Source organism: Paenibacillus qinlingensis, from assembly GCF_013204845.1.
GTDB classification, from domain to species: domain Bacteria; phylum Bacillota; class Bacilli; order Paenibacillales; family NBRC-103111; genus Paenibacillus_E; species Paenibacillus_E qinlingensis.
Map to the genome: position 1 here is coordinate 461373 of NZ_JABMKY010000004.1, position 57671 is coordinate 519043.

Below are 57671 nucleotides of genomic sequence, written 5' to 3' on the forward strand. Positions count from 1 at the left end.
TGAAGTACAGTGCAGCGAAAGAAATGGACTTTGTATTCGGTGGCGATGCAGCGACCAAAGGAACGGGCATTATGACCAAAGAGAGATGGGAAGAAGTGCAGAAGCAATTGGTTGAAGTTGGTGTTCTGAAGACGGCTGAGAATATTGATAAAGTGTTCACGACACAATTCTTGCCTAAGAAATAAACAATACGCAACATAAAACTTCAGGAGGTGGCGGCATTGGTTTCTAACAGCAACATCGATCTATGTAATGTCCGATTGCCATTATTAGATGAAAGGGAATTATTTTGTCTCTCGATTCGTGATGGAAGTTGGACGCATATTCGGAAACAAGAAGCGGATGCCGCTGCTTCCATTTCAACCATGCTCGAGTTATGGAAGCCTGATCAAAAGCTAGAAACGTCCAAAGTCATAACGCTTGATCTTCAGGGTAAAATGCTACTGCCAGGCTTTGTAGATTCGCATATGCATCTCGACAAAGCATTCTCGTTAACAACAGTTGAGAATATCAGCGGTACGTTGGAAGAGGCTGTTAGAAACTATTCAGCGGCATCGCCTACGTTCTCGAAAGACGAGATCAAAGCAAGAATGATGCGATCTGCGCTGCAGGCTCTGTCTTTTGGGACCACGCATATTCGCACTCATCTGGATTTCAATCTTCGCTTTTCACGTGACATCGCATTACGCACAATTGAAGCCGCACTGGAAGCCAAAGCAGCCTTAGCACCTTACATGACTTTGCAGCTTTTCCCAATGTGTCCCTACAATTTCATGTCTCTGGATAATGAAGCTATTGAGGAAGCCTTACGAATGGGTGTGGATGGCATCGGTGGTGCTCCCCATTTATCGTTAACACCGAAGGAAGATATTGATTTTATTTTCAAAATGGCAGAGAAATACGATGTACCGATTGATCTACACTGTGACGAAACTGATAATCCCCAGATGCGAACTGTTGAATATGTGGCAGCGCGCACGAAAGAAACAGGCTACGAGGGCAGAGTGACCGTTGATCACTTATGTGCACTAGCCTCGATGACTGATGAGGATGCAGGCGGCATCATTGACAAAATGGCAGAAGCCAAGCTTAAGGCAGTTTCCTTGCCTGCGGTTAACTTGTATTTGCAAGGCAGACATGATTCATTCCCTGTGAGAAGAGGCGTAACTCGCTTGAAGCAAATTCATGAGAGTGGTATTCCAATTGCGGTTGCGTCGGACAACATACATGATCCTTTTCACCCCTTCGGGCGAGGGGATTTACTTCAAATAGCACTGATCTCTTCCTATGCTGCGCATATGGGCAGACCCGCGGATCTTCGCACATTGCTGCGGATGATCACGGAAGCGCCTGCTAATGTTCTTGGACTTACGGCCTATGGGATCGCTGAAGGTCGTCCAGCCAACTTCGTTGTCGTCGATGGTCATTCAATTGAAGAGATATTTACCATGCTTCCTGAACGCAGATGGGTGTACAGCCAAGGACGCTTCGTCAGATCACCTGGCACGAAAGCTGGTTGGAACAACATTGCGTTAGCCAAGTTCTGGCAAGAGGCAAGTGAAGCTGTATCGTTCCAAAAGCCCGAATTCGCGAAAGGGTGAACCGTTAAGATGGCTAATCTGTTGGTCATTTATTACAGCGCTTTTGGTCACGTATATCAGATGGCGCAAGCCGTTGCAGATGGTGCCAGCCAATCTGGTGCGCATCCTGTAAGAATTGTACGTATACCGGAAATGGCTGCAGATGTAAACCGTGTGATCCAATCTGATAAAGACAGACGTCCTGCCATGGAAGAGAAAACATCTAACTCAACTACATTATCTAAGCAATTTCGTTTAACGGATCGTTATTCGAAGTATGAAGCTACACTAGCGTTGCAAAAAGAAATTCCAATCGCAACAAATGATGATCTGCGCTGGGCTGATGGCATCCTCTGGGGGTTCCCGACGTATTACGGCTCAATGCCGGCGCAAGTTAAATTGTTCCTTGAGATGGCTGGAGATCTTTGCATCGAGGGTGCCCTTGAGGGCAAACCGACCGGCATATTTAATAGTACAGCATCCATCCATACGGGGCATGAAGCAGCGATATTAACCGCAATGGTACCTTTATTTCATTTCGGTATGATCTTTGTAGGGTTGCCGTATTCGGAAAATCCAGAGTATTTAACCGCCGATGCGATTGGCTGCTCGCCTTATGGGGCATCCACTTTAGCGGGACCGGACAGTTCCCTTTCGCCAGATCCTAGGGAGTTGCTGATGGCAGCACGATTAGGTGAGCGAGTAGCGGACATTGCGGCGGCTATCAAGCAGTTTCAAATCAAGAAGAGCTAGGGTGCGTAACCCTTTAAATTCGAAAGTAGAAAGAACCCCTCTAGGAAGAGTTTGGTTCTTTTTTCGCAAATAGATGATCCATCTTACAGGAGGTGCTCAGCATGACATTCAATCGCTATCAAGGGAAAGCCTGGGATCAATGCTTCTTCCCAAGCCTTAGTAAACTTCAAGTAGCTGAGATTCCCAAGGAAAATGCTTTAATCGTGCTGCCAGTCGGGGCTGTTGAGCAACACGGTCCACATATGCCGGTGTTTACCGACACATTAATCTCTGAAGTGCTGTTGACAGAAGCTTTCGAGCAGCTTCCTGACCATTCGAACATATGGCTGCTTCCAGCGATACCCTACGGGAAGAGCACAGAGCATCTAGGTCATGCAGGTACGATCACCTTATCGGCAACAACGTTAATGGCTGTCGTGATGGATATTGCTAAAAGCCTTCGGCGTAGCGGCTTTCAAAAGCTCGTTCTCGTTAACTCGCATGGCGGGAATACCGATCTGTTGAACATGATGGGGAGGGAGATTCGCATCGAAACAGGTTTAGCTGTGTTTCGTTTAGATCCCGGTGGGCTCGGCGGCGCAGATGAATGGATAACACCGATAGAGAAACAGGCTGGCATTCATGCAGGTGATATGGAGACATCCATCGTCATGGCGGCGATGCCGCATTGGGTGGACATGGATGTGGCGCCAACGGAGTATCCGAATTACCCCGAATCTCGGTATCTGGCACTACGGAATCGTGCCTTCGCTTGGGTGATGGATGATCTTTCTCATACCGGCGTTTCTGGAGATGCAACAGCGGCAACAATGGCCAAAGGCAAGGCGATGACGGATAAGTATGGGACTTATATCGCAGAGGCACTGCTTGAATTTCAAGCTTTCGATATGCAATCCCTCAAAATCAGCAAGTAGATCTGGTAAGCCACTAACACGTATAGGAGATGACAAGCATGTCGAAACATTCTTCTCTAATAGATACAGCTAGCCCCCAAGCCGCAGGTTCTACTTTCGTGAGCATGACGAATCTTTCTAAGACTTATCCGAACGGAACGATTGCCTTGCAGGATGTCAATCTGACTATTCAAGAAGGTGAATTTTTATGCTTTGTAGGTCCATCGGGATGCGGGAAATCGACGATTTTTAAAATCATCACAGGCTTATCCAAACCGAGCAAAGGCTCGTTGGATGTCTTTGGAACAACACCGAAGGAAGCGCGCAAGCAAAGTGACATCGCTTTTGTGTTTCAAGATCATACGCTCTTACCCTGGTCGACGGTTGAAGCGAATGTGAAGCTGCCGCTGGAATTACGCGGAGTGGATAAGAAGACCCAACAACAAGAAGCGGAGCGAGTGCTCGAGCTTGTTGGATTGAAGGATTACATGAAAGTGCTGCCTAGGCAGCTTTCAGGTGGTATGAAAATGCGTGTATCCATCGCGCGAGCGCTCATTTCGAGGCCGAAGCTGCTGCTGATGGATGAGCCGTTCGGTGCATTGGACGAAATCACGCGTCAAACGCTGCAAATGGAGCTGCTTAATATTTGGCAGCAGGATAAATCAATGACCGTGTTGTTCGTAACACATAATGTGTTCGAATCGGTGTTCTTATCGACAAGTGTGGTTGTTATGACACCAAGGCCAGGTAAAATCTCAGCACGTATTGATATACCCGTTCCATTTCCAAGAGATGAATCGTACCGAACAACAACACAATTCAGCGATTTAGTGCGCATTGTGAATGACGCCTTGGACCATTAAGACGAGAGGGTGATGACAGCATGTCCACGGAAGCGGAAGTTACCTGGGTTCATGAGATCGAAGAGCAGCTAGGGAAAGAAATCGTATCCATCGATCAAGAAACAAGAGATAAGCTTTCTAAAGACTATTACTGGTATTCACCAGTCCTTAATCGTCAGCTGCAGGGGATCGCATCCGCTGATGTTGTGGTGTCACCCCGTAATGAAGATGAGGTATCGGATGTGTTGGCTTTTGGATATCGCCATGGCATTCCCGTAACGGTACGCGGTGCTGGGACTGGCAACTACGGTCAGGCCGTTCCCTTACAGAAAGGGATCGTTCTGGATCTTAGCCGCATGGATGAAATCCTAGAGATTGGACTGGGCTTTGCCCGCCTGCAATGCGGAGTTCGTCTAGGTGTGATTGATAAGAAAGCACGTGAAGTTGGGCAAGAAATTCGCATCTACCCTAGTACGTATGTGAAAGCGACGGTTGGAGGCTTCGTGAGCGGTGGTTCTGGTGGTATTGGTTCAATCATGCATGGCAATCTGTGGGATGGCAACGTCGACGAGGCTGTGATTTATACGATGGAGGAAATACCACAGCGCCTCGTTGTTACAGGTTCTGAATTGTTTAACTATATTCACAATTACGGGACTACGGGCATTTTAACTGAGGTTACCATTCCACTTTCACCGCGGACCGAATGGGCACAAGCAATTGCCCAATTCCCTACATTTGAGCAGGCGATGCAGTTTGGTGAGGCACTCGCTCGTGAAGAAGCGATTCCCAAACGTCTCATCGCACCGATGGAGTGGCCGATTCCTTCGTATTTTATACCATTTAGCAAAGTGATTATACCAGAAATGGCTGCTGTTATGTTGGAATTTGCGGAAGATGCATTGCGGTTAGTGGATGCACTTGCGAAGCAATTTGGCGGGAATATCGGTCATGTGATCGAGGCGAAAAACTACCGTAAAACCATAGGAGTATCCGACTTTACATGGAATCACACGACTTTGTGGGCAATGAAAACAGACGCGTCGATGACGTATCTGCAAGCGGGCTTTAAGACAGATAGCTACTTGGAGCAGATCAAGCAAATCAAATCCCAGTTTGGCGATGAAGTGTATCTGCATGTCGAGTGGGTGCGTAGTGGCGGGGCTGTGACGCCATCGGCACTTCCTGTTGTCAGGTTTACAACGGAAGAACGTCTATATGAAATCATCGACTTTTTCGAATCTGTTGGTGTCAAAATATTCGATCCCCATACCTGGGTGCTCGACCAAGGTGGTCGTGGCGAAGTAGGCAGTATGGAACGCAAGAAACGGGAGAATGATCCGAAGGGACTTCTCAATCCTGGCAAAATCATTTGTAAGTCATAAAGAAGGGGGATATGTGCTATGGCTGTCGATTCGAAGTATCTACAAATACTACCTGATGAAATATTTCCCGCTCGTGAGCGTGCAGCTTGGATGAGCCGCATGGAGGAGGGCGTGTCATTTAGTCGCCGCTTGCTGATGCTGCTCAAACAGCTTGTGCCGCCATTAGTTGCTTTCGTCGTCTTTATTGGCGGATGGGAGCTGATCGCAGCCTTGACGCATGCGCCCGTATATCTCGTACCTAAACCATCGGATATCGTGAAAGCCGCCATTGAGAACAAGAGCGGGCTTTGGGTATCCGTGCGAACGACAACCTTTGAAGCTGTGCTTGGTTTTATTCTCAGTATTATCCTAGGAATAGCGGGAGCTATTCTGCTTGCCAGCTCGAAATGGATTGAGAAAAGCGTGTATCCATACGCAATTATCTTACAAACCATTCCCATTGTTGCGATTGCACCATTGATCGTGATCTGGTTTGATGCAGGTATGAATGCGATCGTAATCATTACGTTCTTAATCGGATTCTTCCCCATGCTATCCAATACTTTAATTGGACTCAATTCGACGGATCAAAATATGAGCAATTTATTCTATCTCTATAATGCCAATGGCTTTCAAACGATGTGGAAGCTTCGTATTCCGGCCGCACTTCCTTATATTGTAGCGGGGTTAAAAATTTCTTGTACCTTGTCTGTTGTCGGTGCCATTGTCGGGGAATATATTGCCGGGATTGGCGGCGGGCAAGGTGGATTAGGCTATGCTATCACGTATGCAGCTGCACGATTAAAAACGCCTTACTTGTTCGCATGTGGGTTATCTGCTTCCGCGCTGGGGATTGTTTTCTTCCTGTTGGTGAATGCCTTTGCGAAATGGCTTTTGAGCTCCTGGCATGAGTCAGAAATGAAACGTGATAATTAATCGCGTAGCGATAGTTAAGAGGTGATTGATTTGCTTGATATGGTCTATCGTCAAGTGCGTTTACTCGGTGATCACACCTTCCAAGGGCCAATAGACATCGGAGTGGCGAATGGTAAAATCGTCGCGATGGGTGAAGTTGCCGATCACGGTGAGCGAGAGGTTGACGGGACGGGGCACTTGCTGTTGCCGCCTTTCGTGGAGTCACACATTCATTTAGATACCGTGTTAACAGCAGGGCAGCCTACTTGGAATGAGAGTGGTACGCTGTTCGAAGGGATTGGCCTTTGGCAGAAACGGAAACTGACACTAACGTATGATGACGTCATGACGCGTGCAGAGAAGGTGCTTCGGATGCAAATCTCATCGGGCGTCCTTCATGTACGGTCGATGGTGGATATTTCAGATCCAAGCTTGACTGCATTAAGAGCGATACTAGCACTTCGAGAGCGTGTGAAGCCTTACATGCATGTGCAGGTTATCGCCTTTCCGCAGGATGGGATTCGTGCCTGTCCCGATAACGAACGACGGCTCGAACTTGCCTTGGAGCTAGGTGCAGACGGCATAAGTGCAGTCCCGCATCTGGAGCCTACGCGATCGGAAGGCGAAGCCTCCTTGGAAATCTGCTTCCGAATAGCGGAGAAGTACGGATGCTTCGTTCATGTATTCTGTGATGAAATGGATGATCCTCACTCCACATTCTTAGAAAATGTTGCTCATTTGGCCCTTCGTTCGGGCTTGAGAGAACGAGTCACTGCCGCACATGTGAATGCGACAGCTTACTATAGCGAAGCGTATTTTCAGAAAGTACTGGGCATCGTGGCCAGGTCGGGGATTCATATCGTATGCTGTCCGCTAATCAATAGTGCCATGCAAGGGCGATTCGATAGTAGTCCCAAAGGTCGCGGTATTGCTCGCATCAAGGAGATGTGGCTGGCCGGCATCAATGTCAGCATCGCTCATGATGATATTCGGACGCCTTTCTACCCTCTGGGTACGGGGAATATGCTACAAGCAGCACATATGGCTGCACATTTAGCCCATATGACGGGGCGCGAGGAACTAGCTGAGCTCGTTCGGATGATTACTATACGAGCTGCCCAAACATTACAACTTAAGGATTACGGTATTGCATTAGGTCTACCTGCTAGTTTCATTATGCTTTCTGGTGAGACGGCAACTGATCTTATTCGCGGGCAATCTACGTGCCGCAATGTCGTTAGTCAAGGTCAACTTATTACCGAAACCTTGCCAGCCAAAACGTTTTGGTTCACTGACAATTAAGGAGCGCTCGCCTGTTGGAATGGGGCGAGCGTTTCATTTTGTTTGTAGAATGTTTACTTTGTTAAGAAGGAAAGCACATAACCCCGTCGAATTCATTTAATGTAAATTACTGACAGTCATCGGGGGAAGGTGATTACATGCAACAATGGCTTCAAAAACATCATTTGCGATGGAAAATAGGGTTGGTTATCATGTTTGGCTTATTATTTATGGCGAATCATGGTTTTGCGGAGCAGCTCGATGATGTGAAAACGATCCCAAAATGGGAGATGAAGTGGGGGGGGCCCGATGATACAATTCAAAATATCATAACTTCTTCAGATAAAGATCAATGGATGACGTTCGAGAGCGGAGCAGAAATGCCGGATAAACCCAAAGATGTATCTATTGCTTGGGTACGTATCCAACTGCCGGAAAAGCTTCCCAAGGACTTTGGCTTGTATATCGATGGTATCTATGCTCAACAGGTATCGGTTTACATAGGCGATAGATTACTTAATGAAGTGAAATTTGACTTTCCTTACGACGAACAACGGAGTTTGCTGCCTATAAGCGCGGAGGACGGTGGGGGGAGTGTATACTTAAAGCTTCAGACAAGCATGGAGCGGTTGGGCATACATTCCGATATCCGATTGGATCATTATACCTCCTTGACACATACATTTATATTTCGCGATTTGCAGAATATCATTCTTGGGTTTGCTTTTCTATTCATTGCTGTTATTATGCTGATTTGTTCCCTCTTTCTCAAACAGAAACAACGGGCAAGCTGGATTTCACTTAGTTTAATTATTCTTACATTAGGTACGATTTTTCTTACCTACTCCCCTTTTCTTTATGCTAATTTCACACCTTTTGGTGCTTTGATTCTGAATACTTTTGATGTTTCTTTAGCCATATTTTTGCCATCACTTATTTACTTTTTCGAGAAAATATTCGATAATGGCAAGTTTAAATGGATTCGTATTTTCCGAAAATTTCAGATTGGCTATTCAGCTTTCTGTATTATTTTGATGTTATTTAATCAGCTCAATCAATTTCAGTTTATCGAAACGTATTTATTTTTCACACTGACCATGCTAAGTGTGATTATGATTTTTGAGTTTATTTTAATTATTAGTCTGTCCATTGTTTTTGTTATTCGAGGAAACAGAGAGGCTGTTATTTTCTCTTCAGGTTTCGCTATATTTGCATTGATGGGGATCTTTGATCTTATTCTTTACTATAGTAATAATCAAAAGTATCAGTTCTTCCTATGGAAATTTGGTGTGGTTGGATTTATTATTGCACTCATCGTGATATTGGGTAGGCGTTTTGCAATCAATCAGGAGCAGATGTCGAACTATTCAAAGGAATTGGAATTTTATAATCATCAGCTGCAGCTATCAGAGAAGATGGAGATGATTAGTTCCTTAGCGGCATCGGTGGCACATGAAGTCAGGAATCCCTTACAAGTTACAAGAGGGTTTTTGCAGCTTGTTGCGGCTCGAACGGATGATAAGAACAAGGAATATATGACGATAGCGATCGAAGAACTAGATCGGGCTTCGGTGATTATCACAGACTTTCTTACATTTGCGAAGCCACAGCTGGATGAAATCGTCGAATTGAATGTCAGCAAGGAAATTGGCCAAATAGAAGGAATCATTGTTCCATTAGCAACATTGAATGGCGGTCGAATTATCGTCAATGTTCCTTCTGATTTACATATTTTTGGGAATTCTTCGAAGCTAAAGCAAATTTTGATTAACATTATCAAGAATAGTATCGAAGCGTTTCAAGCGGATGGGCAAATACATATTTGGGCTTATGAGAAGAATGAAGAGGTATTCATACATATCAAGGATAATGGTGAGGGAATTGAGCCCATGCAGCTGAGGAAATTAGGCGAGCCTTACTATTCCACGAAGACGAAGGGGACGGGACTAGGGTTAATGGTGACGTTTCGGTTGATCGAGATTATGAAGGGGCATATTGAGTTTAAAAGTCAAAGATTCTTAGGTACCGAAGTAATTATACGTTTTCCAAATGTGACAATAAATTAAGAAAAGGTGTTCCGCCAATGGCGGGACACCTTTATTATATTTTACCAAACTGCTGCTTCGGCATTAGATGTAACAAGAATCTTAGCTGGATTTGTAGGGATTACTAGAACGAAATCTGTCGATGTTTCCTCAACAGCTTTAACCTTAATGTCGTCAGGAAGTGTAATGTTAAATGCTTGTTTCAGCGCTGCTTTCGGGTTGGCTAGAAGTTGTTGTTTAAAGGCTTCATCTTCCCAAGCCTTTTGAATAATTTTGGCTTTTACGCTATCATTTGTGGACATTTGTAATCACTCCTAGTCATTTGGGTAATTTTTCCTACAAAAAAATTATAACACGATCTTCTCTATTAATCTATCAAAATCTATCAGAATTAGACAAAAAATAGTAGAACCCACCAGAGACTAAAGTCGCCCTTCGTTCTTTGATTTCTTGGGCTGCTCGATGGATATTCTGTACGAGAAAATCATGGAAGGCAAGCAGTTGCTCCATACCTACAGCCAAGGATAGCAGATGCTCGTGATGAGAGTCAGCAGTCTTTCCGTAGTCGGCGAAGAAGTCATGGACATAGAGTTGCTGCTTAATCATTTCAGGGGTTAGCGTATCTATTGTCGAAAGCTGCAATTGCTTGCGGATAGATGCGATTAAGCAATTATATGATCCATCTACGAGATCCTCTTCCCAGTCGGACCAGTCATCTAACATTTGAAGTGTAACCAAGGTTTGTTCAACGGCATTGGTAACTACAGGGATGAGATGCGATTGGTTAGCAAGCAGTAGTGCTCCTGTGCTGGCATTTTTAACAGGACTAGCTTTCTTGGCAATTTGAAATTTGTCCTCGTGGAAGTAATCGGATTGTCGTTCATTCGTGACACTTTTCGACCATTCTAGGATGTAGGTCTCGTAATAGTCCCAGAAAGGGGAATTTGAAGGAAATAGGTCTCGATAAATGGTCAGAAATTGGACATGAAACAAATTTGCGAGCGGCAGCTTGCTTGCGTGTTCGCCTTTGACAGCGTCCATAATATCGTCTTGGATGAAGTAATACAGCATGACGAATACATTCGCAAGAGAAAGCTTGTTAAACGACTCCACAGGTAGCTTGCAGATGTCTTTCATCCAATAGGGAAGAAGATAACAAATATAATTCTTGCTGCTTCCTTCATGGCTTGGGTCAAACTTAGCTATATAGGCAAGGCCTAGCTGATCTAATGGCGAAGGGAACTGGTGTACAGCATCCTTAGCTTCAGTAAAAATTTGATTTAATTGATTCTTATGATCGCTTAACCAATTCATCACTCTTCAATCCCTTTCTGTTGAAGCGTATTTTCGTATTTGAGCTGTTTGCGGAAATCGTTCGGTGTGATGCCATTATACTTTTTAAATAAGCGATAGAAGTAAGAGTCGCTCGTGAAGCCTGTCTTCTCTGCGATTTCAGCAACGGATAGCGATGAGTTTAAAAGCAGATCTTTGGATTTGTTCATCCGGACATCTTGAATGACATCGGTAATGGCGACCATCGTGTGCTGTTTGTACAAACGGCTAATATAAATGGAAGACATGGCGAGCTCATCTGCAATTGAGTTAAGGGACAAGTTCTGATTCGCATAATCCCGATCAATGATGTCGTTCATCTTCTTGATTAGCTCCACATGCTTAGAGCTTCGCTTCTCATCTAACTTTTTTTGAAGCTGCTTGAATACGTCGATGAACTGGGCGTTTATTTCTTCAATGGTCTCGACGTGGGTTAGAGAAGCAACGGCAGCATCCAGGTAGAGGGGGAAGGCTAGCGCATTATTCTTGTTGATCGTCGTCAGTACATTATTAACGGTTAAGGTTAGATGTGAAATGGCTAAATGGACGACCGTGTAAGGATATAGCGATGTTTCATTCACGATGTCGGTATAGAGCAGCTCGGCTTCTTCGGAATCGCCTGTCATGAGGCAATCGACGAGTTGCTTTTCCTTCTGAGATGGAAACTTGTACTCCTTGGTGCGATACGCAATGATTTCGTCCGACCAAATGATACAGCCATGTCCTCTAAATAAACGATGATAAGAGGCCTCCAACAGCTGTTTATAGAGTTGAAAACATGATATCGCTTCGTCCTGCAGCGGGCTTACAGTAATTGAGACTGATAATTTAATGAAGGAAGAAATAGATGCTTGCATGTTTTGAAGCAACGCAGTGAAGTTAACAGGTTCGCATTTGAAATCCGATTCCTTCGCAGAGAGAAGCAAGAGAATATGATCATCTCCCATATCGATACCTTCCGCGTGAAAGGTGGAGGAGCTGATTTCGGTACCGATATTCATGATTGCATAGCGTAATAAGGTAAGTTGATCTTTGTACGTTCGAATGTTTTCTTCATATTTATCAATTTTCACCATCAGAAGCAAAGAAGGATGATCAATGGTGATTTTGGAACCGAAATAGGTTAATTTCGATTTCAGGGCTTGAGGGTGATAGGCGTCTCTGCCCAGCATAATATTTCTCAGGAAATTTTGTCGTAAAATTTGAAGGTTATCGCGTTTTTCGATTTCTAACGTTTTTAAGCTTCGAATGACCTTATCAATAGGACCGAATAATCGTTTGGACATGAAGAACGAAATAAGCAGCCCGACTAGAAGAATACTAAGCGAGATATAAATCGTTTTGAGACGCATGTCTCGGATCTCTTTTGTAATAATGGTGTAAGGGGTTGTTCGGACGTAACGCCATCCTAGGGAATCAGGGGCTGTATACGAAATTAAAGATGGATTGTCATTGACGTTATCGACCAAATAACCTGGTGAAGAAGCATTGGCGATAATTTTCTGGATGTAGCTCTTATCTGCATAATTGGAGAGTACAGGATTTGATCCATCGGTGGAGATCAGAACGCCTTCTTTATTAATAATAAATTCGTTGCTTGCCCGGTTGTTGGCGATTTTTTTCAATGATTTATTGAAGAACGATTCTGAGATATTGACGACAACAGCTGAATTCAAGGAATTATTCAAATTGATGGCATCATAGCACAAATAGGAATAAATCCCGACAGTCGTGGTTTGGAGTGAACTTACATTCGTTGACTTGAAGGTTCGTGGAATCGGTAGAAAAGGAATATAGTCCTGAAAATGATTGAGGATATCGACCATGCCAGGGTCGCCAAGATTGGCTTTTGTTTGGATGCCGCTCTGAAAGTTGTTCGAGCTGACGTAGAAAAGTTCTGAGGTTCCGTTATACACATAGATGGAATCGATAAATGGCATGGCTAGCCGATATAAATTCAATTGAGCCATGCTGCCTTGGACATCGTAAATATCTGGTTTGTCATAAAACAACAATTTACTAATCACAAAATCACGATAAATTTGAAAAGACAGGGAGGTTGCGGTCTCTGTAATGGTTCGAATTTCTTGGCTCGTTTGAAGCAAGGAGTTGGAGTCGGATTCATACACTTGTTTCAGCGCAATATTATCGAAGTTGACATAAAGAATTGTAGAGGAGACAAGCAAGGTAATGACAATGGATAAAACAATACTGAGAAGTATGTTGCGATACATAAATTTGCTCTCTTGATTTCGAAGTATCAAGCTATCCGTCCCCCCCTTTGGTAAAAAAAGTATATCCCAACTTTATTCGGCTTGCAATGGAATCGGAGGGCCTTGGGGCTGAAAAAGCACTAGAAACGCCGAATTTTCCATGAAAGTTTACATTGTGCATATGCCGTTTAGGCTGTTTTGGGTGGGTTCGTTCATAAATGTTAGCAGATATTCAGTATCCTAGTCGGAACGGTTCTGTCTATAATTCGAGTATGGCAACCGACAAGATAAACAGGACATATTAACGCAGGGAGGTTTACCAGCATGATCCGAAAGAAAGGATTTCTCTATGAGTTAAACAAAAATAAATTGTTGTTTCTCATGATAGCGCCAACATTAATTTTCTTCTTTATTAATTCGTACGTACCGATGGTTGGCATCTACTTTGCATTTACCCGGTTTGATTTTAATGGGGGACTTTTTGGAAGTCCATTTGTCGGACTAGAGAATTTTGAATTCTTATGGAAATCAGGTGTGTTATGGACGCTTACGCGGAATACAGTAGCTTACAATCTGGCATTTATCGTGTTCTTGAATGCGACAGCCATCTTTTGCGCGATCCTTTTAAGTGAAATGACTGGGAAGTTTTTCAAGAAACTTACGCAATCCGTGATGTTCTTACCTTATTTTATTTCATTTGTTCTCTTGAATGCAATCGCTTACAACATGTTCAACTATGATACTGGATTTGTAAATACGACGCTTAAATCATGGGACTCTAACCCCGTGGACATTTATAACACACCTTCTTCATGGGTTTTTCTGCTGATTATGTTCTATGTATGGAAGAATGTGGGATACACCATGGTAATCTATCTTGCCACGATAACTGGTATTAGTGATGAGTATTACGAAGCGGCTACGATTGATGGGGCGAACATCTTCCAGCGGATTTGGTACATAACAATCCCAATGCTGAAGCCAACCTTCATTATATTGCTGCTATTCGCACTGGGCAGTATTATGAAAGGTCAATTTGATCTGTTCTACCAATTAATTGGAAATAACGGCATCCTGTACAATGCGACGGACATTTTGGATACTTACGTTTTCCGCTCTTTGAAAGTTACATTTGACATCGGGATGGCGACTTCAGCTGGGTTGTTCCAGTCGATCTTCGGTTTTGTACTCATTATGACGGTGAATTATCTGATTAAAAAATCAAATGATGAATATGCACTTTTCTAGGAGGTGACCGCACTTGCGTACCAGAGGAATTGATTCCGTTACATTTAACATTATTGCCTATGTTGTCATTATCGCTTTTTCTGTGATTTGTTTGTTTCCCTTCCTTCTCATCATTTCTGGTTCCTTAACAGATAATGAATCCATTATACGAGATGGGTATCACCTCATACCGAGTGTCTTTTCATTGACAGCCTACAAGGCGGTTCTAACGTTCCCTGAAAAAGTATTAACAGCTTACGGGGTTACGATTTTTGTGACGGTGGTTGGGACCGCGCTAGGATTGTTCATGATGACGATGGCTGGCTACGTGCTGCAAAGGAAAGATTTTAAGTACCGCAATAAGCTTTCCTTCTATATTTATTTTACTACGCTTTTCGGTGGTGGCCTTGTCCCTTGGTACATCATGATGACGAAATATCTGCAGTTAACAGATACGTACGCAGCACTAATTTTCCCTGGACTCATGTCTCCTTTCCTTATTATATTAATGCGCAGTTTCATTAAGTCATCTATTCCAGAAGAGTTAACAGAGTCTTCAAAGATTGATGGAGCGAATGACTTCACGATTTATTATCGAGTCGTTCTTCCACTGGCTATGCCTGGGATTGCCACTGTTGGATTATTCCTTGCCCTACATTATTGGAACAGCTGGTTTTCGACATCGCTCTTCATTAATGATCAGAACAAATACGAGCTGCAGTATTTCTTGTATAACATCATTAACACGGCTGCTGCGGTTTCACAGTTGGGTGTCTCTACGGGAGTGACGATGAGTCAGGACATTCCATCCGAGTCTACCAAACTAGCCATGGCTATTATTGTTACCGGGCCAATTCTATTTCTGTATCCATTCGTTCAACGGTTTTTCGTTAAAGGCCTAACCATAGGCGCTGTAAAAGGTTAGAACTGTAACGGAGTTATTCCGTCAGCTAACATAGATGTTTAAACTTTTAAATTATGCACAAATAAAGGGAGGATTTACATGAAAAGTAATGCGAAAAAAATGTACAGTGTGTCAATGGCATTAGCGCTTGCCGGCTCCGTTGTTGCAGGGTGTAGCAGTTCCACATCCACAAGTTCGCCAAGTCCTTCTGCAGCCCCAGCAACAAAAGCGCCAGAAGCTTCAGTAGCAGCGGCTACAGCTAAGCCAGCAGGCATAGACACATCGAAGAAAGTTGAGTTGCAATTCTATATGTTAGGACCTGCACCGAAAGATCTTCCGGTCATTGAAGAAGAAATTAACAAACTGGCCTTAAAGGATCTGAACGCAACGGTTAAATTCAATTTCACAACGTGGACGGATTGGGATCAGAAATATAAGTTACTACTATCTTCCGGTCAAGCGGTGGATTTGATCTTCACAGCAGAGTGGACACAATATCAATCCTACGCCAAAAAAGGAGCTTTCTTAGCACTCGATGAGTTACTTCCGAAAGCAGCACCTAAATTGAATAGCTTCGTACCGAAGGACATGTGGGAAGCTGTCAAAATTGATGGCAAAATCTACACCGTTCCTGCCACATATAAAGAGTATGTAACGACAGGCTTCATCTGGCGTGAGGATCTCAGAGAGAAATTCAATTTACCGAAACCAGATTCTCTTGCAAATTTTGAAGCGTATTTAGCTGGAATTAAGAAAAATGTGCCTGATATGGTTCCTTTAGCGGCAAATAGCGATGTGAAAGGCAGTCTTTCTGATCAATACAAAAACTTAACCATCGATCCCATCGGAGCCGTTCCTTATGGCTTGAACATTGGTTATAAAACGCCTTCGGAAGTTAGCTTGTACTGGGGCTCCACAGAGCACCTGAATGAGTTGAAAGCGATGAAAAAATGGCAAGATGCTGGTTACATTACGAAAAACGTTCTGAATACGAAAGATGCTATGACGGATTTGATTACAAGTGGTAAAGCAGCAGCGAACCTAGGTGATAATCCTAGCCGCTTCAATGATCAAAAGCTGAAAATTGCTTCTACGCACCCAGATTGGAAGCTTGAGTACTACCCAGCGCCAATGATTAAAGGCCATGCAGAACCAGTTCACCCGATTCACAATGGCTTCGCGATTCCAAAAAGCAGTAAAAATGCGGAGCGTGCACTTGCTTTCTACGAAAAAATGGTAACAGACAAAACTTACAATCAATTGACCGAGTATGGTATTTTAGGCAAAAACTACACCGTTGATAATGGTTACTATACCATGATCGGTGACACGAACAGCAATGGTTTCCCTAGAGAAGCTATGCAGGGTTGGGCTTGGAGAAATCCTGAGTTTATGCTATTTGATAAAGGCTACGATGGCGTCAAAAAGATCTTCGCTGATCTGGATAAAATTGCAACTCCTGATAAATACACAGGCTTTGCAGAAGATTACACAAGTTATCAAGCTGAAAGAGCTGCATTAGAGCAAGTGGAGAAACAATATCTGTATCCTCTTGAAGCGGGTCTCGTTGCGGATGTTGAAGGCGGACTGAAAACATTTATGGAAAAAGCCAAAGTAGCAGGGCTTGATAAAATCCAAGCTGAATACAAGAAACAATGGTTGGAGTATGTGAAAAGCCAAAATATTAAATAAGTAAATTTGAAAAACGCGGATGAGCGCCCGATCGATGGGAGCCCATCCGTGTTTTGTATTGACAGTTGGGCTCTTTTTGTTTAAATTGGAAGCAAAACGATTGTTCACAATATGACGGAAGGAAAGGAAACGACGATGAGCAGCAGTGAATTTTTGAAGCTAGAGAATCAGCTTTGTTTCAGCCTATATGCGAGCTCCAGAGCGATCACTCGGATGTATCGTCCTTTTCTCGAAGAGCTTGGTATCACCTATCCGCAATACTTGGTTCTGCTTGTTCTCTGGGAGCAAAAGGAGAGCACGGTGAAGGAACTTAGTGAGAAGCTTGACTTGGATTCCGGAACATTGACTCCGATGCTCAAAAGAATGGAAGCGCAGAAATTGCTCGTTCGGAACCGTTCACAGGAAGATGAGCGGGTAGTCCTCATTCGCATCACAGATGCCGGGCTAGCCTTATATGATCAGGCGCTATGCATTCCGCAGACACTATTCGCTTCGAGTGGTTTATCACCGGAAGAAATTACGAATTTCAATGCGCAATTGAAACGGATTATCACAAGCGTTAATGCCTCCATGTGAGGAGCATCATGGGGATTCTCGACGAATTGAGGCTATGTAATGAACTATTTCGTGTATATTCTAATCAATAATATTGTTCCGATTTGTATTATGATCGCGATTGGCGTGAGCATGTATCGCGCCTTTCAAATTGATATTCGTACACTCTCGAAGCTGAATTTCTATGTATTCTCGCCAGCGCTTGTTTTTGTAAAGCTGTATGAATCCGAAATGAGTCTTTCGATCCTCATGCAGGTGCTCTTATTTTTTGTCATATTCTTTAGCCTTTTATTTGCGATTATTGAAGTGATTATCCGCATTCAGAAGATGCAGCGCGGCATGCGGATTGCCATGCGCAATAGCGTTATTTTCTACAATAGCGCTAACTATGCGTTGCCACTCAATCAAACCGTATTCGGCGGCAACGCCTATACACTAGCTATCCAGATCGTTATTATGATTATGCAGACGCTCATCCCTAATACATACGGGATTTACACGTTAAATGCACATAAGGCTACTTGGAAAGCAACTATGAAAACGATTCTCTCGTTACCTGTCATTTATGCTATTCCAATAGCACTCTTACTGCGTTATTATCATGTGCCAGTGCCAGCCTCGATCAACCTTCCATTGAACTACATCGCAAATGCCTTTATGGCCACAGCGCTGTTGACATTAGGCGTACAGCTTGGCGCAATGAAATGGACGTTTCAATTCTCGAATGTATTGTTATCGAATATGCTGCGTTTGGCGATAGGTCCGTTGTTAGGCTTTCTTGTCGTGTGGATGTTAGGGATCGAAGGCTTGACCGCAAAGGCGTTAATTCTGTCCTGCGCAGTTCCTACTTCATTAAGTAGTGTACTCCTTGCCATTGAGTATGAGAATGAAGCCGAGTTTTCTTCGCAGGCGGTCTTTACATCGACACTTTTCAGCATGTTTACGATACCAATTGTCATCTATTTGTTGGATTTTATTTGAACATTGTGGGGAATCATGAAACTAGCAGGAATATCGACAATTTTCGGCGAATGGGTATATATACCTAAATACATCCAATTCGAGGAGGATTTTTAACGATGAGATACCAATTTTGCCAGTACGTCACGATTGTCGATATGAATGATGAGATTATGTCCGAGGTCATATTTGAACATGGGGAATTTGAATCCAATGCGGTCTCGATAGGTTCTTCCGTTCTGATTCATCAGCTAGGTTTGAAACAGTTTGACGTTGTCTATGACAAGCGTGAAGGAAAGACGATTCGTTATAAAATTGAAGATATTGAAGTGAATTTAATCGAGCAGCCTACCGTTACGCGTGTTTTCTTAGAGCCTGTTCGTTTAATTGTAGGTCAACATGATATTGGTGAAGTCGAGTAGTTCATCACAGCAAGGAAAGGAAATGTAGTCTTATGATGAAATTGTTTTTGATTCTTGGAAGCTTGAATGCTTTCCTGTCTGTCGCTTTAGGTGCGTTCGGTGCCCATATTCTAAAAGCGAAAATTCCCGATAAGATCGATGTGTTTCAAACAGGCGTTCATTATCACATGATCCACGCGATTGCTCTACTCGTGATCGCACTGCTCTCGGATAAGCTAGGAAACACTTCGTTGGTGAATGCCTCAGGATGGGCAATCTTCATCGGTATTATCTTGTTCTCTGGCAGTTTGTATGGATTAAGCTTGACTGGCATTAAAGCATTTGGACCTATAACTCCGCTAGGTGGATTAAGCTTCCTTGTTGGTTGGACCCTGTTAGCCATTGCAGCGTTTAAATTAAATTAGTCCAAAGAGCCGGAGAAATCTGGCTCTTTTTCGCATTTCATGTCATGTTAGCAGGAAATGGCACAACCTTTGTAGAAAGTAAACAAGGAATGGAAATATGCGCGTGATTACTTTATATCAATTGGGAGCTAGGATCGGACATCTACGAAAAGCTACCCAATCGAACATAGCACGATAGAAGGAGGCGAGTTCGTGAACAATCGGCTCTTTATTGGCGTATATGTCGTCGGAGCCATATGCGTTAGCATTTTCGTGAAGCCGTACGCCCCATGGATTTGTCTCTTGGGTGCACTCGCATTGCTTTACGTATTGCATGCTAAGAAATCGCTGCGACAACCGCAGATCCCCAAAGAACTCCCGAGAGATCATGCGTATCTAAGTGTACTGGATTCGCTATTTGAACATAATCCCAATGCAATCGGGATTTTTAATGATGAAGGCAAATTCATTCGAATGAATCAAGCCGTAGAATCGATTCTAGGATACTCGGTCACAGACCTGATACATCAACCTTTTACGGACATAGTAACGGAAGAACAGTTGGAGCAAACCGAGTGGCAACTGCAGCAAAGTCGCAACGGAATTCCATATACCTTTGATACGTCGGTGCTTCATCAGCGCGGTTATCGCGTGGATTTGCACGTAACAGCGGTTCCGGTCGATATCCATCACCATTCCAAAGGTAATATTCTGATTTGTCAGGATGTTACGGAACGTAAACGTGGGGATGAGCAAGTCCGATATATGGCCTATTACGATGATATGACAGGTCTTCCGAATCGCCGGTTATTTAAAGATCATCTGAACGAACGACTTCGTCTATGCAAAGAAGATGGACATAAGGTCGCTGTGTTTTATTTGGATATTGATCGCTTCAAACTGGTGAATGATGGATTTGGACATGACTATGGCAACATGCTGCTGCTTCAGCTCGCAGAGCGATTCACACGCTGTTTGACCCCTGAAGATTTCCTTGCGCGTACGGAAGGCGATGAATTTGCCTTTTTCTATTCCAATGTAGAAAATGTAAACGATGTGATGACCGTCATTGCCGAAATCATTCGTGTCTTGGAGAAGCCCTTCCTCCTTGAACAATATGAGCTGCATGTCACGGCAAGCATTGGTGTTGCCATTTCCTCGGAAGATACAGATGAGGCTGACCTATTGATGAAATATGCGGATATTGCATTAGCCAGGGCCAAAGAGAAGGGGCGCAACGATTTTCAGATTTTTAATTCGGATATGAAATCTGTTTCGATAAATCGTTTGAGGCTGGAGAATGAACTTCGCAGAGCGTTAGTTAATGAAGAATTCGTACTGTACTACCAACCTCAAGTGGATATTGGATCGGGGCGAATTGTTGGTGTAGAAGCTTTAATTCGGTGGAATCACCCCGACAAGGGAATGGTTATGCCCAGTTATTTTATTCCATTAGCTGAAGAAAGTGGATTAATCGTACCGATTGGCGAGTGGGTGCTCCGCGCAGCTTGTAAGCAGAATAAAACATGGCAGTCTGACGGGTTTGCCCCTATTCCGATCTCCGTGAATTTATCGATGAGACAGTTTTTTCAGCATAATCTGAAAGGCAAAATAAGACATGTTCTTGAGCAGACTGAGCTGGATCCGCAATATTTGGAGTTGGAAATTACGGAAAGTATGACGATGGATGTGGATCATGCCATTCAATCGCTACTTGAATTGAAAGAGCTTGGTGTGAATGTGAGTATCGACGATTTCGGTACTGGTTATAGCTCTCTTTATTATTTGAAGAAATTTCCGATTGATAAGCTGAAGATTGACCGCTCTTTCGTACGCGATATCATGGTTGATCCGAATGATGCAGCCATTGTTGCGACCATTATAGCCATGACGCACCATTTGAATCTGAAGGTTATTGCGGAGGGTGTAGAGACAGAAGATCAATTGAAATTCTTATATCAGAATCGATGCAATGAAGTCCAAGGCTATTGGTTTAGTCCTCCTGTTGATCGTTTAGAGCTGGAGCATATGCTCAGACATGGAATTTCTGTTGCAGCAGCGACAAGTGAATAGAAAAAAGGTACCCTCGCGATCGTTCGCAAAGGTACCTTTATTCAATTTGTTGCCACGTAGTCATCAATTTCATTTAACTTGAACAGGTAAACCTTCTTCTCATCAACATGATAGACCGTCACATTCTGGCTGCTTGGGTCAAAATTAAGGATTCGACAAGGGAGGTTCAGTTTAATTCCTTGCGCTTTAATCACCGTCAAACGAATCAAGGTATTGTTCGTCTTGAAACTCTCTAACTGCTCAACGATGTGCTTCGCAGCTTCAGTTGAGTTCGTTCTGCTAGCCGTTGTTGGCGCAGGTATGACAGGTTTTTTATTTGTATGTAAGGAAGCGGGACTTCCTTGTTTCGTGTTCAATTCAATAAGTTGACCGAGCTGGATACCTTTAAGGATTTGATAATCTTTAATGGTGTCTACATTTAACAAATGAAGGAGCTTTTCCATTGCTAGGCCATTGGTTTGATCTTCAATTAAAATCTCTACGGTGAATAAATGTCCATTCTTCGGACTTGTGTTTGAATCCCGTTGGTTCATCATAGCCTCCTAACTGCACTGAAATCGCACTCATCTTAACTATATCATGATATCATTAGCAAATGTAGCCTCGTTTTCAAGCAGAAAAAATAAATCATTGTTTGGGAGTACCACATTGGATGATAATACAGCGAGAGAAGATTTAAGATTAAAATTGATGGAGGCAGAAGCCATTCTCAAAGAAGCAGAAGAGGAATATGCTTTATTTGTAAGGCAATTACAGGTGTATGAAGATGTTATTAAACAACAGAAAGAAAAAATTCGCCTGATTAAAGCAACATCCCAGTTCCATCTTCAGTAAACCGGTAAGAATACCGCATGAAGGAAGGTTGCGCTATGAAATGGATCGTGCTTGTTATCATCCTATTGAGTGTGCTTCTTTTTGTTTATAGACTTACGTTTAAATTTAGAGACAAGGTAGAGACGACGAAGATTATACAAATGTCCTTATATGGGAAGCGAGTATCCAAAGTGAACAAGCAAATGTGTTCGTTTTGTCGTAAAAAAGATAGGAAACTGAGCTTTTATTCAGACGAGCAAGGAAGAGTTGTTGGCGTTTGTCCCCTATGTAGACCTCAAGCCGAGAGGCGAGCTTTAATGAGGTTATGAATAGAAAAACACACAGAATCTTTACAGTGACCTCACACCGTACTAGCCGCAGGCGCATATACTACCGTAAGACTGCGAAGAGGAGCTGTGCAGAGCATGATGCGCGTAGAACCCATTCTTCTTGAAGGACATACAGCAATCGCGATAGAGGTTAAATTGCCGAAAACGACCTTGCTAGTGGTGACAACGGATAAAGGTTATATTATGTGTGGCGCCCTCGATGTGGCGCTGCTCAACGAGCGACTAAGTGACAGGAATATTGTAGCGGCGCGAGCTACCGGGGTTCGAACGATCGAGGAGCTTTTGGAAGCACCGCTTGAATCAGTAACCTATACGGCGGAAGACCTGGGCATTGTAGCCGGGATGACAGGACGAGAAGCGATACTTAAAATGATGTAAGACAGTTTACGGCAAGCTCGAGCGCTTGGGTCTCTAAGACCTAAGCGCTTTTTGCATCATGCAAAATGACAAAAGAAAGCAGGTCAACTGTGCACAGGAATGAAAATGCATAAAAACGCAGACTTCCTGCAATTTCCTTGCCCTTTTTGTGCATAAAGGTGTTGTTATTTTATTGACCAAGTGTTAATATATGATTCGTCCATTACATAGAACGGGGGAAAAATAATGAAAAAATTAATGATTTCTGTGGTAGCAGCAGCTTTAGTATTAACAATGGCAGGTTGTGGCTCGAAAGATAGCGGTGGCACCAAAGTTAAATTTGCAACAGATGCAGCGTATGCACCGATGGAATATATGGATAAAGACAAGGTAGCTGGTTTTGATATTGACTTCCTTGCTGAAGTTATGAAAGAAGCAGGTCTATCTTATAGCGTTACTAACACGGGTTGGGACACAATGTTGACGAGCGTTCAACAAGGTAAAGAGTATCAAGCGGGTATTTCCAGCGTATCTATTACAGATGAACGTAAACAAACGTATGATTATACAGCTCCTTACTTCGAGTCGACGAACATGATTCTTGTTAAAGAAGGCAGCCCGATCAAAAGTGCAGTTGATTTGAAAGATAAAAAAGTAGCGGTTCAAATTTCGACTACGGCGGATACGCTTATGACGAAAATCATGGGTGGCGATAACAAGTCTCTGAAACGTATGGATAATAACACGCTTGCTCTAATGGAACTTGAGAGTAACGGTGTTGACGCGGTTGTTGCGGATATTGCTATTATTCGTGAGTATGTTAAAAATAATCCAAACAAAAAATTCGTTTCGATCGCTGACGCGAAAAACTTCGAATCCGAGTACTATGGTATCTTGCTTCCAAAAGGCAGCGACCTGAAAGCGAAGCTGGATCCAGCGATTAAAAAAGTAATCGAGAACGGCAAGTATGCGACTGTGTACAAAAAATGGTTCGGTCAAGAACCGGATACGAAGAAATTGCTCGATCAAAAATAAAAAGTTCAAAAGCATGCGTGACTTAACCTAACGCATGCTTTTCTTCTGTAAGTAGCAGAATAATTAAAGGAAAGGAAGTGTGGAATGGATTTTCGTTTTGATATCATTCTTGATTATGTCCCCTTGCTGCTAAAAGGTACGCTGTGGACAATTGGTATTTCCATTCTCTCCATCTGTTTCGGGTCTGTACTGGGGCTGGCAGTTGGTTTAGGAAAAATGTCACACCGCGGCTATTTGAGATGGCCGACAAGTATATATGTTAACTTCTTCCGCGGCACACCGTTGCTGGTTCAAATATTGCTTGTTCACTTTGGCGTAGTGCCCTTATTCTTAGGGTCCACCAACCCAATCATCGCATCGATTGTTGCCCTATCATTGAATTCAGCGGGGTATATGGCGGAGATTTTCCGAGCAGGTATTCAATCCATTGATAAAGGCCAGACCGAAGCCGCACATTCTCTGGGCATGACGCATTTCCAAACGATGAAATCGGTCATTTTACCGCAAGCAATCAAACGGATGATTCCGCCTTTCGGGAATGAATTTATCGTCCTCATCAAGGATTCCTCGTTGTTCGCCATTATCGCGGCGCCTGAGTTAATGTATTGGTCGAATGCGATGCGCAGCCAATATTTCAAAGTGTGGGAGCCGTATTTGACAGCTGCACTCATTTATTTCATTCTTACTTACTCTCTTAGCAAGCTTCTTGGCTATATCGAAAGGAGAGTATAATATGACGGCTTTAATTGAAGTAAAGAACTTGAAAAAAGCGTTCGGAGATAACGTTGTTCTTCGCGACATCAGTACACAAATTAAGCACCAGGAGGTGCTGGTTGTGATTGGCCCTTCCGGTTCAGGAAAATCTACGTTCTTGAGATGCTTGAACTTACTGGAACAGCCTAATGGTGGAACGATCACGATTGATGGTCGTAATCTCATGGACCCTGCAAACAAAATTAATGAAATCCGCATGGAATTAGGTATGGTTTTTCAACGGTTTCACTTATTCCCGCATATGAAGGTTATTGATAATATTATGCTTGCGCCAATTCAGGTACGGAAATGGCCGGAGGATCAAGCACGGAAGAAAGCCTTGGAGCTCTTGGCTAAGGTTGGACTCGCAGACAAAGCTAACGCGCTTCCGGATTCTTTATCCGGCGGTCAAGCGCAGCGTGTTGCGATTGCACGTGCACTTGCGATGGAGCCGAAGATTATGTTGTTCGATGAACCGACTTCTGCATTGGATCCCGAAATGGTTGGTGAAGTACTCAACGTTATGAAACAGTTGGCCAAAGAAGGCATGACGATGGTTGTCGTGACGCATGAAATGGGCTTCGCGCGTGAAGTTGGCGATCGTGTCATGTTCATGGAGCAGGGTGTTATTGTCGAGGAAGGCAGCCCGAAACAAATTTTCGAGGCGCCGACACAGGAGCGTACGAAATCGTTTTTGTCCAAAGTACTATAGGGTTATATACAAGGAGGCTCGCGCTTAGCGCGGGCTTTTTTTGCTAATTGGCGATATATAAACAACCATTAGTATGTGGTAGCGGGGGAATGGAACTCTGTGTGGGGATCGCTCTCACACGCATCCCTCTCGCACGCTTCCCTGCCATACTCATCGCCCTCAATAGTGTGCGTGATGCTGGGCGGGGGATTCTGTGTTTCCAGCAAATAAATGGATTTTCTGTAGTTAATTTTATGAATTTTTCGATAAAACAGAGAATAGATGGAAAATCTGTAGTTAATTTTGACCATTTTACTCGATCTGAGCAAAAGAGGCGGTATTACCTACATTTTTACAGTTAAATCGAATTTGCAGGGGATTTTCTCGATAATAACTGTATAATTTCCAGTTAATGTAACTGTGGGGCACATAGAGCCCCCGAAGCCCCAAGCCCCAAGCCCCGAACCCCGAACCCCGAACCCCGAACCCCGAACCCCGAACCCCCAGCCTCTCCCAAACAGTATCGTTCATCAACAACATCAGCGCCAAGTAACCAGACATCATTTTGAAAAGCGCTATCATTTGTGGGACACAGTCTAATATCAATTTGAGCAAAAAATGAAACTGCAAAAATTTCCAATATGCTATGATAGAAATTAAGTTCATTCAGATATCTATCCACTTGAAAATGAAAGGTGACATATGCCATCGTTGTTCTCTCACCTCACGAATAGAGTCCAATTTCGTGTGTTTCTCTATGTATTTCTGGCGATTTCCTTGCCATTAGGGCTTGTGCTGTATGTGGGCTATCAGCAGTTCTCCTCTTATTTGGATAGAACGGTCATGCATGCCGTTGATGTACAACATGATCAAATGATCACGGGATTACAACAGGAATTACGTTATTCAGCGGAAATGACACATCGACATGCAACGGATTATGCGCTTATTGCTTTTGCTAAACTCAAAGATTCAACTTCACAGGATGCCAAAGAACTGAATTCCTATGTGAATAACTTGCTATCCGAGCAGACTGTGCACTCTCGTTACATCGAGCAGGTTTGTCTGACGGTTCAGTCAACCAACAGAACACTATGCGCTCATACGGGGGAAACAAATGGCGCACTCGTTACACAAGTGAAACGTACAAACAAACGATTTGAGCCGTTAGGAGAAGAATCTAGTCGATATAACGCCTATCTAATGACCTATTCAGAGTCCATAATGGACAGTTCAAGTACGCAAGAGCTTGGTAAGCTTACCATTTGGCTGAATATGAATAAGGTTTGGAAGGAGTTTACTGTTAAGAGCCCAACACATACCTATATATTGATGGATCCAGAACAACGGGTGCTGTATCGAGAAGGTGTTTACACAGGTGATTTACATGGAGCAGGTCAGCAAGTTGGCAACGTGAATAGGGATGGGGCCATGATTCATTCGGTGAAACAAATGGAGGTTATCGGAAATATTTCGTGGCAATCGTATTATGAAGCGCCTTTGCCCGTAGATCGTCTAGATGTATTTGCTAATTACCGTACTTGGCTCGTTGTCCTGATTGTTTTCGTTATCGCACTTAGTGTAGGGGGAGTACTCCTCTTTATCAACGCTGTGACGAAGCCGCTTTATGTTCTGAAAGCATTAATGAACCGTGCAGAGCGAGGCGATCTGAGGGCCTATTGGACGTTCAAAAGCTCTGATGACTGGACGCAAGTAGGCGAAAGCTATAATCAGATGTTGAATCGATTGGAAGATTTAATTAAGCAGGTGAAGCGGGAGGAATCCCTGAAAAAAGAAGCCGAAATGGAAGCACTTCATTATCAATTGAACCCCCACTTCCTCTACAATACATTGAATACGATCAAATGGGTGGCCAAAATTCATAAGACACCTCAGATCTCAGAGGTGGTTAGTGCGTTAGTTCGCCTTTTGCAAGCTAGCTTAGGTAAAAAAGGAGATTTTATCACCTTGCGTGATGAAATCGGCCTGACGCATGATTACATGGAAATTCAGAGGTTTCGTTATGGGGATCGCATTGGGATTGACATGCAAGTAGATGACATCACATTAGGTTGTTTAGTTCCCAGAATGCTCTTGCAACCATTGGTGGAGAATGCGATTATTCACGGTATTGGTCCAACCAAGCGTGAGGGTACCATTACGATTCGGACATGGTTAGATCGCGATCTATTATTTTGCCAAGTGGAAGATAATGGGGTTGGGATGCAGGTCGGCGAGGGCGCCTCAGCTTGGGAGGCGATGGTTGCAACTGGAACTGGAGATGCGCAGGCTAATCGTATGCTGAAGGAGCGCATGAGCGGTGTGGGGATTTCGCATATTCGAGAGAAAATAAAGCTGATTTATGGACCCGAGTACAAAATGCATATTAGCAGTAAACCCGGTGAAGGAACCACGGTTCGCATGTTTCTTCCCATTCATCAAGGTGAGGAGTGAAGCGTACATGAATGTGCTTGTGGTGGATGATGAACCTATCATTCGGCAAGGTTTGCGTGAGTTGGTAGATTGGGAACAGTATGGCTTTACTTATGCAGGTGATGCTGAGGATGGTTTAGAGGCATATGAGCTCATTGATACCTTGCAGATCGACATCGTCATCACAGATCTTATTATGCCACGCATGGATGGTTTAGCGTTAATTCGAAAGCTCAAAGAATGCGCAAGACCGATAAGTGCTGTGGTCCTGAGCTGTATGGATGACTTCACTTATGTCAAAGAAGCGATGAAGCTGGGAGCCAAAGATTATATTCTGAAACCAACGATGGAGCCCGAATCGTTAATGGACATCATGGTAGGTGTTAAGCGCGATCTGGAAATACAACGGAATGAGCGAAGGGAGCAGGGGATGCGAGAGCTGGAGCTCGCCTCTAGCCTGCAGATGCAGCTTTCGAGCCGACTGCAGGCGTATCTGCAGTCGGGGGTTGGCGAAGCGGAGCTGCAGGCTGAGCTATTTGGCGCGGCACCAGGCCGCTCGAGGGCAGACGCAGCGGCGACCAGCCTAGTCAGCCTGCTGCTGCACACCGGCGCAGGCGCAGGCGCCACGGCTGCCGCAGGCTGGCGCTGGACCGGCTGCCTCGCGGCGCTGCCGCTGGCCGCGGACAGCGTGCTGCTGCTCATGCCGGCAGCAGCCGCAGCCACAGCCGGCGATGCCCTCGCCGCTGCCGCAGCGCTCGAGCGCGCTGCGCAGGTCCGGCTCGCAACCGCGCCGGACTGGTTCATTGGAGCCGGCGTCGTCATACGCCGGCTCGAGGAGGTGCAGCCAGCTGCGGCGCTCCACGCGCAGCAGCTGCATGAGCGATTCTACGGCATGAGCCGGAATCGCCGAATGGTGCTTGCGCCGGAGGCCGCAAGCAAGCCAACCGCAGCGTTGCCGTACGACATACGCAGCGATCTGCTGCGCTGTATCGTGCACGATAACAGCGAGGGGTATCTGCATCACGCGGACGTTCTCTGCGCGAGACTGAGAGAGCAGCGCCCCGAGAAGGATAAGGTGCTGCCATTTATCCAAGAACTGCTGGCGTTGGCCGCGGGATATGCCCGCGAACGCGGCTATGCGGATATTGATCGCTATGAAGAGCTGTTCGTGCATAACAAAGTGACGAGCTATTGTGTCAGCTTCGAACAGGTGAGCGAGCTTGTGCGGCAAGCGATGAGCATGCTCATGGCGAACAAATTGGCTGCTCTAGGGAACGATCAGAAGCATCGCTCCACCAATCCGTTTATTCGAAAGGTGCTGGCCTATATGCAAGAGCAGTATGCTTCGCCGATCAGTACATCGGACATGGCTGATCATGTCAGGCTCAGCCGCAGCTATTTAAGTGATTTATATAGTAAAGAAATGGGAGAATCGCTGAGTGAAACGCTGACTCGAATCCGTATAGAAGAAGCGAAGCGAAAGCTGCGAACAGGCGAAATGAAAGTATATGAAGTAGCAGATGCCGTAGGCTTTCCTGATGCCAAAACATTCGCCAAGACGTTTAAGCGTGTTGTCGGTTGTTCACCGAAAGAGTTCGAGAAGCCGAATTAAGCCGGTACAGTATTTTCCCTAAGTTAGTATGGACTCGCAAAAAAGAACAAACAGACACCTTTTCGAACAAAGGCAGTCTGTTTATTTGTTATGTAAAGGTTTACATTTAAAGGGAAGATGTAGGATTAGCATAAAGATGAGGTGTTCACTTTGACGATGCAGGACTATCAAGGGCCCATGGTGCAAGCCATTGGGGTCACACGTGTATTTGGGAAGGGAGCAGGTGCGGTTCATGCCCTGCGCGGCGCGAATCTCTCGATCCCCAGAGGCAGGCTTGTGGCTTTGCGCGGAAGATCGGGCTCGGGGAAAACTACCTTATTGAACATAATAGGAGCCTTGGATCATCCCTCGGAAGGTGCCGTATATTTGGAGGGGTTGGAGATCAGTACACTCTCCGAATCCAAGCGAAATGAACTCAGGCGGAAGCAGATTGGCCTTATTTTCCAATCGTTTGCTTTAGTGCCGTATATGTCCGCTTACGAAAATGTGGAATTTGGTTTGCGCATATCGGGCGTACCTGCCAATCAATATAAGACTCTTGCCGAAGAGGCTCTGCATTTCGTGGGGTTAAAGGCGAGGATGAAACATCGACCCTATGAACTTTCGGGCGGAGAACAACAGCGAGTTGCCATTGCAAGAGCGATTGCTCATAAGCCAAAGTTGATTCTGGCAGATGAGCCTACGGCAGAGTTAGATAGCCGAATGGGACTTCAGATTCTCAAACTATTCAAGGATTTGGTGAAGGAAGGGATGACCATAATTTTGACTACGCATGATCTGGCGATTATGGAAATTGTAGATGAAGTCTATGCATTGGAGGATGGTTCCATTGTCGATGAAGGTTAATAAAATGGCTTCGAAACTTGTACTACTAACAGGTGCCCTTTTCATACTAGCTGGTTGCGCGTTGCTGCCCAAAGAAGAAGAAGCATTGAAGCCGCCTTTGGTGAAGCCAGTCAAAGAAAACTTTGAGTTATATGAAGTGAAGAAAGGTTCCATCACGAGGAAAGTCAGTGCGATGGCGACTTTAAGATCGAGCAAAACGACGAATTATTTTTTTAAAGAATCGGGTCACCGATTGGCTGGATTACGTGTCAAATCGGGGGATATCGTGAAGCAGGGTGACGTGCTTGCGGAACTAGAGCATGGTGATTTAGATACGAAAATTGCCTTGCAAAAGTTGAATCTAGAGAAGGCTCAGATCGCTTATACGCAAGTTAAGATGTCCTCGTCTTCGTCTGATCAAGCGTTGTCTATACGTCTTAAAGCCATCGATGTGGAAGCAGCACAACTGCAGTTAGCTAATCTGCAAACTGAATTGGCCAAAACCAAATTAACGGCTGAAACTGGAGGCATAGTTACCTTCGTGACGGATGCTCAACAAGGCAATATCGTGGATGCGTACAGCACGCTAGTCGTTGTGTCAGATCCGAGCAAGCTGCAGCTATTCTATGAATCGTCAGATAGCGGGGCACTGGCGGGAATTGAAGTAGGGATGAATGTAGAAGTGAAGTTCGGGTCCAAAGGGAATGTGGTGCCAGGTAAAGTGCTGCAAACACCATCAAGCGCTCCTCGATCTGATAATAAACAGCAAGCAGAGCGGAATGCCAAAACGATCATTGTAGGGATTCCAGAAGGAACAGCTGGCGCAGAGATCGGAGCCTCTGGTGATATGACGATTATCGTGGAGAAACGAGACGATGTGCTAATTATTCCAAGAACGGGACTTCGTTCCTATCTGGGGCGAGATTATGTGCAAGTGCTGAATGGTGAAAGCCGCAAAGAAATTGATGTTGAGAAGGGGCTTGTCACCGCTACGGAAGTAGAAGTTCGAACGGGGCTAACGGAAGGCCAGAGCGTCATTTTAAATAATTAGCACGCTTTAAATCTATGTTTACGATGCTAGTTTTGCTAAAGCAAAACGCTTAGGAGGATTACAATGGCTTTATTACTGATGATTCTCCGCAAAATGGCAAAGAACCGTTGGTTAGAGCTAAGTTTATTACTTGGGTTAATTATATCAGTCGCCCTTGCGAGCTCCATGCCGATCTACACGCATGCCATTTTGCAACGTATGTTGATCAAAGATTTGGAAGTTCAACAAACGAATACACAGAAGTATCCAGGACTTGTAAATAACCAAGCTTACTTTGCCAAAGCCAAAGAAGGGGATAAACGCTTAGCGCAAACGGACGCTCTCATGACCGATATGAGCAAGCGCTTTGACTTGCCCATTCAGCTCTCCACGATAATTCGAGCCACGAAGACGTTTAAACTTACACCTAGCGATCCAAGTAAATTAGATCCTAAAGTGGATAGGTATGGCGAAATCACAGCGATGACCGATTTGGAAAAGCATATTCGTCTTGTTGATGGCGTGATGCCTTCTACAAAGCTCGTGAACGGTGTTTATGAGGCTTGGGTGTTTTCAGAGTTGTTGACGAAGCAGAAAATCGTATTAGGCAATGAAGTCACTGTCGTGGATAGTGATTATCAAAATATTCGAATTAAGCCGGTTGCCGTGATCGATCGTGCAGATTTCACCGATATGTATTGGACGAATATGGATAAAGATTTGAATTCAAGATTTTTCATTCCATCAGCTTTATTTGAACAAGAGTTTACGAAAAGCAATAATTTTATCGATTTGTTTTCATACTGGAATATCCTCTTGGATTATCATCAATTGAAGTTAGAGGGTATCGACACCTTTATTGCGACCTTCAAGGAGATGGATGAATATTTTAGCCGGTATTTAGAAACGTATACATCTAGTAATACAACGGTGCTCACCTTGCAATCCTATGGGGAGAAAGAGAAGAAGCTCCGGATCTTGCTATGGTCATTGAATGTGCCTGTCTGTATTTTACTTGCTTTCTACTTATTTATGGTTGCGAACTTGATTACCGATCGGCAGAAAACAGAAATCGCCGTGCTGCGAAGCCGAGGTGCAAGCCGAGCTCAGATTATGATTGGGTATGTGATCGAGGGTATTCTACTTGGTGGAATTGCACTGTTAATCGGCCCGTTTGTAGGGTTGCAATTAACGAAAGTCTTGGGTGCTTCAAACGGTTTTCTATCCTTCGTCCAGCGTGCGTCGATTGAAGTAAAGCTTGGTCAGGAGGCTTACCAATACGGGATGATTGCCGTAATCGCTTCGGTTGGTATGGTGCTCATCCCCGCCGTACTCGCAACACGAGTGAGCATAGTGGGCCATAAACAAACACTCGCGAGGAGGAATAAGCTTTCTTTTGTCCATAAAATATACCTAGATGTGGTCTTATTAGCTGTTTCCATGTATCTCTTGCAAAGCTTTAAGCGACGGATGGATGATTTGGTTGCGCTAGGGTTAGATTCTCTGGATATGAAGGTTGATCCTCTGTTATTCGTCGTACCCGCCTTTTTCATATTCGCTATGGGGCTTTTTCTGCTCAGGATCTACCCTTGGGTCATTAAACTGATCTATGCAGTCGGTCGCAAATGGTGGCCGCCGTACTTATACTCCACGTTGCTGCAAGTGGGGAGATCAACCACCCAATATCAATTCATCATGTTATTTATTATTATGACATTGGCAACAGGCATCTTCAGCGCAAGCGCCGCAAGAACGATGAATAAGAATGTGGAAGAGAAAATTCAGTACAAGAACGGATCTGATATTGTGTTGCAAACCACATGGGATAGTGATGCGCCTCCTCCACAGTCAGGTCCGCCAGGGATGGAGACGGGAGCGAAACCTCAAGGCAGCGAAGGCGGGGGGAAGAAACGCGTTCAATACGTAGAGCCGCCGTTCATGCCATTCACACAATTGACAGGTGTGGCGTCAGCAGCAAGGGTATTTAAGAAAGAAGATGCCTATGTATCGATTGGTAAAGATACGAAGAAAACGACACTCATGGGCATTGATACCGATGATTTCGGTCGAACAGCGTGGTTCCGTGATCATTTGTTAGATCATCATTTCTACGACTATTTGAATGTGTTAGCAACAGATTCCAAAGCCGTACTGATCTCAAGGTCCATCGCGGAGGAAACTGGAGCCAAAGTTGGAGACGTCATTCGAATCGGTTGGAATGATGTGGAAGGTGCTACATCGGTGATCTATGGCATCATTGATTATTGGCCGAGTTGGAATCCGAATCCGATCTTAACAGCTTCATCGAGTTCAGCAAGCAAAACGAATGCACCCAAGCTAGTTATTGGACATCTTTCTTATATCCAAAATAATTTAGCTGTTGAGCCTTATGATGTATGGTTAAAACTGAAGCCCGGAATGACGAGTCAAGCCTTATATGAAGCGTTGGAGCAGAAGCGATTGTCGGTTACTAAACTAATCGATACCAATATGATGGTAATTCGGTCGAAGAACGATCCGTTCCAACTGGCAGTGAATGGTGTTATGACGCTTGGATTCCTAATCGCGATTGGCATCAGCTTCATTGGATTTCTCCTATACTGGTTGCTCTCGTTATATGGCCAGATCCTACAATTCGGTGTGTTTCGCGCCATGGGAATCTCGTATAGGCAGTTAATCGGAATGCTAGTCACCGAACAGCTTCTAACGTCGGGAGCCGGCGTGTTGATAGGTATGATTACGGGAAACACGGCTAGTCGCTTGTTCGTTCCTTTATTCCAAATAACGTTCGATTCCTCCAGCCAAGTACCGCCTTTTCAAGTCAGCTTTGATCCAAAAGATCAGTTTCATTTGTATATAATCGTTACGATCATGATCGGACTGGGATTGCTGCTGCTCGGCACGATGCTCTCCAGAATTAAGATTCATCAAGCTGTTAAGCTTGGGGAGGATTAAGTATGATACATTGTGAGAATTTAGTTAAAATTTATAAAGCGGCTGATCTTGAAGTTGTTGCGCTGCAAGGTCTTGACCTTCATATTCAAGAAGGCGAATTGATGGCGATTATCGGCAATAGTGGGAGCGGGAAATCGACGTTGCTTAATATGCTGGGAGGGCTGGATCGACCTTCGGCTGGTAATCTGATTGTGGATGGGAAAGATTTATTGAAGTTTAAAGAGTCTGATTTGGTCAAATATAAGCGGGAAACTGTCGGCTTCGTATGGCAAAATAATGCCCGTAACCTGATTCCTTATTTGACAGCATTGGAAAATGTGGAATTGCCTATTCTGCTGCAGGGACGGCGCAAGCGCTATCGTGCGATGGATTTATTGGATGCTGTAGGCTTGAGCCATCGGAGAAATAACAAGCTTAATGAGCTTTCTGGCGGAGAGCAGCAGCGCGTGGCGATCGCGATTGCACTAGCTAATCAGCCTAGGCTTTTGCTGGCGGACGAACCGACCGGATCTGTGGATACGAAGATGGCGAATCAGATCCTTGATCTGTTCCGAGAGTTAAATCGCAACTTCGGTCTGACCGTTGTGATCGTTACGCACGATCCTCATCTAGCGAAGAAAGTGGACCGTGTTGTTGCGATTCGTGATGGCAAAACCTCATCTGAAATACTGCGGCGCAAATCCTATCAAGAAGAATTGCTGGAGCTAGAGCAGGGGATCATTTCGTCAGAAGAAGACTCTCATGTTGAATATGCGGTCGTCGACAAGGCAGGCAGGCTGCAAATTCCAGCCAACTATCTGGAATCCATAGGTGCTGCTGGAACGAATAAGATGCGGGTAGAAATGGAAAATGGACGCATTATATTACTCCCACAGGACAAATCATAAGGAATGCCCGTAATCGAAGTTGGTTTCGATTGCGGGCTTTCACATGTTCGAAATTCTTATGTTGACTTTAGGTAGATTATTCCATTAAACTTATATCATACTATTTTAGTAGGAATTAAATGTGTTACAATTACTTTGATTGATCTTACAATGATTCATTATCCTAGGAGGCATGTTCATGTCAAATTCTGAACGTAAACATCTACCAGAAACACTAGCGATTCACGCAGGTCAAAAGGTTGACCCTACGACAAATTCACGAGCGGTTCCTATTTATCAAACGACGTCCTATGTGTTCAACGACACCGAGCATGCGGCTAATTTATTTGCACTTAAAGAGTTTGGCAATATCTATACACGAATTATGAATCCGACGACAGATGTATTTGAACAGCGTATTGCCGCACTGGAAGGGGCACCTGCTGCGCTTGCTGTGGCATCCGGACAAGCAGCTATTACGTTTTCGATTTTGAACATTGCCGAAGTTGGTGATGAAATCGTATCGGCTTCCGCTTTATATGGTGGTACATACAATTTATTTGCAAATACATTGCCTAAATTAGGGATCAAAGTAAAATTCGTAGATGCTAGTAATCCTGATAATTTCCGAGCTGCGATTACGGATAAAACAAAAGCCATCTATGCGGAATCCATTGGCAATCCCAAAGGGGATGTCTTGGACATTGAAGCCGTAGCGGCGATTGCGCACGAAAATGGCATCCCGCTTATCGTAGATAATACGTTCCCAAGTCCTTATTTGCTTAGACCGATCGAGCATGGCGCCGATATTGTAGTGCACTCTGCGACTAAGTTTATCGGAGGTCACGGTACAACCATCGGTGGGGTCATTGTAGACGGAGGGAAGTTCGATTGGGCAGCAAGTGGCAAATTCCCTGGTTTGACGACGCCAGACCCGAGTTATAATGGTGTTGTTTACACAGACGCAGTTGGTCCGATTGCCTATATTATTAAAGCACGTGTGCAATTATTGCGTGACTTGGGCGCATCGCTGTCCCCGAATAGTTCATTCCTATTATTACAAGGTTTAGAAACGCTGCATCTTCGTCTGGAGCGCCACAGCTCCAACGCGTTGAAAGTTGCTCAATATTTAGAAGCACATGAGTCCGTGGAGTGGGTAAGCTATGCTGGTTTAGAGAGCCACCCGTCGTATTCACTGGCTAAGAAATATTTACCGAAAGGTCAAGGCGCCATATTGAGCTTTGGTATTAAGGGCGGCATTGAAGCGGGCAAAAAGCTGATACATGCTGTAGAGCTATTCTCTCATTTGGCCAATGTGGGAGATTCCAAATCCTTAATTATTCATCCTGCAAGTACTACGCATTCGCAATTGAATGAGCAGGAACAAACATCAGCTGGTGTATCTCCTGGACTTATCCGTTTATCCGTTGGAACAGAAGCGATCGAGGATATTATTTATGATTTGGAACAAGCCATCATCGCTAGTCAGAAGTAAACTTGAAACATTAACCCGTTCCGCATAAAATATGAGAAGGCTGCGATTTAGGAGCTCAACCTAAATGCAGCCTTTTTTGTTTAGCTAAAATAGTACCGAGAATGAAACTTTTTCAACCAAATCGCGGTCTATTACTTTGAAAAGCTTTTTCAACCTCTAGGAGGCATGACGACACGAAATGAAAGGAATAATGAAAACCAACATGAAAATTAAAATGAACGTATCTATTGCCATACTCTTGGCATTAACTATCGTGGCAGGTTGTGGGAGTAAGAACGAAGGAGCCTCTACGATTTCGCCTAGTCCAACACCTTCTGCTAGTGTGACAACAAGCCCTACGGCTACCCCAAGTGCAGGAACGACACCAGCAACGACTTCACCGGCGGCTACGGCTACAGGGAAACCATCGTCGAATCCTGTGACTTCACCGGCAGCAAGCTCTACGCCAACTAAGAATGGCGCCGTTCAAGTGATTGCCAAACCTGAAAGTATTACGGCTCTGGTCAATAAGATGAACTCACTGCCATCGAGCTATGAACCGACAGATCTTGTGTATCCGAACATTGCCTTTACATTTTCCGAAAAAATCGATAAACGCAAAATGCGCCAAGTCGCAGCAACGGCCATAGAGAAGCTATTCGCTGGAGCGGCAAAAGATGGTGTTCCGTTAGCAGGTGTTTCTGCGTATCGTTCGTATGCAACACAGAAATCCCTTTTTGAAGCTTATGTGAAAAAAGACGGGGAAGAAAAGGCCAAAACGTATAGCGCGGTACCAGGAACAAGCGAGCATGAGACGGGGCTTGCCATTGATGTAGCGGGTAGTAATGGCAAATGCGCAGCGTCAGATTGCTTTGGCGGAACGAAGGAAGCCATTTGGTTAGAGAAGCATGCAAGTGAGTACGGTTTTATTATCCGTTACCCACAAGGAAAGGCTGCGATTACGGGTTATCAATATGAGCCTTGGCATTTGCGATATGTAGGAACCGACATCGCCAAGGAAATTCAGTCGAAGAACGTAACGATGGAAGAATATTATCACACTGTTCCAGTTTCGAAATAACGGTATAGCAAATAACCCCACTAGGATCCTGAAAAATCCATGTGGGGTTGTTTTTGTTTACCAGCCTCTTTGGTAAGGCGTTGGAGGCGCGAGTTCGACGCGTAAGTCACGGGCAGCTGTTCTCGCCCAATAAGGATCACGCAACAGCACTCTACCTAGAAAAATAAGATCAGCACGCTGATTCTGAAGAATCTCCTCCGCTTGCTGCGGTTCTGTGATCAGTCCGACAGCACCGACAGGGAGGGCCACTTTGGTACGAATTTCTTCGGCGAATGGTACTTGGTAGCCTGGGAAAAAGTGTGGAACGATTGGTGCATTGCCGCCAGAGCTTACATCGATTAGATGGACGCCAAGCTCTTTGAGCTGTGTAGCAAAATAGACATGATCTTGCGGCGTAAGTCCTCCTTCCACATACTCATGGGCCGAAATACGGACAAATAGGGGACCATCCCAACGGGTTTGAATAGCCTGAACCGTTTCACGTAAGAAGCGGAATCGTCCCTCTTGATCACCACCGTATGCATCTTGACGATGATTCGAATAGGGGGATAGGAATTCATTGATGAGATAGCCGTGCGCCGCATGTATTTCAATAACGTCAAATCCTGCTTGCTTGGCACGGTCAGCCGCATCAGCGAATGCTTGAACTGTCTCTTGAATGTTTGACAGTGTAGCTTCATCAGGTGTTTTGAACGTATCTGAGAACGGGATGGGGGATGGGGCAATGATAGGTGTGTCGAGGACTGCTTTTCTGCCTGCGTGTGCAAGCTGAATGCCGACATGGGCGCCATGTCCATGGATGGAAGTGACAATGCGCTTCAAGCCATCGATATGTGCGTCCTCCCAGATGCCCAAATCCCGTGTTGAAATCCGACCTTGCTCAGTGACTGCAGTTGCTTCTAGTAGGACGAGTCCGACTTGACCAACGGCCCGTGTAGCGTAGTGAGTATGGTGCCAATCCTTGACTTCACCGGATTCATCTGAAGAATACATACACATAGGTGACATGACGATCCGATTTTTGAGAGTAACGCCCGCAATGGTATAGGGGGTAAATAACATAGGAATGAACTCCTTTCAGGGTATGTGAGGGGGATATGAAATAATTCCTTAATTGTATACTAAACACATAGGAATTATCAATTTTAAGATTATTACTGAAAAAGCTTGACGTTCCAGTCATTCTATCATAATCTTCGTGTAAGATAATCAATGCGAGTATGTCGTAATTTTGCACCTTCATCTGTCACGAATTCGAAATTTATCCGCTTTCAAGCCCGTGATACAATGAACCCAAGTCACTTATTTGGAGGTCATTCAGGATGAAAGTAGCAATGTTGAGTTTCTGGCATGTACATGCAAAGGATTATGCGAAACAGGTAAACGAGCACCCGGATACAGAGATCGTTGCGATTTGGGACGAAATTGCAGAAAGAGGGCAGCAAGAAGCCGAAACACGAGGTGTGGCTTTCTATGCAAGTCTTGAAGAGTTACTAGCCAATCCAGAAATCGAAGCCGTTGTTGTAGATACACCAACCAACATTCACCGAGATGTCATCATCGCTGCTGCACGGGCAGGTAAACATATTTTTACAGAGAAAGTCATAGCTCCTACGCTTCACGAAGTGAATGAGATCCTTGCAGCTGTTGAGGAAGCAGGCGTAACCTTAACAGTCTCCCTACCGCGTTTAAATTCACCATCTACATTGGCTATTCAAGATATCGTTGCTAAGGAGTTACTAGGTCAAATCACGCTTGTGCGTACGCGACTCTCGCATAATGGCGGAATTTCGACTACGGCGAATCCGAATGGCTGGTTGCCGCAGCATTTCTATAATGCCGAGCAATGTGGTGGCGGAGCACTCATCGATCTTGGTTGCCATCCGATGTATCTCAACCGTCTATTACTAGGCCTGCCTGTCGCTGTAAGCGCTTCTTATGGCTATGTGACGGGAAGAGAAGTTGAAGATAATGCCGTTTCGGTGCTCCAATATGAGAATGGTGCGGTAGGCATCGTTGAAGCAGGGTTTGTGAATGCTTTCTCACCATTCGTTATAGAAGTACATGGCACGGCAGGCAGTGTACTATACTCAGAGCATGATGGCCGCATCTTGTTGCGCACGAACAAGCTGGAAGAAGCGACAGGACAATGGGTGGCTTATGAATCTATACCGGAAGCGAAACCAACTGCGTTTGATCAATGGGTAGCACATATTCAAAATGGTACGAAAGCTACCGAAAATATCGGATTGGCTGTAGACTTAACGAAGCTAATGGAAGCTTCAAATCTATCCGTAGCTAGCAAAAGTCAAGTTCGATTGGATTCCCTGGCAAACTAATCTGCACAATCTAGAAAGGAAGCGGTGTTTCCCCTATGAGTCAACCCTTTTACTTCGAACCTATGTTAGAAAATCCGATGGCGTTAGATCGCCTGGAATTAAGCTTCCGTTGGGGAGCTTACGGAATTCGAGTATTGCGTTGTCATCTGACTTCCTTTCTGGCAGGAGCAATCGTCAATTATCATCAGCATTCCGAATACGAGATTCACTATATCCCTTGCGGCAAAGGGAGAGTTATTCTAGATGGGATTACACATCCACTCCATGAAGGGCTGCTCTACGTCACAGCACCTGGTGTCATTCATCGGCAAGAAGCGGATGAGCATGAAGCGATGGGCGAACTATGTCTCCATGTGGATATTGTGAAACTCTCGGATAAGGAAGAAGCAGGAGCTTCTGCGATGTCCTCCTCTGGTTGGGGAGAGGAATGGGAGATAGCAGAAGCTGAAGCGTGCATTGGACAGCTTAGTGAGCTGCCGCATTCGCCAGCAGTGGATCGCCATGAAGCGATGAAATGCTTCCTCGTCGCATACGAAGCATGGAGGAACAACCAGTTAGGACAATATACAGTCATTAAACAGTCCATCATCCAGATGCTGTTAAGAACTGTTAGTGCGTATAAACCAGAACAGCAGGGCGTTAATCTGCCGGCCCGTGATATGAAGAACTATCGCTATCAAATGGCCGTTCAATTCATTACGGATAATTTCCGTCGTCCCTTAACCTTAGAGGGAGTTGCAGAACGCGTGCAAATTAGTTCTAGGCAGCTTCAACGGATTTTTAAGGAGAAGGCCAATGTTTCCTTCAGCGAATACTTGGAGCAAATTCGCCTCAAATTCGTATGCAGCGAGCTGCAGCAGACCACGCTGACGCTGGAGAAAATTGCAGAGCGCAGCGGCTTCACATCCAGCAATTACTTGCACTACGTATTCAAGAAGGCGCATGGCACAACGCCTAATGCCTATCGTGAAAATACATTGCTCCAACATGCGAGCACGATGTAAACAACAAAACAGAGCTGTCCGTAAGTAGAGAATCTACTGCTGGACAGCTCTGTTTCGCAATCTAGCAATGCACGCTGCACACTAGCAAACTAGTAAGCATCTAGCAACTGAACAGCATCCGAACACCTAGCTACTCCAACCACCATAAATCTGCTACCAGCCTCCACGACCCACCAACCAGAACCTGAATCCCATCCGAACACCTAGCTACTCCAACCGCCACAAATCTGCCACCAGCTTCCGCGACCCACATACCAGAACCTGAATCCCATCTGAAACTTAGCTACTCCAACCGCCACAAATCTGCCACCAGCCTCCGTAATCCACCAACCAGCCGCACGCTAGTCCTCTACTAACTGGAAAACATACAGCTATTTCACGCCAATTTCTCACTTTGAGCCGAATAACTGGAAAAACTCCAGCTATTTTCCGGCTTTATCCTTAAAAGGAGCAGAAAGCCGGAATTTAACTGGAGTTTTTCCATCTAAACTTAAAATTTAGCAGAAGTTGATGAATTTAACTGGAGTTTTTCCAGTTAAACGCAACCCATTGGACCCAATGAAGATTTATTCAAAAAGCTTACGCAGATTTTCGCCATAAGGAGCCTGAACGATACCTTTTTCCGTGATAATCGCGGTTACATACTCATTCGGCGTCACATCGAACGCCGGATTGAACACTTTCACGCCAACAGGCGCTGTGCGCTTGCCAAAACCTTGCGTGATCTCGTCCTCATGGCGTTCCTCGATCGGAATATCGCCGCCAGTCGGCGTGTTCAAGTCGATCGTCGACAGTGGACTTGCCACATAGAACGGGATGCCATGCGCCTTCGCCAGCACAGCTACGCTGTATGTGCCGATTTTGTTGGCGACATCGCCGTTCGCCGCAACGCGGTCCGTTCCGACAATGACCGCTTGAATCCAGCCCTTCGCCATGACCGCGCCGGCCATGTTGTCACAGATCAGCGTGACGTCTACGCCAGCCTGCTGCAGTTCAAAAGCCGTGAGCCGCGCGCCTTGCAGCACCGGCCGTGTTTCATCGGCGAACACTTTGATGTTCAGCCCTTGTTCCTTCGCCAAGTAGAACGGCGCTAGCGCCGTGCCGTACTTGGCGGTAGCCAAACCACCGGCGTTACAGTGCGTCAGCACGCCGAACCCATCCTCGAACAGCGTGAGCGCATGTTCGCCGATACGGCGGTTGGTGTCTTCGTCCTCCGCTTGAATGACTTGCGCTTCTGCAAGAAGCGCATCTTTGAACGCATCCGGGCTCATGCCCTCGGATGCCAAAGCTCCCGCTCTTGCACGCATGCGATCGAGCGCCCAGAACAAGTTCACCGCTGTTGGACGCGACGTCGCCAGGTAGTCCGCTTGCTTCTGGACTTCCGCCAGAAGCCCATCAACTGCGGCATCCACGCCGCGGATGCCGAGATATACCCCATACGCGGCGGCGATCCCGATCGCAGGTGCGCCGCGAACTTTCAAGTGCCGAATCGCTTCCCACACCTCAATGGGTGTCTCCAGCGCCAAATACACAATCTCTTCCGGCAGCAGTCGTTGATCCAGCAAATCCAACTGCTGGCCGTTCCAGCGCAAGGATTGTAGGGCGCCTTGTACTTCATTTTGTGCGTTGTTTGTCCCTGCAGTTTCATCTTTTACATTGTTCGTCATAGTACAAAACCTCTTTCTGCTGCTCGTGTTGCGATTGCGATTAGTTCATCAATCGTTGTTATCTGACGGTTAGCTCGAATGCTGGCTGTGCCGATCGTTAAAGCCATGCGCTGTGCGCGTTCTCTTGCGGCAGCATCTTCGATTTTATCTATGTCGGCGACGTGGGCAAGACCCACTACGCGACGGACCATTTTGGCACCAGTGAATCCAACCGTATCACGCAGCAAGTGTAACAAGAAGTAATCTTGGTATCCTGGAGCGCTAAATACACGGTCAACGCCTTGTTCATTCCATAGGGCACGGAAGTTTTCTTCAAAGTGTGTCCATACATCCTTAATGGTTTGTGTTAAATATGCGCGGTATGCAGAACGGCTTTCTTCATCCTTACTCCAACCTTCTTGTGCAGCAAAGTTAAGTAGGAGATTGGCAAGCACAGCACCAATATCAAAGCCCATTGGCCCATAGTAAGCAAATTCAGGGTCAATTACTTTCGTGGAATCGGATTTGATGAAAATGCTGCCCGTATGCAAATCGCCATGAAGCAGGGCTTGTGCCGAAGTGAGGAACTTATTGCGCAGAATCGCAACTTCGAGGTGAAGTTCACTATCTGCCCAAAGCTGCTCCGCTGCATCGCGGATCACTGCTTCAATATTATTCGTTTCCGCATCACGATAAGGATCATCGAAGATCAAATCTTCCGTAATTTTGCACAGTTCTGGATTAATGAAACGACCTGATTGAATCTTTTTCTCTTGTTGATTTTTCCCTAAGTCGGATGTAAAAAACAACGTATTGGCTAGAAAACGTCCGATGTGTTCAGCAAAAAGCGGATATTGATTACCTTCGATTAAACCACGACGCATAATCACATGATCGCTCAAATCTTCCATGACTGTCAGCGCAAGGTCTGCATCATAGGCGTACACATGAGGGACTAGGTCTGGCACGAGCCCTTCTTCTATAATCAAAGCTTCGCTCTCAATGCGCGCACGATCAAGCGTTAGCGGCCAGGATTCCCCAACAACTTTGGCATAAGGAAGTGCTTGCTTTAAAATAATACTTTTTCCTGTAGCTCCCTCTGATATACGAAATACGAGGTTTAAATTCCCATCCCCGATTTCTTGGCTGGTCAGATCAGAACCTGGTTGAAATAATTGCGGAATAAGGCGAGCGTATTCAATGGCTTGCGCTTCCGATAACGGATGATAAGTGGACATGAATGAACCTCCTAAAAGTTTTCGTCAGAAAACTGACTTCGTATGCATCATTTTAAGTGATTGGAATTAATTCCAACTAAGTTACTGAGTATTATTTGTCTTTACCTAGTATAAGACAAATTGTTTCCGCATGAAATACACTTTTCAGAAATGTCGTTTATTTTACATAAAATACGCGTAATAGACGTAAATTAGCGTGTACAAGGACTATTTTTAGCCAAAATGAAGGAGGATTTGAATGACGAGCGCAACATTAGTTTCAACGCAATCAATTCAAACGGTGCTTAATAAGCAAATTGCCGACTGGAATTTACTGTTCGTTAAGCTTCATAATTTTCATTGGTATGTAAAAGGAAATCAATTTTTTACGCTGCATGTTAAATTTGAGGAGCTTTACAATGAAGCTGCGCTTCATGTGGATGAGTTGGCAGAACGATTATTGGCGATTGGCGGTCAACCAGCAGCCACGATGAAAGCTTACTTAGACATATCTTCATTAAAAGAAGCCTCTGGCTCAGAAACAGCTACCAAGATGGTTGAAGCGATTGTTGAAGATTTCACAATCCTTACGCAAGAGCTGAAGGCGGGTATGCAGATCTGTGAGGAAGCGAGTGATGATACAACGTCAGATATGTTGTTAGCCATCCAAACTTCATTGGAAAAGCATCGCTGGATGCTGCAATCTTTTCTAGGTTAAGGAGACATTTACACAATCTTTAACTAATTCAAACATTCGCAAAATGAAATTCAACTATCCTTGAGACAAATGGATTCGAGGGATGTGAAATGGATGAAAGTCCTGAATGTCATATTTGCCATTGCTGCTGTAAGCACCATTTTACTACTTCTTGCGTACCATGCCGACGCACCTGACATTACGCAAGATCCGAATCCGATGAAACATAATCAAGAGCAGTTTGCCCGAATGGGGCTAACGAATAACCTACAATCAGTGAAATAAGATCAAGGAATGGCCGAAATTCGGGGGCTGTTCCTTTTTATTTTTCCCGAAAAATGTCAATGTGATTTGTTTTGCGTACAAAGATTATTTATAATAGGTAGATTAATGAGGAGAACGAGGGGTTGGCATTTATGGGGTATGGAAAGGCTTTAAAGGAATGGGCATCAGCGGTTAAAGCGTTAGAGGCTGGCTCGCAAATTTTTATTATGCGCAAGGGAGGTATTGTCGAAGAAACAAGAGATTTCCAGGTGGAATCGAATGATTTCTTTCTCTATCCAACATATGAGCATCAGAGAAAAGAATTATTGAAAGAGCAATATCGCGGGATTATCGATGAAACGTTGGTCAACTGGAGCGCGCAAGATACACACGTAACAATCAATTCCTTTGCCCGTATGGTGGAAGATATCGAAGTCAGCGACCAAGAAAAGCTCAATCAGCTATTACCTTTTCATATTTGGACAGAAAATTTCACAGAAGAGCGTTTGAAGTGGAAACGTAAAAACCCGCTGCATATAATGATTTTAAGGGTCTATACCCTGAACCAACCCATCCACATTGAGATCGAACAGGCCTACATTGGCTGCAAATCATGGATACAACTACAGGCCTTGGTACCGGATGATTCCGGCATGACTCCCGTGTTGAATGAGGAAGAATTTACCGCACAAGTTGCTGAAATAAAACGTACTTTGGCGTAAAATTCACGTAGCATTTCACAAAACGCTCGCCTTTTTCATGGAATTGCCCTTTCTTGATTTGTTACAGTAAGTTATAATAGAATTATTCTAATGAGAATCAGTGATAATCATTTCATTTGATTGTCATCTATCTAGTACACTCAAACATTATGGAGGCTTAAAGAAAATGGCAAATTCATCAACATTTACAATAGAGGGTCTGAAAGCGACCATCGAAGGAAAGGAAATTTTGAAAGGTCTTAGCCTAGAAATCAAAGGCGGCGAAATTCACGCGATCATGGGGCCGAATGGTACGGGTAAAAGTACATTGGCATCCGCGCTAATGGGTCACCCGAAATATGAAGTAACAGAGGGTTCTGTTACGTTAGATGGCGAAGATGTTCTTGAGATGGCTGTTGACGAGAGAGCACGCGCTGGCTTGTTCTTGGCTATGCAATACCCAAGCGAAATTACTGGCGTAACGAATGCTGACTTCTTGCGCAGTGCCATGAATGTTCGCCGCGGTGAAGGCAACGAAATTTCTTTGATCAAATTTATCCGTCAAATGGAAGCGAAAATGAAGCAACTGGAAATGAACCCTGAGTTCATGCACCGTTACTTGAACGAAGGCTTCTCCGGCGGTGAGAAAAAGCGTAACGAAATTCTTCAAATGCTTTTGCTTGAGCCTAAATTCGTTATCCTCGATGAAATCGACTCCGGTCTAGATATCGATGCTTTGCGCATTGTTGCTGAAGGTGTTAATGCCATGCGCAGTGAAGAGCGCGGATTCTTGATCATTACGCATTACCAACGTTTGCTCAACTACGTTAAACCTGATTTTGTACATGTTATGATGCAAGGTCGCATCGTAAAATCCGGTGGTCCTGAGCTCGCTGAGCGTTTGGAAGCGGACGGTTACGATTGGATCAAAGAAGAACTTGGCATTGTTGATGAAACGGTTGGTCAAGATGAGGAAGAATTCAAAATTCCTATGAACACACCAGGGCCGAAGTACTAGGAGATGAGAGACTTTGATCTTAGGGTCAAAGATACTTATAAATGGAGGAAATCATGAGCACTAAAACAACACTTTCCATCGATACTAATGCTGTTACTGAGCTCTCCCGCAGCAAGCAAGAGCCGGAGTGGATGACAGCCCTTCGTACTGAAGGGGTAGCATTAGCGAATTCGTTGGAATTACCTATACTAGAAAAAACAAGAATCGACCGTTGGAGCATTTCCGCCTACGGTTCCTATAAAGAGCAAGCAGCTTTGAGCTCACTAGATGCGTTGCCTGAAGTGACGAAGGGCTTGACGAAATCTGACAACCTGATCGTACAACGCAACTCCGGTATCGTGTTCAATCAAGTGTCCGAAGAATTAAAGAAGCAAGGCGTTATTTTCACTGATCTTGAAACGGCTGTTCGTGAACATGGAGATTTGGTTAAGCCTTACTTCATGAAGGCTGTTCAAGCGAATGAAAATCAACTTACAGCTTTGCATGCAGCATTGTGGAATGGCGGTATTTTCATCTACGTTCCGAAAAACGTAGTTGTTGATATCCCACTTCAAGCGTTGTTTGTTGCAGATGATGCAGAAGCTACGTTTGCACCGCATGTTCTGATTGTTGCTGAACAATTCAGCTCTGTAACATATGTAGATAACTTTGTGTCTTCCGTTGGCGGCGCAGATCTTGTACAGAACGGGATTGTTGAAGTGTTCGCAAAACCAGGTTCACGCGTTAGCTATTCCTCCATTCACAGCCTGGAAGCATCCGTAACAGATCTCACGTATCGTCGTGCGATCCTTGAAGATGATTCCCGTATCGGCTGGGTTGTTGGTGAATTGAACTACGGGAACTCGATGTCCGATACGACATCCATTCTCAAAGGGAAAGGCTCCGACTCCGATGCGAAAGTAATCTGTGTGGGCACGCATGAGCAGAAACTTAACTTGACGACTCGCGCTGTTCATTGGGGCAAAGCGTCTACAAGTGATATGATTACACGTGCGGTTATGCGTGATAGCTCTACAGCGATTATCAATGGAATCACGAAGATCGAAAAAGGCGCACAAGGCTGTAACGGTCAACAAACCGAGAAAGTCTTAATGCTTAGCCCGAAAGCTCGCGGAGACGCGAACCCGATTCTTCTAATTGATGAAGATGATGTTAAAGCAGGTCATGCTGCGAGTGTTGGGCAAGTGAATGCAGAACAAGTTCATTACCTAATGTCCCGTGGGATTACAAAAGAAGAAGCTCAACGCTTAATTATTTACGGATTCTTGGCACCAGTCGTTTCCGTAATTCCAGTTAAGAGCGTTGAAGAACAGCTGCAAAGCTTAGTGGAGAGGAAGCTAGGACAATGATAACTGCCGAGATACGTGAACTTTTTCCCATTCTGAAGCAAGAAGTGAACGGTCATCCTCTGGTTTACTTGGATAGTGCTGCTACTTCCCAGAAGCCTATTCAGGTGATTGAGGCACTGAAGCATTACTACGAGTGGGATAATGCGAACGTTCATCGCGGGGTTCATACCCTAGGTTCCCGAGCAACAGATGCGTATGAAGGAGCTAGAGCCAAAGTGGCGAAGTTCATCGGCGCAGCCAGTGAGCAGGAAATTATTTTCACTAGAGGCACAACAACCGCTATCAATATTGTGGCAGCTAGTTTTGCGGAATCGGTACTTCGTGAGGGCGATGAAATCGTCCTTACACCGATGGAGCATCACAGTAACCTGATCCCTTGGCAGCAAGCTGCTAAGAAATCAGGCGCTACTTTAAAATATATTCCGCTTCAACCAGACGGATCCATATCCCTAGCAGATGTCGAGAATACCATTACCGATCGTACCAAAATTGTTTCGGTTGTGTATGTGTCCAACGTGCTCGGCGTTATTAACCCGATCAAAGAGATTGCCGCTATTGCCCACAAGCATGGTGCCAAAATCATGGTCGATGGTGCCCAAAGCACGCCTCATATGAAAGTGGATGTGCAAGATTTGGATTGTGACTTCTATGCATTATCCGGTCATAAGATGTGTGGCCCTACCGGAATCGGGGCATTGTATGGGAAGAAGTCTTTGCTGAATAACATGGAACCTGTTGAGTTTGGCGGAGAAATGATCGATCATGTCGATCTTTATGAGTCGACTTGGAAAGAACTTCCGTGGAAATTCGAAGGCGGAACGCCTATGATTGCAGGAGCAGTTGGGCTTGGCGCGGCCATCGACTTCTTAACCGAAGTTGGGATGGATAACATATTTAAACATGATGTTCAGCTTACGAATTATGCGTTGGACCGGATGATGCAAATTCCAGATTTAGCTGTTTATGGGCCTACAACGAATCGTGCAGGACTTGTAACGTTCAATCTTGGAGATGTTCATCCTCATGACGTAGCTACCGTGTTGGATTCCATGGGTATTGCAGTGCGTGCGGGTCACCACTGTTGCCAGCCACTTATGAGATGGTTAGAACAAAGCAGCACAGCTCGTGCAAGCTTTTATCTATATAATACGGAAGATGATGTAGACCGTCTGGTGACGGCTTTACTGAAAACAAAGGAGTACTTCGGCGATGCAATTGGATGATTTATACCGTAGAGTAATTATGGATCACTATAAAACTCCTCGCAACCGTGGAAAATTTGAGTCCGGCGACTCCGTTACGATTGATCTTAACAACCCAACCTGTGGGGATAAAATTTCCCTACAGATGCAAGTTGAAGAGGGAATCGTGAAATTGGCGAAATTCACAGGTGAAGGCTGCTCGATTAGCTTATCCTCTGCATCCATGATGACGGATGCAGTCAAAGGGAAAACAATCGAAGAAGCACTGAAGATGGCTGATGATTTCTCTGGCTTGATGAAGGGCGAATCCGTTGAATTTGAGTACGAAGACATTGAGGCTCTGTCGGGCGTTAATAAATTCCCAGCGAGGATCAAATGCGCAACTCTGGCGTGGAATGCACTACGCAAAGGGATTGAACATTCTCATAAGACCGATAACTAACGCATTTGCGGTTGGAATAGGTTAAAGATATGGAACAAAGAGAACGTTAAGGAGGAATCAACCATGGCTAAACAAATGCCAGATTTAGAGGATTACAAATATGGTTTTAGAGATGAGCACAAGTCCATTTTCCAATCCGGTAAAGGCTTAACTCGTGAAATCGTTGAAGAAATCTCAAGAATTAAAGGTGAACCAGAATGGATGTTGGAATTCCGTCTGAAATCCCTTGAGCAATTCTTCAAAATGCCTATGCCACGTTGGGGCGGAAACATGGATGACTTGGATTTCGATGATATCCAGTACTATGTTCGTCCATCCGAGAAGCAAGGTAAAACGTGGGAAGAAGTTCCTACGGAAATTAAAGAAACATTCGACAAACTTGGTATCCCTGAAGCAGAACAAAAGTTCCTTGCTGGTGTATCTGCTCAGTATGAGTCCGAGGTTGTTTACCACAGCATGCAAAAAGAGCTTGAAGATCAAGGTGTTATCTTCACAGATACAGACACAGCTCTTCGTGAATATCCAGAGTTGTTCAGACAATATTTCGGAACGATCATTCCACCAGCTGACAACAAATTTGCTGCATTGAACAGCGCAGTATGGTCAGGTGGATCTTTCATTTACGTACCAAAAGGCGTTAAATGTGAAGTGCCTTTGCAGGCATACTTCCGTATTAACTCCGAGAACATGGGCCAATTCGAGCGTACTCTGATTATCACCGACGAAGATAGCTTCGTGCACTACGTTGAGGGCTGTACAGCTCCAATCTATAGCACGAACTCCCTTCATAGTGCGGTTGTTGAGATCGTATGTCTGAAGAACTCCCGTGCTCGTTACACAACAATCCAAAACTGGGCACCTAACATCTACAACCTCGTTACCAAACGTGCAGTTGCAGAAGAAGGAGCTACAATGGAGTGGGTTGATGGTAACATCGGTTCCAAATTGACAATGAAGTACCCAGCAGTTGTTCTTAAAGGTCGCGGCGCTAAAGGGATGGTTCTTTCCATCGCTGTTGCAGGCAAAGGACAACATCAAGATGCGGGCGCGAAAATGACGCATTTGGCACCAGATACAACTTCAACAATTGTTTCCAAGTCGATCTCCAAGCATGGCGGTAAAGTAACGTACCGTGGTCTAGCTTCCTTCGGACGTAACTCCCAAGGATCCAAAGCTAACATCAAGTGCGATACGTTGATCTTGGATAACGAGTCAACTTCGGATACAATTCCTTACAATGAAATCCTGAACGATAACATTACGCTAGAGCATGAAGCGACTGTATCCAAGGTATCTGAGGATCAATTGTTCTACCTCATGAGCCGCGGACTTACAGAAGCTGAAGCGACGCAAATGATCGTTATGGGCTTCATCGAGCCATTCACCAAAGAACTTCCGATGGAATATGCCGTGGAAATGAACCGTCTCATCAAGTTTGAGATGGAAGGATCTATCGGTTAATATCATGATAAATAAAGAGGCTGTCTCTTAGGTCAATTTAGACCTTTGAGATAGCCTCTTTTCGTTTTTGTTTATGACCAATGAGTAATCAATCTGCCTCGCTCAATTAACTGGATTTCCTCCATCTATTTGAAGCGAATTTCGCGAATTCGAAAGATTAACTGTATTTCCTGTGGTTAAATTTCACCAATTTACTCGATTCTTCAATTCTCATACTAAATAAATGTACTATTTCCATCTAATCACGTAAATACGTCAGATTCGAGCAAATTAGATGTAGTTTATACATCTAAACATGAATCGGCCGTCACTTGCATTCGCAAGCTAAAGCTAAAAACCAACAACCTCAAACCGATCACAAACCTAAGCCTCAGGTCAATATGCGCCAATCCGCAGCCATTTTCGCATGTTATCCGTTAATCCGCTTACGATTCTGTGTCGCTGCCGATTGAAGGGCCACATATAACGACTGGATATTGAATTTTTTCTTGAATTCAAAGCGATAAGCTGCTGTTGTAATGTTATTCGCTTTGTAATAAGGGGAAGTTATGTAATGAATAATGAGCTCGCTATCATCAAACCCTGTACCGCCAGATTCCATTGACACCTCATAGATGGCATCGAGATCAATCGTAGAGACCTTCGTTTTCTTGCCAGTGACACCTTGATGATCAATCAGAATAATGCGCTCGTCGGTGATTACGAATGAATCCCGCACAAGTTTAAACCCTGTAGAGATGACTTCATTTGGCATGAGATAAGCACCATACTGTCTCGTAAGCTCCTCAACAGAAACTTCTGATAAATTTCCTAGTAATCCACTAAAAATACCCACTATCATCACTCCTCCTTGAACAAATATATGTATCAATTCCATATTTATACGATGTTCTCCTCTTCCAGATTTCGTTGCTTCCAACAAACGCCAAGTCGGTTTGAACGAACGGGTTGCATATTTGCAGGCCACTTGTCTCACTCTATAAAGGATAATAATGTGTCCCTGAAGGAGAGAGAATTTCATGTGGAATAAGCTAAAGATACCAGCAATAGGAAGTGTAATTGTCATGCTGGCGATTTCGACTGCTTGTGGGAAGGATAATGCGAGCCCACGAAGTGTAACACCGTCGCAAAGCCCGTCAGGTTTAACAGGCTCTGGCAATTCGGTTACTAAGAGTATGTCGCAAGCTGGTAAAGATATCATTGCGCTAGCAAGCAATGATGCAATCCTACCGATGAAACAAATAGGAAATGTCAATTATGTATCTGCACAAGATCTCATTAGAACACTCAAATTCCAATCCGAATGGGAAGATTCAGAAGGAAAACTCATATTAGGGGACAATGATGCTAATTTTGAGTTGATCATGAACTCGAATAAAGCCATGAAGGATGGGGCGGATATTCAATTAAGCCAGCCAGTGGTGAAAGAGGGCGGAACGGCTTATTTACCTGTCTCGGACTTAGCGGATTTATTTCAAGATGATATGTCGTACGAAGTTAGACAAGGGGATGTCGTTGTTCATGCTTCGCCCATTGCGATCATCGAACATGAAGATGACCCCGCAGGTGCGAATGACAACTCACCAGAGTTGAATTTCGGGGATGATCCTACCGATCCATTCAAAGACGATGGAGCAGGTGCAAATCCTGCAGGGATGCCAAGTCGCACTCACGATGATCTACAAGTGTGGTCTCCAAGCAATCAGAATGAAGATTTGCCAGTACTCAAAAATATTGATATCAATGCCATGATTAACAAAGGGAAAAATTATATGGGTGTCAAATATAAATTTGGTACAGGCTCATATCCCAAAACAGGCCGATTCGATTGTTCAACATTTACCCAATATATTTACGGGAAATATAATATAAAACTGCCGCGGGTAGCGCGCCAACAAGGCACTAAAGGAAGTTTAGTATCACGCAAATCGCTGCGCAAAGGCGATCTGATGTTTTTTTACGTGCCAGGGCGTTTCAAATCGAACAAAACGGTTGGCCATGTTGGGATTTACATCGGAAATATGAAGATGCTGCATGCATCCCCAGAGCCGAAGAATGGGGTACAAATCACAGATATTAATAAAGCATATTGGAAAAAAACATTTCTAAAGGCGAAGAGAATTGCCTATTAATAGGAGTAATGGAAAGTCTATCCGCTGGATAGGCTTTTTATTTTTGGCTATTTTGAAACAATTGAATCCCTTGTGCGTTTAAATGTGTAGAAAGTTTTTTTGTGAAGGAGGGCTATCAGAATGAGAATTGTGCTTTATGAAAAGTTACCCGAGGGGCAACTGCTCCATCTTGGTGAACGTGCCTGGGATGATCAACTTATTCAAGCCTTAAATGTGGCTAATTTTATTCTCGTTGGCGGGAAGGAATACGAAATGATTGAGGGCCGTTTGAATTTGGATCTCCATGTGTTTGAGTTGTTGCTCGTTAAAGCTGGCGCAGAAGGGGGAGGGAGCAAGGAGTGAAACGACCGCTTAAAGTACTATCCACTTCACTGAGTTTGATCTTGTTAGGTCAGATGTTGCTAGGAACGGCACAAGCCGCGGAGACACCTAATGCCAATGCAGGAGCATCTAAATTGGTGGAATGGTCGAATGAGGATGTTAAGGCCTATTACGATCCGCAAGTGGATTGGAGCTTACCTATACCTCCTGATAAAGGCTTGGCTGCACCATCACCTACGCCAACACCTAGCACGACAGGCGGGAGTACAGCTCCGATTATTGTGAATCAAGTGTCAGGCGGTGGCTTTGGATGGGATGATCTGCTGCTATATCATCTTATTTTCAATACCGTAAGCCCATATTCGTCTAGCAGCTGGGGGAACAATCATCGCTCATATTATTATCGATCCAATACGCCCTATGTTAATAAAACGTATCAACCAAGCTCATTTACGAATCGTTCCACGACAAAGACACCAACAACATCAAGCGGTAGTGGGACCTTTACTTCGAATTCGAATAAATCGTCAACTACAAAATCTGGCACAACTGGTTCCACCGTTAACAGCTCCAACACAAGTGGCAGCACATCATCCAGCGGCTCCAAGTCAACATCAACATCAACAGGCAGCATAGGCGGTAAATCAAGCGGTTTTAGCTCCTCCTCCAGCTCAAGCTCTGGGGGTTAAAGGCATGGTATTTGAAGTGATCGGGAATCCAGCCCCTGACAGAAATTCTCGTGTACAGCAACTAGCTGAACTTGGATTTACGTGGGCTAATTTGGAAAACGAACAGTACTGGATTGATCAGCTTGTCGTTATGCCGAATGAGGTTTATCAAGATCTTATTCATGCTGCAACTGGGCTTTGGTTGGTGTTTGATAAAGGTGCTCGTTACGTTTTGGGCAAAAGGGAGCTTTATGCAGACTTATCGATACCGGAAGTGCTATGGGATGGGCTGGATCGACTTGAGCCGAATGGCCAAGGTTTTATAAGCCGTTATGCGAGATTTGATTTTACTGTCGATCAGGCAGGCAACATTAAGTTGCTAGAACTAAACGCAGATACCCCTACGGGTTATGTCGAAGCCTCCATTGCAACTCCGTGGCTTTGTGAGCAGTACGGGTTGGAATCACCGAATCTTAGGATGAAGGAGCTTCTAAGGGCGGCCTGGGAGATCGAGGCACCTGATTACGCAGCCTGTATCGCCTACGGAGAACATGCAGAAGACACGGGTACGATAGATGCACTTGTGGCACATAGTGGAAGAACAATGACATGCGTGGACTGTTTGGATTTATGGATCGATGAGGGCGTTGTCAAGGTTGGTACAGACCAGACCATTGGGCGTATGTTTGCCTTATATCCGAAGGAGTGGATGGGGGTTGACGATGGGGGAGAAGCACTGTCATATGCAATTGAGGAGCAATTCGTTCATTTGTTTAATCCCCTGCATGCTGTAATTTTACAATCCAAAGGTCTGCAAGCATTCATATGGGATCTTCATATCAGACAGTCAGACCTATTTTCGGATGAGGAACATGACATCATTGAGACCTATATGCTGCAAACGTACATGAATCCTATCCTCGAAAGCAACTATGTATCCAAATCAATGTTTGGCCGCGAAGGCGGCTCAGTCGAGCTGTATAACGAATATGGAGAGTTAGAATTTAAGGATGAAGCGGGATTTGATACGAGTGTATTTTTTAAACGTGTGTATCAGGAACGAGCAGACTTGCCGCGGCTAAGCTTCCAGCATGGTCAAGGCCATTTATTAACGGGTTTATTCGTATTGAACGGCACGCCATGCGGGCTTTTAGGTAGAGCGGGCGGCATCATAACAGGGAATGCAAGTCAATTTGTGGCGATTGGAGTGAAACCGTCTTGAAACAAGGAAGATTTATTGGATTGGCCCTAGGACTGATCGGCATCATCGTCATCATTTGGATCATCTCAGCAGCATTTGATAAGAAGCCATCTGTACTAAGCCAAACAACATCAGGCAACGTAGCCACGTCGAATTATGCGCCTGGTGATGTGCCGTGGGACTATCAAGTTCAGCAAGTCAAGGTTGGAGACCTTATTGATGGTGATATGGTGCTGTTGCCGAACAATGACCGAATGTCCAACGATCAGAGTTTTGCAACTGGAGACAGTATTTGGGTATTGAGTTTCATGCAAGCCACGATGAAAGCGGATAGTCAAGGGAAGAACAATGTTACTTTGTCGCAATGGAAACCAATCAAATCCTTCAAGACAAAGGAGGAAGCAGACAAAGATCTCGTGGAGTTGAAAGTGGAAATAAAGACCGATGTGAAATTGATTGGTGTTTATAAAACAGAGTTGGATAGCCAATTTAGATACTTTGCAGTGGTCGAACTGCCAACTGGGCAGAAGGTTAAGCAGCCGATACCAGAAGAGAGATACCAATCGTTCAAGGATAAAAAAGAAGTAAGCGTAATTCTAGAAGAAGTACATGATTATACTGATTTTGATCAATCGATGGCTAAATTTCGGGGGTGGGCAGAGTGATCGCTGTGGATCTTATTATAAGTTTATTCGTTATTGTCTTGTTACAGTTTGCAGGGATGTACATCTTTAGTTTAATGACCCCCTATCGGGATATGGAAGAAATCAATAATGGTAATGTGGCTGTAGGGATTACCATGGGAGGCAAGTTCGTAGCTACGGCTATCATTCTAGGCATAGCTGCCTATACGAACTCCTCCATCTGGCATATGAGCTTATGGTTTGCGGTAGGGTACGCATGCCTAATAGCTTCATATTGGGTGTTCGATTGGCTAACCCCAGGTATGAAGCTATCAGATCAGCTTAAGGGAGGAAATGTAGCTGTAGGTACCCTTCTTGCTGCGGTGTATATTGGTATTGCAATTTCAATAAGTAGTCTAATTATTTAACATTCCTATGTATTATATCGCAATTTTCGTTATTTCTACATTTGCGAGCTGCGATAAATCCAAGAACTGATTGTCGATGTTGATGAGCGGTCGGAAGAAATCAGTAGGGTTCGTCATAATGATGGTGCCTTCACGTCCGTCGCTCAGAGACACTTTTTTACCGATAAAGTTAGGAATCATGTTGCGTATGAACACTTGGGTGATCTTAGGATCCAACTCACCGAAGCTCATGCGATGAAGCTCTTTAAGAACGTGCAGAAGATCACGTCGCTGTTGATATACTCTGCTGGATATCATCGCGCTATAAACGTCTGCGACCGCGACTATGCGCGAGTAAGAATGAATGTCTGTACCGACTTTACGTAGGGGATAACCTGTACCATCCATACGCTCGTGATGCTGAAGGGCAACGAGTGCGAGCGTTTCATCTTTTAATGATTTGCGAATGATATCATACCCATGAATCGTGTGCTTCTGAACTTCCTCGAATTCTTCCTTCGTCAGCTTACCTGGCTTATTCAGAATATCTGGATGTATTCGACATTTCCCGATATCGTGCAAATAGCCTGCTTTCCCAATAACTAAAGCATCCTTCTCGGATTTATTCATCCATTTGGCTATGTAATAAGATAGCATTCCAACTTGAACACTATGCTGAAGGGTATAGTCATCTTTGCTATGCAAGGATAGAAGCAGGGAAACAACGTCCTTCTCTTCTTGAATGCTGTCTATCAGTGGATTGAAAGCGGATTCTACAGCGTCGTTGCGAAGAGATCCACCGTCTTGCAAAGCTTCAAACATTTCTTTAATACCCTGAGTCGCGCTATTAAAAGAGGTAACCTGTAGGATATTAGCGTGTCTAGTTGGTGCTTCCTCGACGACGTTCTCGATTTCACTGTTTCTTGGAGCTATATCAACATAATCCACACTGTGGCGATTGAGCATCGAAATGTCTCCAGCATCGAGAACGGTGCCCGAGGATAGAAGATGAAGGCCTACTGCATTGTAGGAATCGGAAATTAATTTGTCACCAACGATAAGTTGAAGCACATGTACACGCATAGAAGCTCCTCTCCAAGTCCTAGTATCTGGTAGGTATATTGTAATACTACATCCCAATATAACGACTGTAAAGACTTTTGGCTTGAATTAAATCCTCAGTCCCTTGAATGAGAACACGACCGCCAGGGAATAGAATAATTTGTATATCCTCAGATGCGTGAAACTTTAAAAGAAAACGGTTTTTCTC

At 44.5% G+C, this 57671-nt stretch carries 56 protein-coding genes (2 of these 56 cut by a window edge); 46 read left to right on the forward strand and 10 right to left on the reverse strand.

The annotated features are described in order from the left end of the window. The 9 genes from HQN88_RS11550 to HQN88_RS11590 all read left to right on the forward strand — a co-directional run. Nucleotides 1–185, forward strand: the 3' portion of a protein-coding gene (locus HQN88_RS11550; RefSeq protein ID WP_173111247.1) for an ABC transporter substrate-binding protein. It extends 898 nt beyond the left edge of the window; only the last 185 of its 1083 coding nucleotides appear in the window; its start codon lies beyond the left edge, outside the window; its stop codon occupies nt 183–185. A gap of 36 nt (nt 186–221) precedes the next feature. After that, the gene (locus HQN88_RS11555; protein WP_216855690.1) at nt 222–1601 is read left to right on the forward strand and encodes an amidohydrolase family protein; all 1380 of its coding nucleotides are present in this window, start codon (nt 222–224) and stop codon (nt 1599–1601) included. Nucleotides 1602–1610: 9 nt separating this feature from the next. Continuing rightward, nucleotides 1611–2333 (forward strand): NAD(P)H-dependent oxidoreductase, encoded by a 723-nt coding sequence (locus HQN88_RS11560; protein WP_173111250.1) that lies wholly within the window; start codon nt 1611–1613, stop codon nt 2331–2333. A gap of 101 nt (nt 2334–2434) precedes the next feature. Beyond that, nucleotides 2435–3247, forward strand: a complete 813-nt coding sequence (locus HQN88_RS11565; protein ID WP_173111253.1) for a creatininase family protein — start codon at nt 2435–2437, stop codon at nt 3245–3247. 38 nt (nt 3248–3285) lie between these two features. Beyond that, nucleotides 3286–4089 (forward strand): ABC transporter ATP-binding protein, encoded by an 804-nt coding sequence (locus tag HQN88_RS11570; RefSeq protein ID WP_173111256.1) that lies wholly within the window; start codon nt 3286–3288, stop codon nt 4087–4089. A 20-nt stretch (nt 4090–4109) separates the two neighbouring features. Then, nucleotides 4110–5453: an FAD-binding oxidoreductase gene (locus HQN88_RS11575; protein ID WP_173111259.1), complete on the forward strand. Its 1344-nt coding sequence runs from the start codon at nt 4110–4112 to the stop codon at nt 5451–5453. A 99-nt stretch (nt 5454–5552) separates the two neighbouring features. Continuing rightward, nucleotides 5553–6368, forward strand: coding sequence for an ABC transporter permease (locus tag HQN88_RS11580; RefSeq protein ID WP_246320194.1), 816 nt, complete (start codon nt 5553–5555; stop codon nt 6366–6368). Between the two features lie 39 nt (nt 6369–6407). Further along, nucleotides 6408–7649 (forward strand): amidohydrolase family protein, encoded by a 1242-nt coding sequence (locus HQN88_RS11585; RefSeq protein WP_173111628.1) that lies wholly within the window; start codon nt 6408–6410, stop codon nt 7647–7649. 137 nt (nt 7650–7786) lie between these two features. Continuing rightward, on the forward strand, nt 7787–9694 hold the full coding sequence (locus HQN88_RS11590; RefSeq protein ID WP_173111265.1) for a sensor histidine kinase: 1908 nt from the start codon (nt 7787–7789) through the stop codon (nt 9692–9694). A 41-nt stretch (nt 9695–9735) separates the two neighbouring features. Here HQN88_RS11590 and HQN88_RS11595 read toward each other — a convergent pair whose 3' ends face one another. The 3 genes from HQN88_RS11595 to HQN88_RS11605 form a co-directional block, all read right to left on the reverse strand. Beyond that, nucleotides 9736–9975 carry an NHLP leader peptide family RiPP precursor gene (locus tag HQN88_RS11595; RefSeq protein ID WP_173111268.1) on the reverse strand — a complete coding sequence of 80 codons (240 nt, stop codon included), beginning with the start codon at nt 9973–9975 and terminating at the stop codon, nt 9736–9738. 73 nt (nt 9976–10048) lie between these two features. Then, on the reverse strand, nt 10049–10987 hold the full coding sequence (locus tag HQN88_RS11600) for a hypothetical protein (protein WP_173111271.1): 939 nt from the start codon (nt 10985–10987) through the stop codon (nt 10049–10051). Further along, nucleotides 10987–13269, reverse strand: coding sequence for an AraC family transcriptional regulator (locus HQN88_RS11605; protein WP_173111274.1), 2283 nt, complete (start codon nt 13267–13269; stop codon nt 10987–10989). Before HQN88_RS11605 ends, HQN88_RS11600 begins: the two co-directional genes overlap by 1 nt. 273 nt (nt 13270–13542) lie before the next feature. Here HQN88_RS11605 and HQN88_RS11610 point away from each other — a divergent pair, with 273 nt between their 5' ends. The 8 genes from HQN88_RS11610 to HQN88_RS11645 all read left to right on the forward strand — a co-directional run bounded on the left by HQN88_RS11610 (nt 13543) and on the right by HQN88_RS11645 (nt 21434). Then, on the forward strand, nt 13543–14466 hold the full coding sequence (locus HQN88_RS11610) for an ABC transporter permease (RefSeq protein WP_173111277.1): 924 nt from the start codon (nt 13543–13545) through the stop codon (nt 14464–14466). A gap of 13 nt (nt 14467–14479) precedes the next feature. Further along, complete coding sequence (locus tag HQN88_RS11615) at nt 14480–15370, forward strand: carbohydrate ABC transporter permease (RefSeq protein ID WP_173111281.1); 891 nt, start codon at nt 14480–14482, stop codon at nt 15368–15370. Between the two features lie 72 nt (nt 15371–15442). Beyond that, on the forward strand, nt 15443–17041 hold the full coding sequence (locus tag HQN88_RS11620) for an extracellular solute-binding protein (RefSeq protein WP_420794149.1): 1599 nt from the start codon (nt 15443–15445) through the stop codon (nt 17039–17041). Between the two features lie 111 nt (nt 17042–17152). Further along, nucleotides 17153–17617, forward strand: a complete 465-nt coding sequence (locus HQN88_RS11625) for a MarR family winged helix-turn-helix transcriptional regulator (RefSeq protein ID WP_274318807.1) — start codon at nt 17153–17155, stop codon at nt 17615–17617. A gap of 39 nt (nt 17618–17656) precedes the next feature. Further along, the gene (locus HQN88_RS11630; RefSeq protein WP_173111284.1) at nt 17657–18577 is read left to right on the forward strand and encodes an AEC family transporter; all 921 of its coding nucleotides are present in this window, start codon (nt 17657–17659) and stop codon (nt 18575–18577) included. Between the two features lie 98 nt (nt 18578–18675). Further along, the gene (locus HQN88_RS11635; RefSeq protein WP_171638030.1) at nt 18676–18978 is read left to right on the forward strand and encodes a hypothetical protein; all 303 of its coding nucleotides are present in this window, start codon (nt 18676–18678) and stop codon (nt 18976–18978) included. Nucleotides 18979–19013: 35 nt separating this feature from the next. After that, nucleotides 19014–19382, forward strand: a complete 369-nt coding sequence (locus HQN88_RS11640) for a DUF423 domain-containing protein (protein WP_173111637.1) — start codon at nt 19014–19016, stop codon at nt 19380–19382. 192 nt (nt 19383–19574) lie between these two features. Further along, nucleotides 19575–21434, forward strand: a complete 1860-nt coding sequence (locus HQN88_RS11645) for a putative bifunctional diguanylate cyclase/phosphodiesterase (protein ID WP_274318806.1) — start codon at nt 19575–19577, stop codon at nt 21432–21434. A gap of 41 nt (nt 21435–21475) precedes the next feature. Here the strand turns inward: HQN88_RS11645 and HQN88_RS11650 are convergent, their stop codons facing one another. Continuing rightward, the gene (locus HQN88_RS11650) at nt 21476–21970 is read right to left on the reverse strand and encodes a hypothetical protein (protein ID WP_246320171.1); all 495 of its coding nucleotides are present in this window, start codon (nt 21968–21970) and stop codon (nt 21476–21478) included. Nucleotides 21971–22082: 112 nt separating this feature from the next. On the opposite strand from HQN88_RS11650, the gene HQN88_RS11655 reads away from it, so the two are divergent. The 13 genes from HQN88_RS11655 to HQN88_RS11715 all read left to right on the forward strand — a co-directional run bounded on the left by HQN88_RS11655 (nt 22083) and on the right by HQN88_RS11715 (nt 37709). Beyond that, on the forward strand, nt 22083–22268 hold the full coding sequence (locus tag HQN88_RS11655; protein ID WP_173111287.1) for a hypothetical protein: 186 nt from the start codon (nt 22083–22085) through the stop codon (nt 22266–22268). A 404-nt stretch (nt 22269–22672) separates the two neighbouring features. Next, nucleotides 22673–22975 carry a YunC family protein gene (locus HQN88_RS11660; RefSeq protein ID WP_056624253.1) on the forward strand — a complete coding sequence of 101 codons (303 nt, stop codon included), beginning with the start codon at nt 22673–22675 and terminating at the stop codon, nt 22973–22975. A gap of 225 nt (nt 22976–23200) precedes the next feature. After that, nucleotides 23201–23989 (forward strand): basic amino acid ABC transporter substrate-binding protein, encoded by a 789-nt coding sequence (locus tag HQN88_RS11665; RefSeq protein WP_173111290.1) that lies wholly within the window; start codon nt 23201–23203, stop codon nt 23987–23989. Nucleotides 23990–24073: 84 nt separating this feature from the next. Then, nucleotides 24074–24721, forward strand: coding sequence for an amino acid ABC transporter permease (locus tag HQN88_RS11670; protein WP_056624247.1), 648 nt, complete (start codon nt 24074–24076; stop codon nt 24719–24721). A 1-nt stretch (nt 24722) separates the two neighbouring features. Next, entirely contained in the window at nt 24723–25454 is a 732-nt protein-coding gene (locus HQN88_RS11675) for an amino acid ABC transporter ATP-binding protein (protein ID WP_173111293.1), read from the forward strand. Nucleotides 25455–26135: 681 nt separating this feature from the next. Further along, nucleotides 26136–27887, forward strand: a complete 1752-nt coding sequence (locus HQN88_RS11680; RefSeq protein ID WP_173111296.1) for a sensor histidine kinase — start codon at nt 26136–26138, stop codon at nt 27885–27887. A 7-nt stretch (nt 27888–27894) separates the two neighbouring features. Continuing rightward, nucleotides 27895–29478 (forward strand): response regulator, encoded by a 1584-nt coding sequence (locus HQN88_RS11685; protein WP_173111298.1) that lies wholly within the window; start codon nt 27895–27897, stop codon nt 29476–29478. Nucleotides 29479–29634: 156 nt separating this feature from the next. After that, nucleotides 29635–30324, forward strand: a complete 690-nt coding sequence (locus tag HQN88_RS11690) for an ABC transporter ATP-binding protein (RefSeq protein WP_173111301.1) — start codon at nt 29635–29637, stop codon at nt 30322–30324. Then, nucleotides 30314–31354, forward strand: a complete 1041-nt coding sequence (locus HQN88_RS11695; RefSeq protein WP_246320197.1) for an efflux RND transporter periplasmic adaptor subunit — start codon at nt 30314–30316, stop codon at nt 31352–31354. Before HQN88_RS11690 ends, HQN88_RS11695 begins: the two co-directional genes overlap by 11 nt. A 63-nt stretch (nt 31355–31417) precedes the next feature. Then, a complete protein-coding gene (locus tag HQN88_RS11700; RefSeq protein ID WP_173111303.1) occupies nt 31418–34288 on the forward strand; it encodes an ABC transporter permease in 2871 nt (956 codons plus the stop codon). Between the two features lie 2 nt (nt 34289–34290). Further along, a complete protein-coding gene (locus tag HQN88_RS11705) occupies nt 34291–35175 on the forward strand; it encodes an ABC transporter ATP-binding protein (protein WP_173111306.1) in 885 nt (294 codons plus the stop codon). Nucleotides 35176–35353: 178 nt separating this feature from the next. Next, the gene (locus HQN88_RS11710) at nt 35354–36649 is read left to right on the forward strand and encodes a homocysteine synthase (RefSeq protein WP_173111309.1); all 1296 of its coding nucleotides are present in this window, start codon (nt 35354–35356) and stop codon (nt 36647–36649) included. 178 nt (nt 36650–36827) lie between these two features. After that, the gene (locus HQN88_RS11715; RefSeq protein ID WP_246320172.1) at nt 36828–37709 is read left to right on the forward strand and encodes a M15 family metallopeptidase; all 882 of its coding nucleotides are present in this window, start codon (nt 36828–36830) and stop codon (nt 37707–37709) included. A gap of 57 nt (nt 37710–37766) precedes the next feature. On the opposite strand, the gene namA is transcribed toward HQN88_RS11715, so the two are convergent. Beyond that, the gene (gene namA, locus HQN88_RS11720) at nt 37767–38771 is read right to left on the reverse strand and encodes an NADPH dehydrogenase NamA (protein ID WP_173111312.1); all 1005 of its coding nucleotides are present in this window, start codon (nt 38769–38771) and stop codon (nt 37767–37769) included. A gap of 260 nt (nt 38772–39031) precedes the next feature. Between namA and HQN88_RS11725 the strand changes: the two genes are divergently transcribed. Next, nucleotides 39032–40048, forward strand: a complete 1017-nt coding sequence (locus HQN88_RS11725; RefSeq protein ID WP_216855692.1) for a Gfo/Idh/MocA family protein — start codon at nt 39032–39034, stop codon at nt 40046–40048. A gap of 35 nt (nt 40049–40083) precedes the next feature. Beyond that, complete coding sequence (locus HQN88_RS11730; protein ID WP_173111314.1) at nt 40084–41052, forward strand: helix-turn-helix domain-containing protein; 969 nt, start codon at nt 40084–40086, stop codon at nt 41050–41052. Nucleotides 41053–41618: 566 nt separating this feature from the next. Here the strand turns inward: HQN88_RS11730 and mtnA are convergent. Both mtnA and mtnK read right to left on the reverse strand, forming a co-directional pair. Then, nucleotides 41619–42719: an S-methyl-5-thioribose-1-phosphate isomerase gene (mtnA, locus tag HQN88_RS11735; protein ID WP_173111317.1), complete on the reverse strand. Its 1101-nt coding sequence runs from the start codon at nt 42717–42719 to the stop codon at nt 41619–41621. Beyond that, nucleotides 42716–43936 carry an S-methyl-5-thioribose kinase gene (gene mtnK / locus HQN88_RS11740; RefSeq protein ID WP_173111320.1) on the reverse strand — a complete coding sequence of 407 codons (1221 nt, stop codon included), beginning with the start codon at nt 43934–43936 and terminating at the stop codon, nt 42716–42718. Before mtnK ends, mtnA begins: the two co-directional genes overlap by 4 nt. Before the next feature lie 238 nt (nt 43937–44174). Here mtnK and HQN88_RS11745 point away from each other — a divergent pair, with 238 nt between their 5' ends. From HQN88_RS11745 to sufB, 8 genes are all read left to right on the forward strand, one after another. Next, on the forward strand, nt 44175–44633 hold the full coding sequence (locus HQN88_RS11745) for a Dps family protein (protein WP_173111322.1): 459 nt from the start codon (nt 44175–44177) through the stop codon (nt 44631–44633). Nucleotides 44634–44726: 93 nt separating this feature from the next. Then, complete coding sequence (locus HQN88_RS11750; RefSeq protein ID WP_173111325.1) at nt 44727–44897, forward strand: hypothetical protein; 171 nt, start codon at nt 44727–44729, stop codon at nt 44895–44897. Between the two features lie 131 nt (nt 44898–45028). After that, complete coding sequence (locus tag HQN88_RS11755) at nt 45029–45598, forward strand: DUF1802 family protein (protein WP_173111653.1); 570 nt, start codon at nt 45029–45031, stop codon at nt 45596–45598. 166 nt (nt 45599–45764) lie between these two features. After that, on the forward strand, nt 45765–46595 hold the full coding sequence (gene sufC, locus HQN88_RS11760) for a Fe-S cluster assembly ATPase SufC (protein WP_173111328.1): 831 nt from the start codon (nt 45765–45767) through the stop codon (nt 46593–46595). A gap of 53 nt (nt 46596–46648) precedes the next feature. Beyond that, the gene (gene sufD, locus HQN88_RS11765; RefSeq protein ID WP_173111331.1) at nt 46649–47944 is read left to right on the forward strand and encodes a Fe-S cluster assembly protein SufD; all 1296 of its coding nucleotides are present in this window, start codon (nt 46649–46651) and stop codon (nt 47942–47944) included. Further along, on the forward strand, nt 47941–49167 hold the full coding sequence (locus HQN88_RS11770; RefSeq protein ID WP_173111334.1) for a cysteine desulfurase: 1227 nt from the start codon (nt 47941–47943) through the stop codon (nt 49165–49167). Before sufD ends, HQN88_RS11770 begins: the two co-directional genes overlap by 4 nt. Continuing rightward, entirely contained in the window at nt 49154–49588 is a 435-nt protein-coding gene (gene sufU / locus HQN88_RS11775) for a Fe-S cluster assembly sulfur transfer protein SufU (RefSeq protein WP_173111337.1), read from the forward strand. Before HQN88_RS11770 ends, sufU begins: the two co-directional genes overlap by 14 nt. A gap of 63 nt (nt 49589–49651) precedes the next feature. Continuing rightward, nucleotides 49652–51049: a Fe-S cluster assembly protein SufB gene (sufB, locus tag HQN88_RS11780; protein WP_056624188.1), complete on the forward strand. Its 1398-nt coding sequence runs from the start codon at nt 49652–49654 to the stop codon at nt 51047–51049. 409 nt (nt 51050–51458) lie between these two features. Here the strand turns inward: sufB and HQN88_RS11785 are convergent, their stop codons facing one another. Continuing rightward, nucleotides 51459–51884 carry a PH domain-containing protein gene (locus HQN88_RS11785; RefSeq protein WP_420874465.1) on the reverse strand — a complete coding sequence of 142 codons (426 nt, stop codon included), beginning with the start codon at nt 51882–51884 and terminating at the stop codon, nt 51459–51461. A 184-nt stretch (nt 51885–52068) separates the two neighbouring features. On the opposite strand from HQN88_RS11785, the gene HQN88_RS11790 reads away from it, so the two are divergent. The 6 genes from HQN88_RS11790 (at nt 52069) to HQN88_RS11815 (ending at nt 56422) form a co-directional block, all read left to right on the forward strand. Continuing rightward, a complete protein-coding gene (locus HQN88_RS11790; RefSeq protein WP_173111343.1) occupies nt 52069–53181 on the forward strand; it encodes a C40 family peptidase in 1113 nt (370 codons plus the stop codon). A 120-nt stretch (nt 53182–53301) separates the two neighbouring features. Next, nucleotides 53302–53523 (forward strand): hypothetical protein, encoded by a 222-nt coding sequence (locus tag HQN88_RS11795; protein ID WP_173111346.1) that lies wholly within the window; start codon nt 53302–53304, stop codon nt 53521–53523. After that, the gene (locus tag HQN88_RS11800) at nt 53520–54191 is read left to right on the forward strand and encodes a hypothetical protein (RefSeq protein WP_173111349.1); all 672 of its coding nucleotides are present in this window, start codon (nt 53520–53522) and stop codon (nt 54189–54191) included. Before HQN88_RS11795 ends, HQN88_RS11800 begins: the two co-directional genes overlap by 4 nt. Nucleotides 54192–54195: 4 nt before the next feature. Then, the gene (locus HQN88_RS11805) at nt 54196–55392 is read left to right on the forward strand and encodes a glutathionylspermidine synthase family protein (RefSeq protein WP_173111352.1); all 1197 of its coding nucleotides are present in this window, start codon (nt 54196–54198) and stop codon (nt 55390–55392) included. Further along, entirely contained in the window at nt 55389–56036 is a 648-nt protein-coding gene (locus tag HQN88_RS11810) for a hypothetical protein (protein WP_173111355.1), read from the forward strand. The genes HQN88_RS11805 and HQN88_RS11810 overlap by 4 nt, the downstream gene beginning before the upstream one ends. Next, complete coding sequence (locus HQN88_RS11815) at nt 56033–56422, forward strand: DUF350 domain-containing protein (protein ID WP_173111358.1); 390 nt, start codon at nt 56033–56035, stop codon at nt 56420–56422. Before HQN88_RS11810 ends, HQN88_RS11815 begins: the two co-directional genes overlap by 4 nt. Before the next feature lie 12 nt (nt 56423–56434). On the opposite strand, the gene HQN88_RS11820 is transcribed toward HQN88_RS11815, so the two are convergent. Continuing rightward, the gene (locus HQN88_RS11820; RefSeq protein WP_173111361.1) at nt 56435–57484 is read right to left on the reverse strand and encodes an HD-GYP domain-containing protein; all 1050 of its coding nucleotides are present in this window, start codon (nt 57482–57484) and stop codon (nt 56435–56437) included. Nucleotides 57485–57530: 46 nt separating this feature from the next. After that, on the reverse strand, nt 57531–57671 hold the final stretch of the coding sequence (locus tag HQN88_RS11825; protein WP_274318805.1) for a ThiF family adenylyltransferase. The gene runs 924 nt beyond the window's last position; 141 of the gene's 1065 nt are visible here — the last part of the coding sequence; its start codon lies off the right edge, out of view — the gene reads right to left on this strand; its stop codon occupies nt 57531–57533.

What these genes read in the sequence shown, in the direction of transcription:
- HQN88_RS11560 (WP_173111250.1), top strand. Translation starts at nt 1,611, where the DNA reads ATGGCTAATCTGTTGGTCATTTATTACAGCGCTTTTGGTCACGTATAT.
- HQN88_RS11565 (WP_173111253.1), top strand. Translation starts at nt 2,435, where the DNA reads ATGACATTCAATCGCTATCAAGGGAAAGCCTGGGATCAATGCTTCTTC.
- HQN88_RS11570 (WP_173111256.1), top strand. Translation starts at nt 3,286, where the DNA reads ATGTCGAAACATTCTTCTCTAATAGATACAGCTAGCCCCCAAGCCGCA.
- HQN88_RS11575 (WP_173111259.1), top strand. Translation starts at nt 4,110, where the DNA reads ATGTCCACGGAAGCGGAAGTTACCTGGGTTCATGAGATCGAAGAGCAG.
- HQN88_RS11580 (WP_246320194.1), top strand. Translation starts at nt 5,553, where the DNA reads ATGGAGGAGGGCGTGTCATTTAGTCGCCGCTTGCTGATGCTGCTCAAA.
- HQN88_RS11585 (WP_173111628.1), top strand. Translation starts at nt 6,408, where the DNA reads ATGGTCTATCGTCAAGTGCGTTTACTCGGTGATCACACCTTCCAAGGG.
- HQN88_RS11590 (WP_173111265.1), top strand. Translation starts at nt 7,787, where the DNA reads ATGCAACAATGGCTTCAAAAACATCATTTGCGATGGAAAATAGGGTTG.
- HQN88_RS11595 (WP_173111268.1), bottom strand. Translation starts at nt 9,975, where the DNA reads ATGTCCACAAATGATAGCGTAAAAGCCAAAATTATTCAAAAGGCTTGG.
- HQN88_RS11600 (WP_173111271.1), bottom strand. Translation starts at nt 10,987, where the DNA reads ATGAATTGGTTAAGCGATCATAAGAATCAATTAAATCAAATTTTTACT.
- HQN88_RS11610 (WP_173111277.1), top strand. Translation starts at nt 13,543, where the DNA reads ATGATCCGAAAGAAAGGATTTCTCTATGAGTTAAACAAAAATAAATTG.
- HQN88_RS11625 (WP_274318807.1), top strand. Translation starts at nt 17,153, where the DNA reads ATGACGGAAGGAAAGGAAACGACGATGAGCAGCAGTGAATTTTTGAAG.
- HQN88_RS11630 (WP_173111284.1), top strand. Translation starts at nt 17,657, where the DNA reads ATGAACTATTTCGTGTATATTCTAATCAATAATATTGTTCCGATTTGT.
- HQN88_RS11635 (WP_171638030.1), top strand. Translation starts at nt 18,676, where the DNA reads ATGAGATACCAATTTTGCCAGTACGTCACGATTGTCGATATGAATGAT.
- HQN88_RS11640 (WP_173111637.1), top strand. Translation starts at nt 19,014, where the DNA reads ATGAAATTGTTTTTGATTCTTGGAAGCTTGAATGCTTTCCTGTCTGTC.
- HQN88_RS11650 (WP_246320171.1), bottom strand. Translation starts at nt 21,970, where the DNA reads ATGATGAACCAACGGGATTCAAACACAAGTCCGAAGAATGGACATTTA.
- HQN88_RS11660 (WP_056624253.1), top strand. Translation starts at nt 22,673, where the DNA reads ATGATGCGCGTAGAACCCATTCTTCTTGAAGGACATACAGCAATCGCG.
- HQN88_RS11665 (WP_173111290.1), top strand. Translation starts at nt 23,201, where the DNA reads ATGAAAAAATTAATGATTTCTGTGGTAGCAGCAGCTTTAGTATTAACA.
- HQN88_RS11670 (WP_056624247.1), top strand. Translation starts at nt 24,074, where the DNA reads ATGGATTTTCGTTTTGATATCATTCTTGATTATGTCCCCTTGCTGCTA.
- HQN88_RS11675 (WP_173111293.1), top strand. Translation starts at nt 24,723, where the DNA reads ATGACGGCTTTAATTGAAGTAAAGAACTTGAAAAAAGCGTTCGGAGAT.
- HQN88_RS11680 (WP_173111296.1), top strand. Translation starts at nt 26,136, where the DNA reads ATGCCATCGTTGTTCTCTCACCTCACGAATAGAGTCCAATTTCGTGTG.
- HQN88_RS11685 (WP_173111298.1), top strand. Translation starts at nt 27,895, where the DNA reads ATGAATGTGCTTGTGGTGGATGATGAACCTATCATTCGGCAAGGTTTG.
- HQN88_RS11690 (WP_173111301.1), top strand. Translation starts at nt 29,635, where the DNA reads ATGCAGGACTATCAAGGGCCCATGGTGCAAGCCATTGGGGTCACACGT.
- HQN88_RS11695 (WP_246320197.1), top strand. Translation starts at nt 30,314, where the DNA reads ATGAAGGTTAATAAAATGGCTTCGAAACTTGTACTACTAACAGGTGCC.
- HQN88_RS11700 (WP_173111303.1), top strand. Translation starts at nt 31,418, where the DNA reads ATGGCTTTATTACTGATGATTCTCCGCAAAATGGCAAAGAACCGTTGG.
- HQN88_RS11705 (WP_173111306.1), top strand. Translation starts at nt 34,291, where the DNA reads ATGATACATTGTGAGAATTTAGTTAAAATTTATAAAGCGGCTGATCTT.
- HQN88_RS11710 (WP_173111309.1), top strand. Translation starts at nt 35,354, where the DNA reads ATGTCAAATTCTGAACGTAAACATCTACCAGAAACACTAGCGATTCAC.
- HQN88_RS11715 (WP_246320172.1), top strand. Translation starts at nt 36,828, where the DNA reads ATGAAAGGAATAATGAAAACCAACATGAAAATTAAAATGAACGTATCT.
- namA (WP_173111312.1), bottom strand. Translation starts at nt 38,771, where the DNA reads ATGTTATTTACCCCCTATACCATTGCGGGCGTTACTCTCAAAAATCGG.
- HQN88_RS11725 (WP_216855692.1), top strand. Translation starts at nt 39,032, where the DNA reads ATGAAAGTAGCAATGTTGAGTTTCTGGCATGTACATGCAAAGGATTAT.
- HQN88_RS11730 (WP_173111314.1), top strand. Translation starts at nt 40,084, where the DNA reads ATGAGTCAACCCTTTTACTTCGAACCTATGTTAGAAAATCCGATGGCG.
- mtnA (WP_173111317.1), bottom strand. Translation starts at nt 42,719, where the DNA reads ATGACGAACAATGTAAAAGATGAAACTGCAGGGACAAACAACGCACAA.
- mtnK (WP_173111320.1), bottom strand. Translation starts at nt 43,936, where the DNA reads ATGTCCACTTATCATCCGTTATCGGAAGCGCAAGCCATTGAATACGCT.
- HQN88_RS11745 (WP_173111322.1), top strand. Translation starts at nt 44,175, where the DNA reads ATGACGAGCGCAACATTAGTTTCAACGCAATCAATTCAAACGGTGCTT.
- HQN88_RS11750 (WP_173111325.1), top strand. Translation starts at nt 44,727, where the DNA reads ATGAAAGTCCTGAATGTCATATTTGCCATTGCTGCTGTAAGCACCATT.
- HQN88_RS11755 (WP_173111653.1), top strand. Translation starts at nt 45,029, where the DNA reads ATGGGGTATGGAAAGGCTTTAAAGGAATGGGCATCAGCGGTTAAAGCG.
- sufC (WP_173111328.1), top strand. Translation starts at nt 45,765, where the DNA reads ATGGCAAATTCATCAACATTTACAATAGAGGGTCTGAAAGCGACCATC.
- sufD (WP_173111331.1), top strand. Translation starts at nt 46,649, where the DNA reads ATGAGCACTAAAACAACACTTTCCATCGATACTAATGCTGTTACTGAG.
- HQN88_RS11770 (WP_173111334.1), top strand. Translation starts at nt 47,941, where the DNA reads ATGATAACTGCCGAGATACGTGAACTTTTTCCCATTCTGAAGCAAGAA.
- sufU (WP_173111337.1), top strand. Translation starts at nt 49,154, where the DNA reads ATGCAATTGGATGATTTATACCGTAGAGTAATTATGGATCACTATAAA.
- sufB (WP_056624188.1), top strand. Translation starts at nt 49,652, where the DNA reads ATGGCTAAACAAATGCCAGATTTAGAGGATTACAAATATGGTTTTAGA.
- HQN88_RS11790 (WP_173111343.1), top strand. Translation starts at nt 52,069, where the DNA reads ATGTGGAATAAGCTAAAGATACCAGCAATAGGAAGTGTAATTGTCATG.
- HQN88_RS11795 (WP_173111346.1), top strand. Translation starts at nt 53,302, where the DNA reads ATGAGAATTGTGCTTTATGAAAAGTTACCCGAGGGGCAACTGCTCCAT.
- HQN88_RS11805 (WP_173111352.1), top strand. Translation starts at nt 54,196, where the DNA reads ATGGTATTTGAAGTGATCGGGAATCCAGCCCCTGACAGAAATTCTCGT.
- HQN88_RS11820 (WP_173111361.1), bottom strand. Translation starts at nt 57,484, where the DNA reads ATGCGTGTACATGTGCTTCAACTTATCGTTGGTGACAAATTAATTTCC.